Here is a 57671-nt window from a genome sequence, read left to right on the forward strand (position 1 = left end):
CGTACCTGCCGCCATGATGACAGGATGTTCATATCCCGGCATATCCCATGGTTCTGGAACTACATGGCTGTCTACCGCCGCAGCACGTTGAATTCCCTGCACGAAGGCAATCAAGTGATCCGGTCCATCAAAGGAAACCGCCTGAATCAAATCTGTACGAGGTTCATTCCACGCTGGTTTCGTCTCAAACCCGCAGCGCTGAAATACAGCTGCCGCAAAAATACTGCCTTTAAGGGCTTGTCCAACTGTATGCGGAGCCATGAATAGGCCTTGGTATAACCCGCGGGTAGTTCCTAACATTGCGCCTACCTCGCCACCGATACCAGGAGCTGTAAGACGGTACGCTGTAAGCTCTACTAGATCTCTGCGCCCACAGATGTATCCACCCGTCTCAGCAATTCCACCACCAGGATTTTTAATTAATGAACCCGCTACTAGATCCACACCAACCTGTGGAGGCTCAAGCTCTTCAGTAAACTCACCATAGCAATTATCAACGAACACAATAACATCCGGTTTCAATGACTTCACTCTCGCTGTCATGTCACCTATTTCGGCTACTGTGAAGGAAGCACGCCAATCATAACCACGCGATCTTTGGATTCCAATTACTTTAGTTTTCTCATTGATAGAGAGAGTTACCTCTTCCCAATCAATCTTACCCTCTGCTGTAAGGGCAACTTCCCGATATGTAATTCCGAAGTCTGCGAGTGAGCCTGTCCCATCTCCTGCTTGGCCAATCACCTTGTGTAAGGTATCGTACGGACGACCTGTGATGTATAAAAGCTCGTCTCCTGGTCGCAGCACACCAAAGAGGGCTGTTGAAATGGTATGTGTTCCTGAAGCAAAATGCGGGCGCACCAAAGCTGATTCCGCACCAAAAACGTCAGCATAGACAAGATCCAGCACTTCGCGTCCACGGTCGTTGTAAGCATACCCCGTTGAACCCGCAAAATGATAATCACTGACCTGATGACGTTGAAACGCTTCAATAACCTTCCATTGATTCTTATCGACAATTCGATCAAGAGCTTTGACTGCACCTTCGATTTCAACTTCTGCGGACTCTGCCGCTCCTAAAATATCTTCTGCAAAAACTGCCATTAGTTCTTATTCGCTCCTTACATTTACTTGCCATCATAATGACAGAAAGCGACAGTTGCCTGACGCTTTCTGTCATTAGCTATTATTTTATACCTATACAACAAGCATTTCCACTTTAGGGGAACAAAGAAGATTACGGCTGGTCCACAAAATCAGCAAGCATGTAACCCCATTTATCATAATCCTCTTTATTAAGACGGACGTTATAGATAACATCGTTCTCATCATAGGTGGTTTCCAGAACCTCACCTACTCTGTAAAGCAGGGAAGAAATATCGCCTCGGTCTCCAGGAATGCGAAAATTCAGCGTATCTCCAGCCAACTCATCAGAGATAATTTCAATAATCCGGGTTAAATCCTCCGGGTTAAAGGCACTGATTTTCAAAAACCCTGTGCCTGTTGGCAGCATTTCCAGTTGCTCAGGCTCACATAGATCGATTTTATTAAAAAGTACTATTTGCGGTTTGCTAGCTGCCCCTAAGTCCTGCAAAATAGTTTGTACAATCTCCATCTGCTCCTCACGCATTGGAGATGAGGCATCCACTACATGCAACACCAGATTGGCCTCATTGACTTCCTCCAGCGTTGCGCGGAAAGATGCTACAAGATCATGCGGAAGATTCTGAATGAAGCCTACAGTATCCGTAAGCACTACCTCTTTACCACCCGTTAGTTGAAGCACACGTGAAGTAGGGTCAAGCGTAGCAAACAATTGATTCTCAATATAAACATCCGCATCCGTAAGCTGCTTAAGCAGCGTCGATTTACCAGCATTCGTGTAGCCGACTAGAGCAACCTGCACTGCCCCTGCTTTACGGCGGCGTTCACGGTGCAATTCACGGGTTTTAACTACCTCATCCAACTGGCGTTTCAACTCCGTAATCCGACCGCGAATATGACGGCGATCGGTCTCAAGCTTACTTTCACCTGGCCCTCTGGTTCCTATACCCCCGCCTAATCTGGATAAGTTTTTGCCTTGACCGGATAACCGCGGCAAAAGATAGGACAGCTGTGCCAGCTCTACTTGAATAATACCCTCTCGTGTTTTGGCCCGCCCAGCAAAAATATCCAAAATGAGCTGCGTCCGATCAATAATCTTCAGATCCAGAGACTCTTCAAGGTTCCGTACCTGCGCTCCAGATAATTCCTGATCAAAAATAGCCGTATTAGCTCCAAGACCATCAGCGGCCATGCGGAGCTCTTCTACCTTACCTTTCCCGATAAACCATTTCGAATCCGGTGTTTCCTTATTCTGACGCAACACATCCAGGACTTCAACACCTGCTGTTTCTGCTAATTGTACTAATTCCTGCAGAGAAAGCTCTGGGTCAATACCGGTACGTTTAATTTTATCTGTGACGAGAGTGACCAATATCGCCCGATCTTGAATATCCGTTTCTGTATCATGCGTAGTTATTGCCATTTATTCATGCTCCTTATGACGGTAATAGAATCTTTGTGTACCATTTAATCAGTTTTTCACTTCTTGCTGATGTTATACAGATGAACCTGTTCATTCACAGCGCTTCAAAACATTTTATCATAAGTTTCATTGGTAATATAGGCTGATAATGGAACGGCTCACCATTCTGTCCGCATTTTCATTATGATAATCTTCAATCTTTTATAAAAGATAAACCGACTAAGCACGTATAAACTTAGCCGGTGTCAATTTATTTAAGAAATTATACTCTCCCCTTTTGAATAATCATCGACCGGAAGAACAAGGTCTCTCGGTAAGATCTCCATCAAAGATTGTTTAGATATTTTGACATGCCTGCTTATTAATCTAACCGCTTGATGGCGGATTGCCTGTTCGAGGATATTGCGTACATAACGGGCATTACTAAAGTTTTCTTCAATAATTTTCTCATTAAGGATTAACTCTTTTAGTTTCCCGTTTGTTTCTGGAGTAATTATATAGTCTCTTTCAGCAGCCATTTTATGTGCAATCAATATCAGTTCATCTGTTGTGTAGTCCTGAAAATCGAGTTGAATTGGAAATCGTGAGGGAAGCCCGGTATTAGCCTCCATGAACATCTCCATTTCATTTGGATAACCCGCTAAGATAATGATGAGATCATCATTCCTGTCCTCCATAACCTTTACAAGACAGTCGATTGCCTCTTTTCCAAAATCTTTATCCCCGCCTCTAGCCAAGCTATAAGCCTCGTCAATGAATAAAACGCCACCCATAGCCTTCTTAACAAGGTCTCTGGTCTTTTGAGCTGTATGCCCTATGTATTCCCCCACTAAATCCGCTCTCTCTACTTCGATTAATTGACCTTTACTTAATATGCCCATATTCTTTAACAGCTTGGCAACGATTCTTGCTACAGTTGTCTTCCCAGTCCCGGGGTTGCCTTTAAACAACATATGATAAACCTGATTAACTACATTTAACCCCAGTTCTTGTCTCATTTTTTCCACTTGGATAAGCGCATGAATTTCATATATGAGATCCTTCACCTTTTCAAGACCGATAAGCTCATGAAGCTCTTGCAGGATTTCTTTTGTAGATTCTAAATGATTATTTTGAGCCAGCGCGCTCTCCAATGTTTCATTCGTAATATTTGTTGGGTCTTGATTTTTGAAAGTTATATTCATTCTGGAATCATTAATGGTTATCTTTCTTAAATTTTCTTCACCCATTGTAATCACCTCGTTAGAGCATTATATGCAATAACTGAATGACATCATGCACTTGTTTTAAAGAATGGGGTTTCGACATTGGATTCCCTGCTATCTCTCGCATCTTCTACGATGGTACACGAGGATAGAATGACCGAAATGCATAAAAGTCATAAGCAGAACTTTATTTTTTTATCATTTCACAACCCCATTATTTTTGATATACAAATAACAAATAGCCCCCCTTTAGAGTTTAGTCCATTTGGGGGCTGGCTTTTCTAATCAAGTCTCTTCCGGAATAGGAAGCATTATTAGAAGATTCTGATAATTGAGAACAATTACAGGAACAACTGCTGGATTTTCCATTTCGTATAGGCTAGAATTTCACGCGACTTATGCCTTGTCATCGACAGAACAGTGGATTCAGTAAGCCCCAGTTCAGGATTCACATAACCGAGCTCGTCCGCGATTTCGTGTGAACGCCATCCATGATATGTATGCGTAATAATAATTGCTGAGGACAATCCCTCACTTATCATAATTGCTTTGCTATACAGAAGATTCTCGTAAGTGCTGGTAGCTTTATTTTCAACAGAAATGGCGCTATCCGGAACTCCATGAGCTACTAAATAATTGCGCATGCCTTGACCTTCGGTATATTTCAGATCAGGTTTATCCAAACCTCCAGAAACTATGATATGCGGGAACATCCCCTCTTGATAAAGCTTAAGCCCGTAATCCAATCGTTCCTTCAATCCCGGGCTAGGTTCTTCTCCCCACATCGACATGCCAAGAATGATCCCTGTATCGGCTTTGAGCATAGGATCTGTCGTTGCGGCTTTATTGATATTCCTCAATGCGTACGCACACCACAACAAACCAACTACAACAATAACCATTAAAGCAATAAGCAACGTTCGTTTAGACCAAATTCGACGTTTTTTGCGAACAATCCGAATCGGGGAAGAGTCTCTTCCATAAACGTACCATTCCATCTTTATTTCCTCCTGAATTCTCCATGATGAAATAATTCGGCACGATGTTTCAAAGAGAGTGAGAAATAAGGGAAAGCATGAGCATCGATGCCACGTAAAATAGTATGGGCAGTCTCCCAGGCTAGCTTATAATCGTTTTCTGAGATGTCTTGCCTCTCCAGTGCTTCCTCCAGTTCATCCTCATCGAGCAAAAACACCTCGCCGTTCCAAAGTACTACCACGTCCAGATACAAATCGTCAAACCAAGGCACACCTTGGTCAGTAACGCCTTGCACTTTACAGGTGTCTATGTACCATTGAACAATATTTTGTTTTTCGTCGAACATAGCCGTCACAATATAGTGACTATCTTTCGGAAAATATTGCAGCCAGGAATAACCTTTATCTGCAATTCGATATGTATGTCGTCCATAGCTCTTCCACAGTGGTTCTTTCAGCCCGTAGATGGTATAAAGCGTAATATATCCGCTGAATTCCCGGCTCTCCACATAGCGGCAGGCAAAATGGCGACGCGTAATCCGGCGCCAGTTGGCCCGGTCTCCGAATTTACGTTTCATAGAAATTACCCTCTCCAGTATGGTCTATTCAGCTTAACACATTTAGAGGATACACTCAAAATATCCCGCAAAATACAAGAAATTTTTCTTCTAAACCTAATAAAAACGGCAGTCCAGCTTCGCTCTATAAATAAAGCAAAGCTGGACTGCCATGGATAAAGCTATTGTTCGAAATTCAAATTCGTTTTATTGAGTGGAAGAATCCCCGTTCACAAAACCTGTCTCTGGATCAGGGTTTATGGATACATTCCCACTCTCATCGCCGGAACCCTCTCCACCGATAGTGGGTTCTGGAGTTGGGGTCGGCATTGGTGTTGGCGGTGGCGGGGTGATTTCAGGGATTGTAGTACCGCCGTCATTTCCGCCTCCCTCATTGCCGCCTCCGTTATTGCCACCATTTCCATTCTCTCCGTTGTTGCCACCGTCCTCTGGGGTCGGGGTCGGAAGATTAGGATCTATGGTGGGTTCAGGGGTCGGCATTTCATCCTGCACGGATACACTAACCACATTGGAGGGTTCGCTCTCCACTTTTAGCGCAGGGTCATAAGAAGTTACATAATACTCGTAAACCAAACCAGGCAGTGCACTAAAATCGCCTGCGCTGGTAGTCACTGTATTTAACAGTGAGCCAAATTCAGCTTCCGATGTCTCTCTACGATAAATACGATACTCAACGCCGGCAACAGGAACTGCCTCCCAATTGAGATTTACAGTCATCGTAGAAGGATCATATGCTGCTGATAGTCCAGTAACGGTCTGAGCTGTTTCTGGTGTTTCAGTAGGCTCAGGAGCAATCTCGTTATCGAGCTGCGGGAAGGATTTCTTAGGAACATCCTTCAGCGCTTCCTCCATGACCTTACCCCAGAAAGCAGCGGCAAGCGGACTGCTGTTCTTAAGCAGATGCTTTTTACTTGGCTTGTCGTAACCCATCCAGACTGCTGCAGTCCATTCTGGCGTATAGCCTACAAACCATACATCACGGTTCGAGCTGATTCCAGAATATCCACTTTGCGTCGTACCGGTCTTACCGGCAACAGGACGGTCAATCCTAGCTTTTCTACCCGTACCGCTCTCCACGACCTTCTGCATCATCTCAGTCATTTGATAAGCTGTTTCCTTACTCATCACTCGCTCAGGCGTTGTATTCGCTTTGTAGACCGTCTCACCACTGCTATCAGAGATGGATTTAATGGAATAAGCCTCTCTTAGTTCGCCGCCATTTGCAAAAGCGCTGTAGGCTTGCGCCATTTCCAGCGTATTGGTCCCTTTGCTCATGCCTCCAAGAGCCAGCGAGAGGTTCTTATCCTCATCTTCCAATCCAATGCCTAGTTTCTTGGCAAATTTAAATCCGGTATTCACACCAATTTCATTGAGCAGCCAAACAGCCGGAATATTCTCTGATTTCTGAATGGCATCACTCATGTTGATGCTCTTAGAATATCCGTGCAGGTTGGTTGGACAATAGTTCGCGAAACATTGCTTCTCGTTGCTTAGCGTTGAATTCATGGTGAATTTCCCAGTTTCCAGCGCTGGAGCATAAGAGACAATTGGTTTGAAAGCAGAACCTGGAGAACGACGGCTGCCAGTTACACGACTGTAGCCTTTTTTCTCATAATTCCGTCCGCCAAGGAGTGCGACAATGCTGCCATTCTCCTGATTCACAATCGTCATTGAGCCTTGTACCAGCTCTTCATCTACACTCTTTTCAAAATTATCACTATCTGCAAAAGCATCTTCAACCGTTTCTTGAGCATGCTTATCCATGGTAGTGTAAATTTTGTATCCGCCGATATTCAGATCATCTTCTGACAATCCAAATTTTTCTTCCGCCTCATCTACTGCAAAATCAATAAATGCTTGATAACGCTGTTTCTTTTCTGGTGGCTTATAGTTATAATCTACGGCTTTTGCTTCGTCTCTTTCCTGCTCCGTAATGTACCCTTGCTCATACATAAGCTGAAGCACTACTGCCCGGCGTTCCTTCGAAAGATCAGGGTTACGCAGCGGGTTGTAACGAGACGGGCCTTTTGGCATAGCCGCCAATGTCGCGATTTCCCAAACCTTAAGCTGACTCAAATCACTTTTACCAAAATATCTTACTGATGCTGCTTTAATTCCGTAAATTGTACCCCCGAAGTTAATCCGGTTCAGATACATGGTAATAATCTCTTCTTTAGATTTCTGATTCTCCAGGGCTACGGCAATCGACACCTCAGTTGCTTTACGGAAAAACGTCTTGTCCCGTGTCAGGAAGATGTTTTTGGCGAGCTGTTGAGTAATGGTACTACCGCCCTCTACCATACTTCGTGCGGCTATATCCTTTACTGCTGCCCGGCCAATCGACCATAAATCCACACCAGAATGTTCGAAGAAACGTTTGTCCTCTGTGGCTACAAAAGCGTTAACCAATAACGGTGGAATTTCTTCATACTCTACTGGATCACTTTTCTCCAGTGATAATTCGCCGATTAAATTAGCATTGCGGTCATATACCTTAGTCGTTTCATTCACTGTTAGCTTATCCTGGTTCTCAAGCAGAAGCTTTTGACCATTTAGCATAATGAACAGATATCCACCTAATGCACAGAAAATGGCCAATGCCGTAGCGAAGAACAAGCTCCACAGCACACGCTTCTTCGTCAAAAATTTCTTTTTCTTTTTTGGTTTTGATTTTGGTTTTGATTTGGAACTGGACGATCCTCTATCTCTATTGTGATTCGTCCTGGATGTATCGTCTCTAGACATAATGCCTCCTGACTCCCTTTCGGAAATAAACATAAATGGTCTGCCATGAATGAAAAGAACAACCTTCACAGGTTGCTCTCTCACACTCTATTCAAACGATTTATAAACAAGAAAGGTTTCAATTCATTTTTGATAAATGTTATTCTTCACTACTGCTGTCTTGCATCAGTGATACACTACGTTGTGGTGTGAACGTGGAAATTGCGTGTTTATACACCATTTGCTGGCGTCCATCACTGTCAATGACGATTGTAAAATTGTCGAATGCTTTAATTATTCCCCGGATTTGAAAACCGTTGGTCAGATATACCGTAGCAGGGATATTTTCTTTGCGTAGTTGGTTCAAGAATGTATCTTGGATGTTAATGGACTTGTTCATATGACGTACCCCCAATGGTTCAATTAGATTGTTCAGAAGTATATTCAAGACCTGAGAGAAACTTTCCTGCTATTATACCACGTATTTTTGAGAAATTCTCAGAAAAGTTTTGTTCACCTTCGACATCGATCCACTCGATTTCCTTCATGTGGCGAAACCATGACAACTGTCTTTTGGCGAATCGGCGAGTATCGCGTTTAAGCAGTATCACAGCTTCTTCCAGCGTCAGCTCTCCCGCCAGGTAAGCGGCAATTTCCTTGTAACCCAATCCCTGCATGGACACAAGGCTTCTGCTGTAACCGTTATCCAGCAGTCCCTTCACCTCAGCAACGAGACCATCCGCCAGCATGCTATCAATTCGGTCCTCAATACGTTTATATAGTATTTTCCGGTCCATTGTCAAACCTATGAGACATAAGTCATAGGGAGATTCCTTCTTTTGAGCAGCATGAGAAGCGGAAAGTGTAGTGTTTGTCTGGTGTTGAATTTCCAGTGCACGGATAATTCTGCGACGGTCGTTAGGATGAAGTTTGGCTGCGCTGACTGGATCAACCGCCTCGAGTCTGGCATGCAGTGCAAGCGCTCCATGTTCTTCCGCAAATTGATCCTGCTCTTTACGGAAAGCTTCATCAGCCACTGCTTCCGAGAACTGAAAGCCGTAACATAAAGACTCAATATACAGTCCAGTCCCCCCTACGATAAAGGGAAGCTTCCCTCTAGCGCTTATCTCCTCGATGAGTCTAGTGCCCTGCTCTTGAAATTCAGCGGCAGAATACGCATCCTGCGGATCATGAATATCGATCAGGTGATGGGGAATGCCGTTCATTTCGGCGGGTGTAATCTTAGCTGTACCAATATCCATACCACGATAAACCTGCATCGAATCGCCGGAAATAATCTCAGCGTTATAAGCCGCTGCCAGCTCCAGACTTAACCGGGTTTTGCCTACGGCAGTTGGTCCTAACAGCACTAGAACCTTATGCCTTTCTTTAGTTGTCAATGTGTATCACCCCGTACGATGTTTTGGAGTTGCTTCGGAGCAGCTCAGTAAACCCTAGACGTTCAAATTCGCCACTCAAAGCCTTTTCTTTTAAAAGAACAGTCTTACGGGCGACCCTAACCGCTTCGGCTACACTCTCTGTCGATAAGGCTGCACGGTTAGCGAATTGCCGCAGCGGGGAAATCGAGGCAGAACCCGTCAGAGGCACGCGAAACATAGGATCAAAGTAAACAATATCCACACTTCGATCTGGTTGAGACCGTAAATAATCCAAATGTTCACTATGCACGACATTAACTCTGCGTAAAGCCTCATTGACCTTTACTTGCCCAGAGGTGTAATGAGACATCCCTTCACTGAGCAGTGCGTACAGCGGTAATGAGCTCTCCAAAGCGATAACCTCTGAGGACTCACCACCATGTACAGCAAACAGTAAGGAGTCAGCTCCTAATCCAGCTGTACAATCCAATACGCTATCTCCGGGAAGCATTCGAGCCGCAACAAGCATCGGCTCGATCTCACCCTTTAGAATTCGTTTAGCGCGAACGAAGCCCATGCTCGGATGAAACTCCATAGGCTCCATTCCTAAGCGGTGTAGTCGAACAGCGTCCTGAGATAGAATCAGAATATCCTCATCTCCGTAATGTTCAACCATCCTTGTAATGGAGAGCTTCTCACGTGGAGCATAACTACAACCCGTTCTCTCCGCAAGGCTTTGCGCGCGTTCTACTATTTCCATTATCGGGCTATACCCCGTAGTTATAATCATGGTGCCTCCAGTCTTGCTCTTAACAAATTTCAAAAAATGTATAATTACATAACCCGCTTGAACAATTTCTCTAAATCATAGGATGAAAAAGAGATCACAATCGGCCGTCCATGTGGGCAAGTATACGGTTGTTTGCACTCTGCCAGTCGGGACAACAGAGCCTCCACTTCCTGTTCTGTTAGTTTATGGTTGGCCTTAATCGAGGCTTTACATGAACACAGAATCGATGACTTTTCTCGTAGCTTCGCAAGATCAATCATACGCTCGCTTAAGACCCACTCCGCCATTTCTTCAACGACCGCCTTCTCATCCCCTTCAGGAAACCAATAGGGCAAAGAACGAACAAGAAAGGTCTGTCCGCCAAAGTGCTCAAGGTATACCCCGGCCTGCTGAAACCAATGTAGACGTTCACTAAGCTGACGACTTTCAGAAGGCGTGAACTCCAGTGTAATCGGCAGTAGCAGCTCCTGTGAGGCATCCTCCGGCCGACCAAATTTCTCATAGAAGTATTCGTAATTAATACGTTCATGTGCCGCATGCTGATCGATTAAATAGAGTCCTCCATCATTCTGGGCAATAATATAGGTCCCATGATGCTGGCCTATATAATTAAGCTCAGGAAAGGCCGGAAGTCCAGGCTCTTCTTGTTGTGGTGGAGCCCATAGCTTCTCAACCGAAGGGAGCTGCTTCTGCGCCATTGACGTTTCTTGCGGGCGATAGCTATTGGAATAACTAGTATTCGCATTAGTTTGGCGCCCCTGCGAAGATGAAGACGGATAGCCTGATCCGTAAGCTGGAGCTACCTCGCGAGCTACCTGATGATCCGCCTGACCATCCTTGCTAAAATCACGGGAATTACGGTCAAGGTTCGATGACTGTAGTCCACTTAAGAAGCTGGCAGATCCCTTAGGGGCTGTATCCTTCTCATCACCATTCGAAGATGACGGCGGAACAGCTCCTTTGGAAAAAGCAAATTGCTCCTGGATAAAGGAGCTGCTGCCCTTGGGTCCGATTGTTTCCTTGCTTGGACGTGGAATCAGACTTTGCCCCAGCAGTATTTTGCGGATCTCCTGCTCAACAAAGGTGTAAAGCTCATTCTCTTTACTGAATCTAACCTCGAGTTTTGCTGGATGTACATTGACATCTACCAAAGAGGGGTGCATATCCAGTTCAAGAACTAATAACGGATAACGGTTAATCGGAAGCAAGGTGTGATAAGCACGCATGATTGCTGCGTTCAGTCCATTACTGCGAATATAACGTCCACCGACAATAGTAGTGATTGCATTTCGATTGGAACGTGTCCATTCTGGACGACTAATATATCCGGAAATCCGGTAATCCAAGTCTTCTGCCGTAATCGGCAGCATTGCTTTGGCGGCATTGGTTCCGTAAACAGCTGCGATGACCTGCAGCAGATCACCATTTCCGAGCGTATGCAGCAGCTGATTGCCATTATGATGCAAGGTAAAAGAGATCCCCGGATGAGCCAGCGCCATGCGGTACATGGCATCTGAGATATGGCCCAGCTCCGTCTGAATACTCTTCATATATTTCAGCCTTGCCGGCGTATTAAAAAACAATTCACGAACGGCAAGATCACTTCCCCGGCCGGAAGGAGCGTCCTCATTTCGTATGAGATTGCCACCCTCAATGTCTACTAGGCGCCCTTTGCCGTCATCGGCAGTTGCAGTTAGAAGCGATACCTTGGAGACCGCGGCAATACTGGGAAGTGCCTCTCCGCGGAAGCCTAAGCTTGTGATTTGAAATAGATCGCGGCCATTCAGAATTTTACTTGTAGCATGCCGGTAAAAGGCGGTCTCGCAATCTTCAGGATCAATCCCGGAGCCATTATCTTTAACGCGGATGCTCTGCAAGCCCCCCTCTTCTACCGATACCTCAATTCTTGTACTGCCAGCGTCAATTGCATTCTCGACAAGCTCCTTTACAACAGAAGCTGGCCGCTCTACTACTTCACCCGCAGCTATCTGGTTGGCAATATGCTCGTCCAATATATGAATTTTGGCCATTTCATTCACCTCTTATTTAGGCAATCAATTATTATAAAATCTTTATTGCAGATCCTTAACCTTCATCTTCAGCTCGTTCAACAGACTCATCGCCTGCAGCGGCGTCATATTCATAAGATCAGCGTCACGCACAGAAGAAATGAACTCTTTTAGCGCAGGATTCTCTTGGATTTCGGTTACCGCAACTTGATGTGCACTACCTTTGCGATTCTTGCGTGGTTCTTCCTCACCAAAGATAGACAACTGAACAACCTCATTTTCTACAGGTGCCTCAGTGATGACACTTACGGCTTGCGCTATCGAGGATGCGCTAGCAACTTCTCTTACAGCCGCCTGTCTTTCGAGGCTTCCCCCGTAATGAAGTTCAGAACCACCAGGATGGGCTGCCTGCTCAATGCTCTGCAAGAGACCATAAGCTCGGTCAATAATCCCTTCAGGAAGACCCGCAAGACGTGCACAATAGATGCCATAGCTGCTGTCAGCCGCTCCAGGAACTAGCTTGCGCAGGAAGTTAACTTTATCACCGCTCTCTTGAACAGCCATAGAGTAATTCCGCAGTCCTTTAAGACTTCCTTCCAAATGAGCCAATTCATGAAAATGCGTCGAAACTAGAGCTTTGCAAGAAATAACATCATGTACATATTCAATAACCGCCTGAGCGATGGCCATACCTTCACTGGTCGAGGTACCTCTTCCCAGCTCATCAATAATAATCAAGCTACGAGCTGTTGCTTTCTCTGTCATAACCTGGATATCAGCCATTTCCACCATAAATGTACTTTGTCCACCGATCAAATCATCAGCTGCTCCAATACGAGTAAAGATCCGGTCTATAAGCGGAACTTCAGCACTGTTTGCTGGTACAAAACATCCAATCTGAGCCATGATGCAGATCAGCGCCACCTGACGCATGTAAGTACTTTTTCCCGCCATATTAGGACCTGTAATTAGAAGAATATTACCTTCTTCCTTACTCAGCGTGCTTCCATTTGCAATAAAAGCAGAATCTTTAAGCACCGCCTCCACAACGGGATGACGGCCCCCTTCAAGCCGAAGATCATAACCATCCGAAAGGACTGGCTTCACAAAACGATGTTCGGCACTAACTGCCGCCAAGCATTGATACACATCAATCTCGGCAACCTTTTCCGCAAGATTTTGCAGGCGGGGAATTTGCCCGCTGATGCGATCACGCAGCTCAGTAAAGAGGCTGTATTCCAAATCCGTCATTTTATCCTGAGCTTCAAGAATGAGTGCTTCCTTCTCTTTAAGCTCAGGTGTGACAAAACGCTCTGCGTTGGCAAGCGTCTGCTTACGTTCATATCGTCCTTCCGGCAGTGCAGCCAGATTGGATTTGGTGATCTCTATGAAATAACCGAAGATTTTGTTATAGCCGATCTTCAGTGACTTAATGCCAGTGGCCTGTCTTTCCTTAGCTTCCAGTTCAGCGATCCAACGTTTACCGTTACTGCTAGCTTCCCTAAGCTCGTCCAAACGTTCATGATAACCGGAACGGATAATTCCACCGTCGCGCACAGACACCGGGGCATCCTCGACGATTGCGCGGTCAATATCCTCTCGCAGCTCAGCGCATTCATCCATACTTGCACCGATCTCTCGTAAAGTAGCTGAACCGGAGGTCATACATAAATCCTTCAATGCAGGAATTTGTGCCAGCGATAATTTCAGAGCATTCATATCACGGCCATTGGCACTGCCAAAAGCAATACGACCCACCAAACGCTCCAAATCATAAATTTCTTTAAGCGCTAAACGCAGGTCCTCGCGAACGATAAACTGATTGTACAAATAATCGACAGCCTCTAGGCGCCGTTCGATCGGAGCTCGCTGCAATAGCGGCTTATCAATTCTGCGACGCAACAGACGGGCGCCCATCGACGTTTCCGTTCGATCCAGCAGCCAGAGCAGGGATCCTTTTTTGGAGCGTTCGCGAACCGTCTCGGTTAGTTCAAGATTCCGGCGTGTAAATGGATCTAGAATCATATAATTGCCTGGTTCATAAGGAGAAATCTGACTAAGCTGCCCTAACGAACGTCGCTGGGTCTCATTCAGATAAGAGATCAGAAGCGCCAGACATTGTCCACGTTCCTTCTCTAGACGTACCCATGCCGCTTCACCGAACTGACGACGTGCCAGCTCCTCCTCGCGTTTCTCCCAAGGGGTGTAAACTACAGGTTTGGCTAACAGCGGCGTTTCGCTTCGCAGGATCTCCAAAAGTGCAGCGTCTCCGATGATCTCAGCCGGTTCATAAATGCCAATCTCATCACGCAGCCATTCGGCTCCAGATAATACCGAAGTAACATACAGCTCACCAGTTGTTAAATCGCAGGCAGCTAATGCCATCATTCCGTCACTTTCGGTGACGCAAACGAGGTAGTTATTGCTCTTGTCAGCAATGATTTTTCCATCCATCACGGTTCCTGGTGTCACGACGCGTACAATATCCCGCTTCACCATGCCTTTAGTGACTGAAGCATCCTCTAACTGCTCACAAATGGCGACTTTATATCCTTTTTCTATCAGGCGTTGAATATATCCCTCGGCGGCGTGGTAAGGCACTCCACACATAGGGATTTTCTCCTCGCCCCCGCCTTCGCGGCCTGTCAACGTAATCTCAAGCTCCTTGGAAGCCAAAATGGCATCTTCAAAGAACATTTCATAGAAATCGCCCAGTCTAAAAAATAGGAAGGCATCCTTAGCCCCTTCCTTTACCTTTAAATATTGCTCTATCATCGGCGTATATTGTGCCATGGTCAACCTCCATGCCTATTTAATGCTGTCCCCCATTATAACAGAAAATTGGTGGACAAAGTTACCCTGAAACCTCACATTAGTACAACGAAAGACTAGAATACTTATCAGACAAACACTTGCAGGAGGTATATTCTTCTGCTTTTAAATATTGTAAAATCTTAACACAGAGCGTCAGCCCATATAAAAATCAAAGGAGAATACAATATGATACGAAAGCTAACGAAGGATGATCAAGAGCTGCTGATGGCATTGCTGCGGAAAGAGCCGGCGCTTAATTTATTTATCATTGGCGATGTGGAGAATTTTGAGTTTGAGCAGGATTTCATGGATTTATGGGGAGAGATTGATCCAGCCGACGGGCGGATAAAAGCCGTTCTGCTGCGCTTCTATAGAAGTTACCTTCCTTATGCAGATGGCCCTTTTGATGTCGAGGGGTTCGCTGAGATTATCCGAAAGGATAATGACATACATATGATCTCCGGAGCCTCAGAGGTGGTGAAGGCTTTTGACGGGGAAATTAATTTCAAACAAGTAAAACAGCTGTTTTTTGCTGAATTAAAAGAAATGAACAATAAAATAAGTGAGTCCTTCTCTTCAGCTGAGCCTATTAAAAAAGCTACGGTTCAGGATGTAGAAGCGATTTGCGCACTCACGGATACCATTGAAGAATTTGAAAGCAGCCGGAATGGTGCAAGAACCAGCCTGCGTAAAACGCTGGAAAGCAACACCGGCCGCACCTATTATATAGAACGGGAAGATAAGGTCATTGTCACCGCTTCAACTTCAGCGGAAAATTCCATGTCAGCGATGATTGTAGGGGTTGCCACACATCAAGCATTCAGAGAGCAAGGCCTTGCTTCGCGCGTAATGGCACAGCTATGTGCAGACCTGCTCTATGAAGGAAAGTCATTGTGCCTCTTTTATGACAACCCACATGCCGGAGTTATTTATAAACTACTTGGTTTTCAAGATATCGGTTCATGGACCATTGTTAACATGTAGACCAAATAGTAAAATCACACTTTTACTTTGCTGCACCATAACTCACGTATATCACGTGATTCATCCCACGTCCGTTCAGCGGCAATATAGTCGAATAAAGGCTCGATATAGGGGGCGGCAATCTCGTAGCCGCCTAGGGAACGCAGCTGCGCCAGCAATGGGGGGATTGCGGCGCGCAGCGGAGATTTATCGCCGCTGTAGTAGGCGATATGCAGGTCTTCCCGGTCGAGCGGGCGTTGCGTCAGGTCCTCATAATGGCTCACGATTAGGTGAGCCAGATAGACCGCGCCTTTAGCGATGACCGGGGATACCAGGAAGCTCGGCAAGGTCCGGTACTCGAAGCCGCCATGCGGCTGAGTCCGGAAATCGCCGAGCACGCCGTATCGGGGACGACGCGCCCCTGCGCGGACGTCTTCGAGCAGAAGCATGGGCAGCGCGAGATAGTTATCGAGCGCGCGCAGCAGCGGCGCCGTCAGCGTCACGCCGCTGAAGTGCAGATGGCCGCCGAGGGCCCAGCCCGTCAGCGGCATGCCTCCCGCCCGCCAGCGCAGCGAGCGGTCGGCGATGAGCCGGTCCGCCAGCGCCGCGGCGGACATCAGCTGCGCCAGCAGTGCGCGCGGTTCCCCGCGCGGCTGAGGGCGCAGCTCGGCGACCGGGAACGCGCCGCGCGTTCCCGGAGGTCCGGCGTCGCAGCCAGCGACGCCGTCCGTGGGCAGGTACCGCGACGCAGGCACGACGCGGCCGGTGGATTCCCGGAGGATGATAAACTCCGGGTCCATGCCCATCAGCAGGCCGCTGCGGCCCGGCTGCTCCAGAGCCAGCTTTCGTTCCAGCGCTAGCGCTGCGGACCGATAAGGCTCGGGCAATCGTTGCCCGGAGGTCTTTACTAGTGGAGTGACTCCCTCCACCACATACCTCCGGTTCCCCATTGCCCTCAGCAGGACCTCACCGCTATCCAGCCCCAAGCTGTACAGCGTGCGGACAGCAATCCGCTGGAGCAATTTCATCACCCCGCGAAGCTCTCCCCGCACTCGGCCTCCCGTGGTATTGCTCTCGGCATTAGCAATCCTCACAGCTTCGCTGTAATTATCGGCGGCCGCACGCATTCCAAGACCTGCTCCAAGCAAAGAGATGTGGAGGACAGTCAAATGATAAACCAATATCTTATAACACTGCCTGTGGCCCTTCTCAGTAGCATGTGAAGCATATGTATCGACAAACCGTTTTCCAGAGGGCGTCAGCGTTGCTTCAACCCCGCTTCTAAGCAATCTGGACTCTCTCTCTGCCACAGACAATTCTGAATACACCTTAAGACCTTCATTCATACTCTTTAGCGCCTCCATCCGAGCGTGAACCTTTTTTCATCCTAAAAATAAATAAAAAAAAGGAGGGCATTCGCCCTCTACGCCGCCGCACTCCCTACATATAATGGACCATAACCCATTGATACTCAGTTAACGGCGGCGTATCCTTCCTTACAGCTCATCATCCAGATTGTCAGGGTCCAGATCATCGTAATCGAAGCTATCACCTTCAAAATCATAATCCTTGTCTTCTGGATCATCACTTTGCTCAGTGACATACACACGGACTTTGGTCTCAGCCACCAACTCCACTTCGAATTCGCGCTCTACGCGAAGTGTCACACTGCCTCCGCCTGGCGATACGCCCGCCTCTACACAGTTGGGTTCCTGCGTTGCCTCCGCAGAGACCTCAACTGTTGAAGTGCGGTGTCTCGTGTCCAGGTAGGAAAGCGGAATGAGCTCCACATAAGAGACTGTTTCCTTTGCTACCTCGGTCTGCTTGTTCTTGTCGTACGAGTACCAGATGTTTACATCATAAGTACCAATTACTTCGATTCCGTTCCCGGCGGCAACCGCTTCGTATTGGTGGTTGATAATCCAAGCCCCCAAAATACTAGTCGGATGATGTGGCGGAGTCACGGTATGGGTTGCTGTAGAGAACTTACGACCTTTGCCGCAAATTGCCTTCGTAATGATCTCCCTTGTTTGACGTTTATGGCTTAATGACATCTTTGAACCTCCTCCATACAATCATTCACTATCAAGTGTATGCAGGTTCTAGGCATTTGTTGATTGTTAGACTATAAATAAATTTGAGTAAGCCCTCAAGAAGGCTTTTTCAGGAGACTCATAGTTCATTTTATTTCAAATTTTGTACATATATGAGTAGATTCCAAAAATGGTCCAACCTGTTCCGGAGCCATTCCTACCCCCTCATAAAACCTTAAAACACCAGCTATTGCGGGATTACCCGCACAATTCCAAGTGATCTATGTTTGCTTAAGTCAATAAAATCCTCATCAATATTCACCAGTGGCCGCAAAGGGTCTGTAGCAAGAATCATAACAATTTTTCCTTTTCGCCCATCTGTCAATTCCACTTCGTTCCCTAGCATTGACTGCATTAACTTATTAATAAATACTCTGCAAATATAAGGGTCGAGCTTACCGAACACGCTCTCCTCCATTTGCAGTAATACTTCGTATAAAGGAGCCGCTTTACGATAAAATCGGTCGGAGGTCATCGCGTGAAACACATCAGCCACAGCAACGATTTTACTGAAATCAGTAATCCGGTTCCCAAGCACACCAAATGGATAACCACTGCCGTCCATTCTTTCATGATGCTGTAAGGCTACTAGCGCTTGGGTATGGTTTGTGCCTACCGTATCCCTGATCATCTCATACCCAAAGGTCGTATGCTTTTTCATCAGCTGAAACTCTTCGTCGGATAATGGACCGGGCTTGGTTAATATGTCATCCGGGATTCTCATTTTGCCGATATCGTGAAGAGTCGCTGCAATGGTCAACATGCTCAAATCCTCAGACTTTAGCTTCAGCCATTTGCCTAGCAGGGTAGATATTATGCCCACAGCTACATTATGTCTGTATGTATAATCATCTTTGGTCTGCAAAGCAGCCAATACTCCGTAGAAGTCATTCTTTTCGCTTACCTGCTGGATAAACGGAATCACTTCATTTCTAACTTCCAGCATAGGAATTCTTTTATTTTTGTTATGACGAATCTGTTCAAAAATATTCTCAATCGCAGCTGTACAATCATCAATTGCAAGCTGGAAAAATTCCGCGCTATCCAGCTGGACGACGTCATGAGATTCCAGAGTGATCTTATGTTGACGAATTAATCTAATATGTTCAGCACTCAATAAAGTCAATGCGGGTAAAACAAATACTCCTTTGTCATTAAAGAGGTTAGCTACAAGTTGTTTTCCGATAAATGATTCCATATCTTTGTCCATACGCCTCACCTGCCAATGCGGAAAATCCGTATATGAATTCCCTGCTTGAATTTGAACTCACCCTATAATTGTTAATCCCTTTCGAAGATCAACTTTTAGTTCATACATATTTTATCGTGATTTCAGGGGCGAATGTTAATACTTCACTTTATTAAAGCCTAATTTTAAGCTTTTTTCCGGGTGAGCAAACGTTTCTCAGGCTTATAGCTGACCGGTATTTTATGGCGTTTCGCAATTTTCAAATAAAGTGCCAATTCTCTGCAAAGCTGCAGAATCGCTGATCGCACTTCAAATTCCTCACGGGTCTCTGGCAAATCCATGCTTTCAAACTCATGTTCAAGCTCTTCCAGCAAATGTTCCGTGCGGCCTGTATATTCTTCAGCCAAAACATCTCCGCTAAGCTGGTCGAACAATTCAGCTACCATCTCTCCATGCGGTAAATGGCGATATACTTGAGAAATCAGCTGCATCATGCTTTGTATCGATTCCAGCTGCTCCTTACGCATATAGAAATAGACATTCCAAGCTTCATCAGGATGAATTACATGATTCTCCATCTCGCGAGTAGCTGCTGTCAGTCCCCGCTGCACTGCATTATCCGCATCAATTAATTCTTTCCCATCCCACATATACGCAGGCTCACGCAAAGTACGGGCCATCTGAGTAAAAATAACTGAAAAGTATCGATCCACTTCCTTGCGGATTCCATAAATAACTCCCCCAGTCTGTGGCATGTAAATTAAGTTGACCACCCCCGCTGAACCGAGACCTATGGCCAGTAGCTCTACTTGCTGCAACAACACATGTAGCGATAACTCAGCTTGTCCAAACACACGAAACACAATAACAGAGCTAGTGACAATCCCTTCCTTGTAGCCAGACTTCACAATCATCGGAAAGCCAACAAGAACGTACAGTCCAAGTACCCAGTAATGAAACCCTAATATCCAAAATAAAATACACCCAAAAAAGAGTCCCACGAGCGAGGCCAAAAAACGCGCCGTTATCGTCCGGAAACTCCTTTTCAAGGTAACCTCCACACCCAGAATGGCTAAAAGCCCTGCACTTTGTGCATTGGGTATGCCTACTGCAGACGCGAGAAGAACGGACATTAACGTCGCAGCAGCTGTTTTAATCACACGAAATCCCATAACCCTATCTCTCCTTAAAAGCACTAACCGTTAATAGGTAAAGATATAGACATGTTACAAGATTTTGTGAATGGACACAACGTTACATTAGACTTACCGACGGTATAACAAGCGCTTCTCCAGATACACTACCAGTTGATACATTGCCGTTGCTACGGCTGCAATAATCAGCAGACTGGACATTACAAGCGTGAAATTAAACACCTGGAATCCATATATGATCAGGTACCCAAGACCGGATTTTGCTACTAGAAACTCTCCTACGATAACCCCGACCCATGACATTCCCACATTCACCTTTAGGGTAGAGACCACCGTTGGAAAAGATGCCGGAAGAATCACTTTAAAAAACACCTGAACTTTAGAAGCTCCAAAAGAGCGGACCACCTTCACCAGATTAGGATCCACACTGCAAAAGCTATTGTAAACAACAAGTGTAGTAATAATCACCGTAATCGATAAGGTTGTCACAACGATAGCGGTGAAACCCGCCCCGAACATTACGATAAAAATCGGCCCCAAGGCCACCTTCGGCATACTGTTAAAGACAACCATAAACGGATCAAGCACCGCTGATAAAAACGGAGACCACCAAATAATCACTGCCAGCAGTGTTCCTAACAAGGTTCCCAGAACAAAGCCTACCGCAGTCTCTCCTACCGTCATCCCCAAATGAGGCCACAAGCTTCCACTGATCATATCCTGCCAAATCTGTTTGAAGATTTTTGTCGGGTAGCTGAACAATAACTCATCAATCCAGCCCATTCTTGCTCCCGCTTCCCACAACACAAAGAACAGCAGCAACAGACTGCTTCTTACAGCAATAACCTGATTACGCCGGCGCTGTTTAGTTTTTTTGAAATCCACATGCATTTGCTGCAGCCACAGTTCACGGGAAGCTAAGACACCCGCTTGCTCTGTTCGTTTCATTAGCTTTCCCTCCCTGCGATCTCCATCTCTGTCCATACTTCATGAAAAAGCTCCGCAAACCCTGGCTGATCACGCGCATACAGCGGTGGGGCTGAGCGGATTAGCTCCGGAACAGGAAAAACTTTACGAATCTTCCCTGGATTTCGCTGCAATAAAATAACCCTACTGCTGACCGCAATCGCTTCTGACAGATCATGCGTGACCAAAATAGCCGTGGTTCCCCGGCTGCGTAAGGTCTCTGAGACTAAATCTTCCAGCTGAAGTTTGATCTGATAATCAAGTGCCGAGAACGGCTCGTCTAACAGCAGCAGTCCTGGATTGGTAGCTAATGTTCGTACAAGAGCCACCCGTTGCCGCATCCCTCCGGATAACTGAGAAGGATAGGCCTGTTCTTTCCCTTCTAATCCCATCTCGCGCAGCAGCTCCAAAGTCCGGTTATGGCTCTCCTCGTTTAAGCTTCCGGTCAGCTCCAGTCCAAGCACGGCATTGTCAAGAATACTCCGCCAAGGAAAAAGATAATCCTGCTGCAGCATATATCCAACCTCAGGTGAAGGGCCTAGAATGGGTTGGCCATTTACGAATACTTCTCCCTCAGAGGGCTGCAGCAGTCCGGCAATAATCGATAGGAGAGTCGTCTTACCACAGCCACTTGGGCCTACTAAGCTGACGAATTCTCCTTGCTCGACATTAAGATTTAGATCCTCAACGGCCAGTGAAGCTTCCCGATCGCCGAGATAGGCATGCGTTACTCCCTTTAATTGCACTACTGGAAGCAAGGTCATCCCCTCCTTATAGTTAACAAAATCCATTTAGGATCTTATCTCTCTTATTTAGAGCTACTGCTCTTTATGGTCTTTTCAGCTTTTTCAGCAAAAGTATTATTCACGATCTTTTCTGCTGGAACACGTTCTTTAAGTTCACCTGCGTTGTCCATAACATCTAGCAGATTATTCCATTCTTCATTATCAACAACCGGATTAATAGCGTAGGTGTCCTGTTCCTTGTAGCGTTTTACAGCAGAAATCACAATGTCACGATCCGTTTTATCAAAATAAGTTATTATGGCATCCGTAATTTCTTCAGGACTATGTTCCTTCACCCAAAGCTGAGCACGCTGGATGGCATTAGTGAACTTTTGCACGGTGTCTCCATTTTTGCTAATGTAGCTGTTTTTTGACATGAATACCGTATAAGGTAAATAACCGCTCTCCACCCCAAACGATGCCACTACAGCTCCCCGGTCTTCTCGTTCGAAGATAGAGGCCTGCGGCTCAAACAGCTGCACATAATCCCCAGTACCTGAAGCAAATGCACCGGCAATATTAGCAAAATCGATATTTTGGATCAAGGTAATATCCTTCGCAGGATCAATTCCCTTTTTAGATAAAGTAAACGCGCCTGCCATTTGTGGCATTCCGCCTTTTCTTTGACCAAGGAAGGTAGAGCCCTTCACTTTATCCCAATTAAAATCTCCATCAGCCTTACGGGCGAACAGGAATGTTCCATCCCTTTGAGTCAGCTGTGCAAAATTAATGACCGGATCATCCGAGCCCTGCTGATACACGTAAATGGAGGTTTCTGAACCAACCAACGCCACATCAATAGCTCCTGAGAGCAATGCAGTCATGGTTTTATCTCCACCGGGAATCGTCTGCAGTTCTACATCCAGCCCTTCATCTTTGAAGAAACCTTGAGTCAAGGCAACATACTCGGGTGCATAAAAGACAGAGCGGGTAACCTCCCCAATCTTCACCTTTACCGTCTCTGACTTTCCGCCGCAACCGGCAAGTACTGAAAAGCATAAAGTAATGATCATGAGCGACAATGACAGCTTTTTCCGAATCTTCATTCTTCATTCTCCTTTCTTACCGGGTCCTTCGCCCTTGCTTAAAGCATATGCACATGCCTACTGAAAGGTTAAAATCCCGAATATCGTGGGGAATTAAAAGAATATCCATGATATCAGCGGTTTTTATTGATTTTATGGATAAATATCACTGGATTTGCTGTTTTTATATCTGTGCAAACGTTTTACCTGAGGATTTGATTACAGTACTATAAGAATTAAAGCGCTTACCATTTCCTTTATAGGAAAATTGCAGCAGAAGGGGTTATTTTATATGGATAAACGAGCAACATCTATCGCCAAAAAACACACAATAAACGGACTTTTGACTCTTAGCTTAACTGCCGTTCTGCTATCCGGTTGTTCAGGAAATAATAACAATATTCCTTCCTCTGCCTCCCCTTCTCCATCGCCAAAAGCAAATACAGCTCAGAATACTACAACACCTCCCGCTGCAAAAACGATTACCACTGACGAACAGCCCTCAACGGTTTATTATGAGATTTTTGTTCGTTCATTCTATGACTCTGACGGGGATGGCATCGGTGACCTCAAAGGGATTACCAAGAAACTAGATTACTTAAATGACGGAAATCCTGACACCACAGACGATCTGGGGATCGGTGGGATTTGGCTTATGCCTATTAACCCTTCACCAAGCTATCATGGTTACGATGTGACAGATTATCGTGCAATCAATCCAGATTATGGGACGATTGAGGATTTACAAGAGCTCGTTACGGAGGCGCATAAACGTGGGATTAAAGTAATTATGGATTTGGTCGTGAATCATACCTCCAAAGAACATCCTTGGTTCGTAGATTCCGCTAAAAATAAAGACAGCAAATATCGCGACTGGTACATATGGGCCGAAGATCAAGGACGCCCTGCCAATGGAGCTAGTGCCGCTGGTAGTGGCAGTGCATGGCACTCTTTACTGGGTAGTCATTATCTAGGTGGCTTTTGGGAAGGCATGCCTGATCTAAATTTTGATCAAACGGAAGTTCGTAATGAAATGAAAGATATCGGCAAGTTTTGGCTGGAACAAGGGGTTGATGGATTCCGTTTAGACGCTGCTAAACATATTTACGAAGACCTTCTAAGCGACAAAAGCCAAGCCACAACTAATAAAAATGTATCTTGGTGGCAGGATTTCCGCAAAGCGATGAATGAAGTGAATCCTCAAGCTTATATTGTCGGCGAAGTATGGGAGAATTCTGCAGTCACCGTAGGGGCTTATTTGGATCAAGCCTTCGACTCTAGCTTTAACTTTGGGTTAGCCGAGACCCTTATTAATTCCGTGAAAACTGAAAAAGACAGCGGGACTGCCTTTACGCTGGAACGTACGTATAATTTGTACTCCAAAATATCTGATAGCCATTTTACCGATGCAATTTTTTTGACAAATCATGATCAAAACAGAGTCATGAGTCAATTAGACGGCAATCTGGATCATGCAAAAATGGCAGCAGCCCTGCTGTTAACCTTACCTGGAAATCCTTTTATTTATTATGGTGAAGAAATAGGAATGCTTGGTGTAAAACCAGATGAAGGAATTCGTGAGCCCATGAGATGGATGACAGCGGATCAGGGTGAGGGGCAGACTACTTGGGAGGTCGGCAGCAATAACGCTGATGATGTTAGCATTAATGTCGAAAGCCAGACTAACGACAGCAGCTCACTGCTTAAAAGATACCGCGAACTCATTGCGTTAAGAAACGAAGTCTCTGCGCTCCGTGATGGCGGAATTCGAGACTACACTTCTGGCAATGCAGGGGTAATGGCCTACGAACGTATAACAACAGAGGATCAAGTCCTCGTTGTTCATAACCTAACTGGAGATGAACAAATCATTACGCTTCATCCAAATGCCGAGGGTATCTCTTACACCAAGATCCAAAAGACAACTGCTGACAAAGTGACCTTAAATTCAGATCAGCTTACTCTTCCTCCCTATTCAACGGTTATTGTGGACTAGGAAAAGAAGAGGAATGAAACACCCACTCTGCAACAGAACCACATAATTGTGCTTTCGATATAGGAAGAGCTACAATCCAGTCTTGGGAAGGATCGCTGCTCATTCGCAGCAACCAGCCACTTGAATGATCACTTATGAAGCTAGCATACTGAAACTTCCAGCCATTTTCACTAGAAATACAGAGTCGCAATTCTCCCTCTGCGTCGAAGCATTTCATCACTTGTGCAAGATGGTTGGAATGGACATCATCTCCTGTCTCTGCAGCTAAACACTCTGAGAGTCTGTGAACCGTAGAGGAATCAGAGCCTTTTTTCAGCTCCTCGAACCTTTTTTTTGACATTAGTAACGCCGGAATCCCGTGAGCAAAGGGCTCCATTGCTCTCTCACATTCGAACAACTCGAGACAAAAGCTCTCTGTTTCCTCTCTGTTCTTCAGCACACACGGAGGAGAGTCCGGTGTATTATTGCAGTAGGCTAGTATTTTATCCTTATGTATTTGTAAACACAGATCTTTAGTTTTCTCCTTCTCTCTATATTTGAATCTACCTATCCTTTCTGCTGTAGACGCAGTATTTAACAATTCATTTAAAACTACTTGGTCGGTTACCCGATCTGGAAATAAAAATTCCGTTAAATCCGTTAAATCCGTTCGTTCTTTCTCATTCACATTATTGTATCCTTCCTGTATTACATATAAATGTATATTAAACTAGCAATCTTTATGTTATCATAAGCTAATTTTAAGGTAAAATTAAGAAACAAGGGGTATGATCATTAACATGAAATACTTGTAGCGAGGTGATTTCAAAATGAGAATGCTCATCACATTTCAGAACAAACTTGTACCTGTGTATTTCACAACAGAAAATAAACAGCCCACTCAAAAAGTACTTAGATTACTTAACAGTACGCTGGAGCTCAAAATTCAAAAGGGCAAAAGTGCCCTCCAGAAATGCCTCAATTCTCTGATTAGTATCGAAATTAAAGGCTCTGAAGCTATATTGCACAGTTACAGTGAAAATGATTCATTGGCGCTATCCCTCTATTAATGGAGGGGTAGTTTTTTTGTCACAACATTGCTGTCCTAAGCTTTCTAATAAGGAACGTCCTAAGTAGACAAGAGGTGCTGCTTGGACTCGTTGTCTTTTTGAAGCTAAACTTGATCCAAAATGACACTCCGTTTGATTTAGATACTATTTGCAAATACATAGGCATACATAGCTTCAACTATCAAAGTCAGGGACCTTGGTTTCGCTGGTTCTGCTTGGTTCTGCTAGGTTCTGCTAGGTTCTGCTAGGTTCTGCTAGGTTCTGCTTGGTGCTACTTTGTACTGATTTTGTGCTATTTCATGGCACGTTTGGATTGCTGCTTGCCGGCCATCCCCATAGCCGCCTGCTTTCGGACTCAGATGACCTTAATCGTAACTTTTGGGCTCATTTGGAATTCTAACGGACCCCAGGGTCACTATTGGCTCGAAAAACACTAATTATCGACCTCAAAAAGCTAAATAGCTGCGCTGGAGTCCGAAACTCTGCTCTAATGTTCATAAATTCGCACTTAGCGTCATCTGAGTCCGCGGTAATCTAAATTCGAAACTCAGTTTGCTTTAGTTGCTATTGTCGTGTACATAGTTGCTACTGTCGCGTACATAGTTGCTACTATCGTGTACATAGTTACTACTATCGTGTACATAGTTACTACTGTTGTAGCTTTAGTCGCTGCTTTTGAACTCATAGCCACTGCTTTCGGACTCAGATGACCTTAATCGTAACTTTTGGGCTCATTTGGAATTCTAACGGACCCCAGGGTCACTATTGGCTCGAAAAACACTAATTATCGACCTCAAAAAGCTAAATAGCTGCGCTGGAGTCCGAAACTCTGCTCTAATGTTCATAAATTCGCACTTAGCGTCATCTGAGTCCGCGGTAATCTAAATTCGAAACTCAGTTTGCTTTAGTTGCTATTGTCGTGTACATAGTTGCTACTGTCGCGTACATAGTTGCTACTATCGTGTACATAGTTACTACTATCGTGTACATAGTTACTACTGTTGTAGCTTTAGTCGCTGCTTTTGAACTCATAGCCACTGCTTTCGGACTCAGATGACCTTAATCGTAACTTTTGGGCTCATTTGGAATCCTATCGGACCCCAGAGTCACTATTGGCGCGAAAAACACTAATTATCGACCTCAAAAAGCCGAATAGCTGCATTGGAGTCCGAAACTCTGCTCTAATGCTCATAAATTCGCATATAGCGTCATCTGAGTCCGCGGTAATCTAAATTCGAAACTGAGTTTGCTTTAGTTGCTATTGTCGTTTACATAGTTGCTATTGTCGTGTACATAGTTGCTACTGTCGCGTACATAGTTGTTACTATCGTGTACATAGTTGCTACTGTTGTAGCTTTAGTCGCTGCTTTTGAACTCATAGCCACTGCTTTCGGACTCAGATGACCTTAATCGTAACTTTTGGGCTCATTTGTAATTCTATCGGACCCCAGAGTCACTATTGGCGCGAAAAACACTAATTATCGACCTCAAAAAGCTGAATAGCTTCACTGGGGTCCGAAACTCTGCTCTAATGACTGAAAATTCGCATATAGCGTCATCTGAGTCCGTTGGCCGCTGAGGATACTTGGAAGGTCACTTAGCGAGTGATTTGTTGTCTGACTTAGCCGTTAACTTGGTGTGTAGCTCAGTGGGTTACTCGGCGGGTGATTTGGTGTTACTTGGTGTGTAGCTCAGTGGGTTACTCGGCGGGTGACTTGGTGTGTAGCTCAGTGAGTTAATCAGCGGGTGACTTGGTGTTACTTGGTGTGTAGATCAGTGAGTTAATCAACGGGTGATTAGTTGTGTTAGTCAGTGAGGTGACTTAGCCGTTAACTTGGTGTGTGACTCAGTGGGTAACTCAGCGGGAGATTTGTTGTGTGCCTTAGTAAGTCGTTTAGCGGTTGACTTAATGTGTGACTCAGTTAGTGACCTACACGTTACTAGTTATGTGACTCAGTTAGTAACTTAGCCGTTAACTTGGCGTGTGACTGACTCAGTGTGTAACTTAGCAGTTGACTTGGTATGTAACTCAACAAATGACTTTGCATTGGTTAGCAGATTAGATGTATCAGGTGGCCTGACCCTACTATGTCACCTGCCAAAAGTGACGTTTGTCGTAGGTTGGCTTTCATTTGCTGCCCCTTTATGCTGAAGCAATCTGCCAGAACTAAAAAACGCAGAGCAGTGATCCCCCCTTAACGGGAGGATCACTGCTCTGCTATATTTACGGACTTTTTTAACCCAAGGACTCTGTCTCATTCAGCGAAAAATCGACTATTAGGAAGAGCTAAGCAATTATCAGCTGATCTTGTAATTCTTCTGCTCTGCTTTTTCAGCTTTCTGGATTCGAAGTCTAAATAGCTTCACTAAATTCTGACGCGTATGCTCTTCGTGACAGCTGTCCAATTTTTTAATGATAAACCGATCGATGGACATGTCAATCGCTCCTTTTAGATCATTCTGGAACTTATAGAGACAGGAAATTATTTCCTGTTCTCTTGTATCACCTATTAACCTTGTTTTCATTTTTTCAAACTCCTTAAGCGCAAACAAATTTCAAGAACAAAAAAATAATTTACAAACAAAAGATTACATGCTATATTAAATATAGTTAATATTAAATACACACATGCAAGGGAGAAATCATAATGTCTAAAGTTCTATTTATTAAAGCAAACAACCGTCCAGCAGAACAATCCGTAAGTGTTAAGCTGTACAATGAATTCTTGGAGAGCTACAAACTCAACCACCCAGAAGATGAAATCACTGAGCTTGATCTGTTCGCAGAGCAACTTCCATACTACGACAATACCCTGATCACTGGTATGTATAAAGCCGCTCAAGGATACGAAGCAACACCTGAGGAAGCAGCTGGTGCCGCTATCGTTAATAAATATCTTAATCAGTTCATCGCTGCAGATAAGGTAGTATTCGGTTTCCCACTGTGGAACATGACTGTACCTGCTGTATTGCACACTTATGTAGATTACCTTTGCCAAGCTGGTAAAACATTCTCTTACACTGCTGAAGGTCCAGTTGGTCTTTTGACAGGTAAAAAAGCAATCGTTCTGAATGCAAGAGGCGGTATCTACTCTGAAGGTCCTGCTGCAAGTGCTGAAATGGCAGTAAACTTCATCGTTGGTAACCTTAACCTGTGGGGAATTAAAGATATTACACAAGTAATCATCGAAGGCCACAACCAACTTCCAGCACAATCCGCTGAAATCATTGAAAACGGATTGCAACTGGCTAAGGAAACTGCTGCATCCTTCTAAACCATAACCGTTTAGATTCAATTCAATAATGAAGGGCGCCCCTTAGCTGTCAAAAGCTAAGGGGCGCCCTTTTTCAATGTCTATGCCGTTATATCAATTCTTTTTAATATTCATCCAGCTCTTTACGCCATCCGTATCCTCTGGTTCTGGATGAACTCACTTTAGTGGAAGCTGCGCTTTTTCTCTTAAGCTTGGCTTCTTTATTATTTTGGTACAATACTTCTCGTTGTGTTTTTCGGTAGTTGAATAGTCTCTTCTCTTCCAGTTCACCTGTTTGGACTGCTTCCAGTACAGCACAGCCCTCTTCGCGTTCATGTCTACAGTTACTAAACCGGCACTTAGAAGCTAGACCGCTGATATCACTAAACGCTAGATCAAGACCACCTTCATCTTCCCAGAGCTGCAGCTCCCGCATCCCCGGTGTATCTACGATAATCCCCCCATCCGGCAAAACAAACAGTTCACGGTGGGTAGTAGTATGACGTCCGCGGCTATCCCCTTCTCTAACATCCTGCGTAATCTGAAGGTTCTTTCCGCATAGCCAGTTGACCATTGTCGACTTCCCACAACCGGAAGAGCCTGTAAGAGCTACTGTTTGACCCTCACCAATGTAAGGCAGCAGCTTCTCGCGTCCTTCATCTTGTATTGCACTAACAGCATGTACTGATACTCCGGGAGCCGCGCTCTCCATTTCAGCGATTTTACTGTCTGCATCCGGACAAAGATCCGCTTTAGTGAGTAGAATAACTGGATTTGCCCCACTATTCCAAGCCATGATCAGATATCTCTCCATCCGGCGAACATTAAAGTCATCATTCAACGCGCTGACCAGAAATAATGTGTCTACATTGGAGGCAACAATTTGCTCATCTTGTGTATTTCCTGCGACCTTGCGTGAGATCACACTCTGCCGAGGCAATACGCCATGTATGATTCCATGCTCGCCGCCATCTTGCATCGCCAATGCTACCCAGTCTCCAATGGCAGGAAAATCACCCGAGGCTACAAATGTGTGTCTCAGCTTCCCGGCAAGCTCTCCCCACGTCTCTCCTACATCAGTTAACACCTTGTACTTACTGCTAAAATCACCAACGATTCTCCCGGGAATAAATTGTTTATCCTCTGCATGACTCCACTTTTCATTCCATTTTGTACTCCAGTTTTCATTCCAACCATATTGCTTTATGCTATTCATTCATTTCCTCCTAAAAGATATGTTTATGTTTTTTCTTGCCCCTTGGCGTTTTCCGAGAACACAAAAAGCCGCCGGAAATAAAGACTCCGGCGGCGGTATATAGACATGTGGATTTATTACACCAAATCCAATCTTTCTATACACGCAAAAAAGCCACCGGACCCTATACGGTTCCCGGTGGCTCTAATAAGCGTAATTGAGCTTACCTGCTAAACTGCACGAATCAATTATTCGGCAGCAGCTGTTCCCGGAAGACACGTATCCACAACAGTTGAGTTCATTACATTTAAAACTGTCATAAAACATCGTCTCCTTCCGAAATTTAAGATGCTGTTATCATAATTGGTGCAGCAGTAAAATGTCAACCCCAAATTTTCCAGATTACAAAATAGCCTTTAATTCTTTCAGCTCACGGATCATTTTCCAAGGTTGGATGTCCAACTGATCGTCCCAAGGATGTTTCCTTTGCAGCCATATCCCTTCAAGGCCAGCCTTACCTGCCCCCCAGATATCATTTATCGGATGATCCCCTATAAACAAGGTTTGATCCGCAGAGGCACCCAACCTGTCTAAAGCTAATTGATAAATCGCAGGATCAGGCTTCGCAATGCCAACTTCTCCAGATATAACAATAGCCTTGAAGTACTCTCGCAGGCCGAGAATATCAATTTTGGTGTTCTGGATTTCTTTTTTACCGTTGGTGACCAGCCCCAAAGTATATCCACGCTCCACGCAATACTCCAGAACCTCCAAAGCATGCTCCATGGCTGCACCATGATTGATGTAGCTCGCATCATAATACGCTCGGATATGTTCAGCCGACACAGGCTTTTCCCAAGGCAGGATCTCACTAAGTTCTAAAAAAAATCCGTCTTTATCACGGTAGCCATCAGCGTCTCTGTGGATCATATCCTCGATCACGGCCTGCGCTTCCGCAGGTTCAAGATGCCCAAGAAAATCCTGCACGAACTGAGTGCTAAAGCTGCGAAATGTATAGTCGCGATCCATTAAAGTATTGTCCAGATCAAATAAAATAGCTTGTACATCCTTCATCAAGCAATTCCCCTTACATGCTGTTAATTTTCAAACCTAACCTACAGAATGTAATTGTACTATGCCTTTAGAGACAAAGAAAAGACTATTCAACAAAAAGGATTTGTGGCTTCCCTTTTACTGAACAGTCTTTGTGAAGATTCATATCTACGTCATTCCTTTACTCGAAATGCTCTGCCCGATGGGTCAGCATCATTTCTTCATCCGTAATATACAACGGAAAAGGAGGTGTTTCTTTTAGATAACTTTCTGTAGATAACAACCGATAATGAACCTCTGGCAACCAGGTGTCTTCAAGCAGTGGTAGCTTGCCTGTATCACTAATATAACTGTCTACAGCAGCCTGAACTAAATCAAGATAATACGGTACTAACTTGTCTTCTTCCTCGAAAATTTCATAGGTCTCTCGAGACATATAGAAATTCCGTTCGGGTATTCCACCCAAATAACGTTTCAGACGACTCATATCGATTCTTTTGTCCTCTAAGATTAATGCTGTTCTATTAATAGGTCCAGGCATATCTTCTTCGAACTTTCGAATCGCCTGTTTCACTTGAGGTAATGTGACGGTTACATGATCTGATTTGGGTTGCTTTTTTGTGCGTTTAAATAACATAACGAAAGTCTCCTTTCTAAATATGTCTCAGATAACGCTTACAATTCCATTTTATTCGAAATTCGAATAATTAATCAGTACATTTCAAATCGACACAGAATGTTAATATTTAAAAGATCATTATTTGACATATTCCCACCGAGTCCATACTTCTCGAGGATTTAGTTCATACTTGTCCTTCTCACGATACATAAACTGATGCATGATGAATTCACGACGAATAGTGGCAAAATCTTCATGAAACTGCTTAATAAACTCATTGATTTCCTTTTCCGTATAAACAACACCTGGCTCTAGCTTCTCAACCATGTATTGAAGCGCTATCAATTTCTTCTTGTATTGTGCTGGAATTTGCCGCAGCCGGCCATCTTTAGAGAAAAAATTACGAATTACAGTATCCTGAAGACTATTCTCAGGCAATTGCTCTTCCATATTCTCAGCTCCTTTCGAAAAAATAAATTGCAGTGAAGCTTCAGCCCCATTATTGATAAACTCCGGATTCAACTTAAAGTAAACTGTATTTTTGTCGCGTCTTTCCTTTATTAGAGCCGCTTCACGTAATTTAGCCGCATGATGAGTGACTGTAGGCTGCGATAAATTCAACTTCTCAGCCAGCGCTTGCCCGTGCATTTCTCCTTGGGACAGAAGCAACAATAAGCGAAGACGCGTTGGATCAGCTAAAGCTTTATGATAACTCACGATTTTCTCCAACTGCACTGGGTTCACGCTCCTAGAATTTCACAATACATTGATACATTAGATATATATCTAATTATATAATAATCAACGTTGTTCTTGCAATGGATATTATACTCAATCTGCTCTTATGGAAAAATTCATGAATTTAGGGTAGGATTTAAAGAAAAGATAGTAACAATCAGGAGGTAACCCGCTTTATGAAAGATGTCATTATTATCGGTGCAGGTCCTTGCGGCCTCTCGGCAGCTATTGAATGCCAACGCCAAGGTCTGTCCAGCCTTATCATTGAAAAAAGCTTTATTGTGCACTCCATTTATTTGTATCCAACAAATATGCAATTTTTCAGTACGGCTCAGTTATTAGAAATCGGGGATGTTCCTTTCACTTCGACCAACGACAAGCCTTACCGTCATGAAGCGCTTGTCTATTATCGCCGAGCCGCCGAGCAATATGGTCTAGAGATCGCCGCTTATGAAGAAGCATTATCCATTGAACCGCTTGAAGATGGAACCTTTGCCGTACATACGTCAAATATGCGTGGTGAGCATCAGAAACGTATCACTGCAAATGTAGTTATAGCAACAGGTTATTTTGATCAGCCGAATATGATTGGCATTCCAGGTGAAGAACTACCTAAAGTTACTCATTATTTCGGTGAAGCCCATCCTTACACGGGAATGAAGGTAACTGTAATTGGCGGCAGTAATTCCGCAGTAGATGCAGCACTGGAGCTTATGCGTGTAGGAGCTACGGTAGATATGGTATATCGTGGTGAAAGCATCTCAGAGAATATTAAACCTTGGGTTCGGCCAATCTTTGAAGGCATGGTGCAAAAAGGGAAAATCACTCTGCACTTAGGCTCGCGTGTCACTGAAATTACTGCAAGCTCAGTAATTGTTACGGATCATAAGGGGGACAAGAAAGCATTGGATAATGATTTCGTTCTTGCCTTGACTGGCTTCCGTCCGAGCCGTACCCTCCTCACTTCAGCGGGTGTGATCATGGATGACGACATGGATAAGCCTGCTTTTAACACCTCTACCATGGAAAGTAATGTTCCAGGGTTGTATGTTGCTGGAGTAATCGCCTCCGGCCGCAATGCTAACGAAGTGTTTATTGAGACCGGAAGAGGGCATGGTAAGCTTATTGCAGATCACATTGTGTCAAAAGAAAGTTCTAATCCTAAGGAGTTGAAACATTAAGATGGACATGACCTCTTTGCTTTTGCTTGGACTTGCAGCGCTCGGAATTATCAGCAGCAATTCCCCTGTAACAATAGCAATGGTCGTCCTATTACTGCTAAGAGTACTTGGCTTACAGCAAACTTTTCCTTGGCTAGAAAAATACGGTTTAACCATCGGGATTATCATCCTGACCATCGGGGTCATGACCCCATTAGCCAGCGGCAAAATATCGCTGCAGACAGTCGGTCAATCCTTCTTGCACTGGAAGTCCTTGCTTGCTATCGCTATTGGCATTCTTGTCGCTTTTCTTGGAGGCCGCGGTGCTACGCTCATGACCAACCAACCCACAGTTGTTGCAGGTCTGCTGATTGGCACGGTGATCGGGGTTGCGTTATTTAAAGGCGTTCCGGTCGGTCCGCTGATCGCAGCCGGCATTTTATCACTTATGATCGGCAAAATGTAATAGAACAGCACAAAAAAGACCGCTTTTGGCGGTCTTTTTTATTGTGCCTTTTATTGAACCTTCTTCTTCATTATTCCTCCACCTGAGAAATGGACTGCGGAATTTGCTGCACCGCTCTTTTTTCAACGACTAATAAATCTTCAACGCCATACTCTGTCTTAATTTTCTGCAACTGCTTCAAAGCCTCTTCTTCTGTATTAAAATATCCTGCTTCCACGAGATATAAGCCCTTCTCATCCTTTAACATCCGCACATCCTCTAACCCATATAACATTTCTTCAGCCATACCCAGCGCCTCACCAGAAGGCTGTGAGACCGTTCTTAACGAATATACAGAGCCCCCTTTTACTTCGTCTCCTTTCTCTTTTAACGTAATCACTACCTGTGCTGGCTCTTTATATTCCTTTACCTCATAAGCAACCGAGTCCGTAAGCGTGACATTGAACCGAATAGCCGAATCATCTAGCGTAATTAGTGGATAAGCATCCTGGACATATCGGCTTTGTTTTAATGTCTCCAGATCTTTGACTGCTGAGAATTTTCTCGCCCCACTTACTGTAATCGTCATTGTTGCCGGATTTTCCGTAAACTTTACGTTATATGAGCTTGCTAACTGTTGTGTTTCATCTGGATTTGCAAAATTCAAAATCAATTGATCGCTATTCTTCAATTGTTTCACCGAAATAAAGTTCACATCTACTCCATCCTGAATGGTTCCACCACCTGCACTTCCTTCCGTAAATTGCAGAACACTGACCAGCTTACCTAGAACCGGTATTTGATCCATACTACTCGCAAAAGCAGGAACCGTATTTACACCCACCGTAAAAGAAATCAATACAGCCGCAGCTACTGATCCTGTCCATTTCAAGGCACGTTTTGAAGAACTATTTTTCTGTTTATAGATTTTCCCTCTTTCAATTCCTTTACGAGAAGCGAATGATAGTTCTTTAGGAATTTCAATCTCATTATAGGCTTGCTGTAGACGTTCTAGTTGCTTATCCAAAGTACTCACTCTCCTCCATACTTATTTTTAATTTTTCCAAACCTCTATAAATAACGGTTTTGACACTGCTCAGGGGCATATCGAGAACTTCTGCAATTTCCTTTATGGGCAAGTCCTCCAAATATCTCATCACAATCACCATTCTTGATTTTTCATCAAGGCCGCTGAGCGCTTCATGCAAGTCCATAACTTCTTCCCTAGATTTCGGAGCATAGCTGCCTCCCAGCTCTTGATCTATATACACGATTTTTTTAGATTTACGGATATAGTCCAGCGCACAGTTGACAGCGATCTTGGTGAGCCAAGTTTTAAAATATTGCGGTTGCTTCAATTTATGAATGGAGATATAGGCTTTGAAGACGGTCTCCTGCACAATCTCCAGTGCATCCTCTTGATTCCGCACATAGGAGTAGGCCATTCGGTATAAACGCTCCTGCATGCCGTCAATAAGCGCAGTAAAGCTGTCTTCATCACCTGCTATCGCCTTTTCCTCAAGCGTGGTTTTATTCACGTTCCTCACTTCCTTTCATGATGTTTATAAGCTTTAGACGCACATGATCTCCGAAAAGACTCAGATTCCGTTTAGAATTTTTGCCATAGTATAAGTTACTGTGTGCCGCCACCCTGATTGGAATTCAAAAAAAGTGGCCTTCTCTTTCGAGAGGACCACTAAGATGTTCAAGTATTTTTCCAAAAAAATATTAAGCGTCTAAATGCTGTACGTTAAATAATCGCGCATAACTACCCTCTATCGCCATCAGCTGTTCATGCGTACCCCGTTCAGTAATTTCACCATTCTCAAGTACGACAATCTGATCCGCATGTGTAATCGTTGACAGTCTATGCGCTACAATTAGTGTAGTACGTTCCGAAGAAAGAGACTGCAGCGCTTGTTGAATTAAATGCTCCGATTCCAGATCCAGCGCCGAAGTAGCTTCGTCTAATATAAGAACCTTCGGATCCTTGAGAAATACCCTTGCGATAGCAACCCGCTGCTTCTGTCCTCCGGATAGCTTAACACCACGTTCTCCCACTTCTGTCTCATAACCCAGTGGCAGCTGCTCAATAAAATCATGCGCATTGGCAGCTTTTGCTGCTGAAATGACCTCTTCTTCCGTGGCATTAGGATTACCGAACAAAATATTCTCACGCACAGATCCGCTGAATAAGAAATTATCTTGCAGGACCATGCCGACAGACCTACGCAAGCTTTCCTGTGTTAATTCCTGTATATCATAACCATCCATTTGGAGGCTGCCTTTACTGATGTCATAGAATCTCGGGATCAAGCTTATAAGGGAGGACTTTCCTCCACCGCTCATTCCGACGAACGCAATGGTCTGTCCGGGCTGAATACTCAGATTAATATCTTTTAAGACCCAATCATTCTCTTCGTTATATTTAAACCATACATTCTCAAAAGCAATCTCACCACGTGAATCCTTTAGCACTTTTGCTCCCGGCTTGTCTACAATATCATAAGGCTCATTCAGCAGCTCAAGCACCCGTTCAAGAGAAGCAGAGGCTTGCGTAAGCACCGTCGAGGAATTAATCAATCTCCGCAGCGGGGAATACATCCGGTCCAGATAGCCAAAGAAAGCTACAAAGGTACCTACTGTCAAATTGCCATGAATGACCTGATAACCACCATATCCGATGACCAAAAGAGGTGCTATATCCGTTAATGTATTAATAATTGCGAAGGTCATAGCATTCCAGCGGGTTTGCGCCATCGCTTTTTTAAGAAAGTTACCGTTGATGTCCTCAAACTGCTTCTGATCCACTTTTTCCATCGTAAAGCTGCGGATGATTGATATCCCTTGAATCCGTTCATGGAGATAACCTTGAATGCCAGCCAGAGCTTGGGAACGATCTTTCGTTAACAGCTTAAGCCGCTTATACAATTTGTTAACTGCAATTGCGTAAAAAGGTAATACCGAGATAGACACGAGCGCCAGCACCGGATTTAAATAAAACATAAATCCCAAAGCAAAAACTAGTGTAAACGTGTCGAGCCATACATTCATCATGCCGACTTCGACCAAATTTTTGGTCTGCTCAACATCGTTAATAAATCTGGAGATGGCTTCTCCCACCTTGGTATTCTGATAATACCGCAGTGACAGCCGCTGTAAATGACTGTAAAGCTTATTTCGCATATCGAACAACACTTTACTTGTGATAAGCTGAGCAAAGTATTGGCGATAATACTCTACGGGCCCTCTTACGATAACAAATAAAATTAAGGCACCACCCAGAATAAGCATCAAATGTGATACCCGTTCCTCAATCCCCATGCTCGGGTTCATTAGGAGGTCATCGACCACGTATTTCAGAATCATTGGCAGTGTTAGCGGAATACTGAATTTGATCATGCCGATAAACAGCGTAAACACAATCAATTTCATATAAGGTCGTACAAAAGTAAAATATGATTTCCATTGCTTCACAGGAATATTCTGTCCCTTCTCTTTAGTGAGTTGCTAAGTACAGTTGACTTTTGCTCTCTACAGTGTTTTTATAATTTTAGATCATAAGTACAATTGCAGTACCGAACTTCAGGAGGATAACGATGTCTAGACAATTTGTGACGGAAGCCGTCATGATGGCGATTTACGGCCAGCTTCTCGTATCGAGCAGCCCTGTAGAATATATAGTGCCTTATACTACCGTGATGGAACTATACGAACTGCGAGACAGCGATGATCCGTTGATGAACCGTCCGGACGACGACAAGCATGTAAAGTTGAAGATTAGTGAGCTCATTGCTTATTTTGAAGAACCGCTCAACGCGAAGAAGATCAACCGCTGTTTAGCTGTGCCTTGGGCGAAAAGCTCAGGTATTCTCCTTGGCGGGCAATCCAAAATCACCATCATTAACAGTATGGATACCGCTGCCTACGGTGAGATGTTCGATCCCATCGAAACAGAGCTTCTGCTGTCCTCACAACGTGAGAAAGTACCTATCCTAACGGATCAATTTGAATTGATTCAACGGATCATCGAGGGTGGAGTTCCAGTTCAGGTGTACGATATTGACGACTTCGACTTCGCTCTGGAGGAAGAAACCTCTCGCAATTTGCACTGATAACACCTATGTATCTCCAACTGGAATACCCTCATTTTAAAGACAGCATTTGAAAAGCCCCTGCCTTTTGGCAAGGGCTTTTCCTGATTAAAATAAACAATCATTAAGACAACTATACCTGCACTTCGCCGGATACCGGCTTTGGTTCGTACTTATATTCAATGTCATCCTCTGACTCAGAGTATACGATAGATAGGTCATAACCTTCCATATACCACAAGTCCTGCTCCTCCATGTAGAACACAATATCATCCTGTTTGACCTGAATAGCTGGACGCCCAGGTGCTTCTGTAGCAATGCCCAGCGAAAAACCGGGGTGAAGTCCACCTCCCGAGCTATAACGGGGAAATAAACGAATATAGTCTCCATTCTTAAGGTCCAATTCTCTCTTAAACCAAGCTGCCGCTGCTTGACTAATTTCCATGTTCATTTCTCTCAGCTCCTTTGTATATTCTAATCATAACGAAAATAAGTCGATATTCAAACAACTTTATGCAATTAATGATTTCCCATTCCATTTAAAATTAAGTTTGACAAATTCGCGAACCGGATGATAAACTCTGAACATAACTAAACGTCTTCTAGTTATTACCAAATTAATGAAAGGGGTGAGCGCGGTGTTTACGAAGTTACAGCCATATTATTTTACTATTGTTGGAATTTTTACTCAACCGAATACCGAAGCAGCCCAAGTGATTAAGCCATCCTGAAGTTTTTGCGAGTCTTATGGACCGTATAACTTTAGTTCTTGAAGGTCTCTCACATGCTTGGTGCTGTAACGCACCGTGCGCATGATAGCTGTAAATTACAGGCATATCGTCCGTTTTCGGATGATATGCCTTTTTTGTTTGCTGAAGAGATAATCACTTGCGCTTTTATCAGCATCACAAGCAATCATTACAACCTGAAAGGAAGGGATTTACTTGTTCTCTGTTCTTCGCGATCTCGGCTGGTTTTTTCGCCGAGAAAAAAGGCGTTACCTGATTGGACTCATATTACTCATAGGTGTGGGCGTTCTTGAATTACTCCCTCCACGTCTGCTAGGCAATGCCATTGACGACATAGTACGCGGTTCGATTACTACAGCTTCGCTTGCCAAATATATCGGCATGATCTTCATTTTGCTGCTAGTTATTTATTGGATTACCTACATATGGATGCACAAACTTTTCGGAGGTTCCAACCTTGTTGAGCGCCTGCTGCGCTCCCGATTTATGAATCATCTTATGACTATGACACCTTCGTTCTTCGAAAAAAATAGAACTGGTGACCTCATGGCCCGGGCAACCAATGATATCAGAGCCGTCTCAGCTACCGTAGGATTCGGGATGCTTACACTGGTGGATTCTACAATCTACCTCACGGTTGTGCTGTTTGCGATGGGCTTTCTCGTAAGTTGGAAATTGACCCTTGCAGCAGTATTACCATTACCCCTAATTGCAATAGCTATGATTTTTTATGGTAAAGCTATTCATGATCGGTACAGCTTAGCGCAGGATGCATTCGGAGATATGAATGACCAAGTGCTCGAATCTGTCTCTGGTGTGCGCGTAATCCGTGCTTATGTCCAAGAGCGTCTTGATGAAAAACGTTTCTCGGATATTACTGAAGATGTTTACAACAAAAATATGGCCGTAGCTCGTGTCGATGCTTTCTTCGAACCAACCATCCGCTTCTGTGTCGGACTCAGCTACATTATTGGTCTTACTTATGGGATTTACCTTGTATTCCGCAATCAGATCACACTGGGTGATCTAGTCTCCTTTAATATGTACCTCGGTATGATTGTATGGCCGATGTTCGCTATTGGAGAATTGATCAACATTATGCAGCGTGGTGGAGCTTCCCTCGAACGTATCGACGAGACGTTAAACTCCAAACCCGATGTTCAAAATGCTGCCCATCCCGTTCAAGTTCCCCACCCTACTCGAATCGAGCTTAACGATGTGACTTTCCGTTATCCTTCTTCGACGATAGACAATCTAACCCATGTAAACTTAACCCTGAACCAAGGGCAGACATTAGGTGTAGTCGGGCGTACAGGAAGCGGGAAATCAACACTGCTCAAACAATTGCTCCGCGAATATCCGACAGGTAATGGAGAAATCCTTATCTCTGGTGTGCCTATTCAACAGATTTCCCTGGATCAGCTGCATAGCTGGATGGGTTATGTTCCACAAGAGCAAATCCTTTTCTCCAAATCCGTTCGGCAAAACATTCAGTTTGGTCTAGACAACGCCGATGACGATACGATTATGCAAGCCATTACAGCTGCCGCTTTCCAGAACGACCTGGGCACATTGTCCGATGGTCTGGATACTCTGGTGGGTGAACGTGGTGTTTCCCTCTCCGGTGGACAAAAGCAACGTGTCTCTCTGTCCAGAGCTTTTATCGCTAATCCAGATATTCTTATTCTGGACGATGCCTTATCAGCCGTTGACGCTCGTACGGAAGCTCAGATTATCGACAACATCCGGAATGAACGTGCCGGAAAAACCACATTTATCTCTACTCACCGTCTCTCCGCCGTCCAACATGCCGATATGATTGTTGTACTGGATAACGGACAAATCGTTGAGCGAGGTACACATCAGGAACTATTGGATTTGAATGGCTGGTACCGTGAACAATATGATCGGCAGCAAGTCGAAAATAACTTATCGAATGATTAAACTACAACCATAAATAAACGAGCTACGACTACGCAAAACATTTTAGGAGGTGTCACGGTTGACACAAAGTACAGGCAAACGCCTGCTGGAATATGCATTGACCGCAAAGAAAACCTTTATCGCAGCCCTTCTGCTGCTTTCAATCGGGGTAGCGGCAGAGCTGGCAGGTCCATTTATAGCCAAAAGCATGATCGACAATCACATGCTGGCCATCGAGAAGCCCTATTTCAGCACTACGTCTCCCGATAAGGCGGCTGAATATAACAATAATTTATACAAACGCGGCGATCGCTTTGAGCCTGGTGAAACTAAAGGCCAAGAAATTCGTGTTCTTCAAGCAGGGAGAAGTTTCTATTTTATTAACGAAGCTGTAACACAGCCTGACGGTGAACGAAAGTTCATCGATGGAGAGATGCATATCACCCGTGGTGATAACGAAGTTATCTATCCCGCGGTTAAGCTGTCGGCAGATGAGCTGTTCGCTTTTTACAAACCCGAGCTTCCTGGGATCTATCAGTTGGTCGGAATGTATGCTATTTTTCTTGTAATCTCCATCTTTGCTGAATTCGGAAAAACCTACTGGCTGCAATCTTCGGCGAATCAGGTAATCCGGAAGCTGCGGACAGATGTATACGCGCATATCCAGCGACTACCCGTTCATTTTTTTGACAATTTGCCTGCTGGTAAGGTAGTGTCGCGGGTTACAAATGATACCGAGGCGATTAAGGATCTATTCATTGCGGTCCTCTCCAATTTCAGCACCGGTATTATCAATATAACTGGCGTGTATATCGCTCTGTTCTTACTTGATGTCCGTCTGGGTCTGATCAGCTTGTTCATTGTACCTATTCTTGTGCTGTGGATCGTGCTCTATCGCAAAATTGCGACCAAATACAATACGATCATTCGCTCACGTCTAAGTGAAATTAACGCCATTATTAATGAATCGATTCAGGGGATGTCAATCGTCCGGATATTCCGCCGTCAGAAGCAGCTTAGTGCAGAATTTGAGAACCTGAACGATGATTACTTGAAATATCAGAATAAAATGTTAAATCTGAATGCTTTCACGTCCCACAATCTGGTGAACTCACTTCGCAGTCTCTCTTTTGTGATGGTGCTTTGGTATTTCGGACATGGCAGTATTACTGGTTCAACCTTTGTATCCTTAGGCGTTCTGTATGCCTTTGTCGATGTGCTCGGACGTTTGTTCCAGCCTATCACAGGTATGGTGAACCAGTTGGCGAACCTGGATACTTCTATGGTATCTGCGGGACGTGTGTTTACGCTTATGGATGAACCTGGAGAGAATGTTACGGACGGCTCCATGCCACGCTACAAAGGGAAAGTGGAATTTAAGAATGTATCTTTTGCTTATAAAAAAGACTACGTCCTGCGCGATATCTCCTTTGAAGCACGCCCGGGTGAAACTGTCGCTCTTGTAGGTCATACGGGTTCCGGCAAAAGCTCAATCATCAATCTGCTGTTCCGGTTCTATGATCCACAAAAAGGCGATATTACGATTGACGGTCAAAAGGTTACGGATATTCCGAAGCAGTGGCTGCGGAATCACATGGGCATCGTGCTGCAGGATCCGTACCTCTTCACGGGCACCATTGCTTCGAACGTCAGCCTAGGGGATGAACGAATTTCCCGTGAACGGGTAGAACGTGCTTTGCGTGAGGTTGGTGCGGATAAGTTACTCGCTCATCTTCCACAAGGATTTGATGAACCTGTCATCGAAAAAGGAAGTACTTTATCTGCGGGTCAGCGGCAATTGATTTCTTTTGCGAGAGCTCTCTCCTTTGACCCAGCTATTCTCATTCTAGATGAAGCTACCTCCAACATCGATACAGAAACGGAAAGCGTCATTCAGGATGCGCTGGAAGTTCTCAAAAAAGGACGCACCACTTTCATCATCGCTCACCGCTTATCCACGATTCGCAGTGCAGATCAGATTCTAGTCCTGCATCACGGAGAGATCGTAGAACGCGGCAGCCACGATGAACTGATGGCGCTTGGCGGAAGATACTTCCGTATGTACCAGCTGCAAGTAGGTGCTGCTGCTAACAGCTCTGGCGATAACGCTGGCGCAAGCAACCGTCCAGCACTCGGAAACTTGCAACCCTCTCTTGAGAAAATGTAATTTACAACCCTGAGTCACTTCATTGTGATTCAGGGTTTTTTCCTGCTTGATCTTAGAACAGATGTTCTGTATTATGGAAATTAATACATAACCTTGGAGGAGCAAACGATGCTTACTTATAATTTGACTAAGAAACAAGCCAGGCTTTTTCTGCTATCTCATCAAAAGTTAACTGCTGGAGCTATCCCTTCTGGAAAACTTAGTATTTATGACTATGTTCGTCACGTAGGCTGCATCCAATATGACCCCCTTAATATCGCTGGCCATAATCATGAGCTGGTCCTCCAGGCACGGATTCCGGGATTTACGCCAGAACTGGTCCAAGAGCTTCTGTATAAAGACAGGCTGCTCGTTGATGGCTGGGACAAGAACATGTCAATTTATTGTACAGAGGATTGGCCTTATTTTAAGCGGAGAAGAACTGCTGCTGCCTCCCATCATCAGGCTAATGAGCCTGTAATGGTCGCTGTAGCACAGGTTCGTGAAGAGCTTCAGAAGCGTGGCCCCCTCTCCTCTCTGGATTTAGACGGAAAGGAAAAAGTAGATTGGGCTTGGGCTCCGACAAGATTATCACGAGCTGCAATGGAAAGCATGTACTTTTGGGGAGAGATTGTTGTCCACCATCGTGTACATACCCGGCGATATTATGATTTCGCTGAACGTTTGTTACCCTCAGAGCTGCTGAGTTCAGCCGATCCAAATGTCACGGAAGAACAATTTCATGATTGGTATGTGTTACGTAGAATAGGAAGTATCGGCTTGTTATGGAATAAATCTGGAGACGGATGGCTGGGCATATCCGGACTGAAGAGCAAAGAGCGTGCGGCGGCGATTCAGAGATTGCTGGAGAAGGATAGTCTCAGAAAAGTTTGGGTCGAGGGGATTAAGGTTCCGCTTTATATCCGCAGTATAGATGCTCCAACCTTGGAGTCTGTGATGCTGCAAGAATCTGAAGAGATTGGGCTTCAACCACGTGATTCATTTGCGGCCGTATTGGCTCCGCTGGATAATTTGTTGTGGGAACGTGAGCTGGTTCGGCAATTATTCGGATTTCATTACCGCTGGGAGGTCTATAAGCCGGCAATAGAACGAGAATATGGGTACTATGTACTGCCTATATTATATAATGATCGTTTTGTTGGCAGATTTGAACCGGTGATGGATAAGAAGAGCCAAACATTGAATATTAACAATTGGTGGTGGGAACCTGGAGAAAGCCTAACACCGGAGATGATTCCGGCATTAGGCGAAGCTTTAACTGCACTCTCTCGCTGTGTTAGAGCTTCTTCGGTTCATTTTAGACCAGAGGTTGTAACAGCTTGCGGATTAGAAGGATTATTACAATAAGTTTTCCTCCTCTAATCCAAGTTTCGTGAACATTTCTGTGCAGTAGCCTTGCAGTTTAACTTCAAGTCTACTTGCTTTATTTTTAAAACGTTTCAGCTCCCGAATCATTTTAGCCCTTCCGGCAGGCGTAAAGGTTTCCTGTATACGCTCTTTAAAGTAATCATGAACGATGTAATTACGTTGTTTCCACACTTCCTCCAACTGAGCGGTTTCTTGCTCCGAGAAAGGAAAATGATGTTGGATTTCTTTGATGAGTTGGCCGAGTGAATTGCTGAGTTTTCGCTGATAAAGGTCTGTCAGATCTGCTTCTGTTGGCGTTTTTCCTTGTGATAGCTTAGTAAGCAATAGCAAGTTGGTAAGCTGCTGCTCGAGGGCCTGTCCATAATAAACTGCCAGTCCAAAATAGGCGAATAACTCTTTTGATTGTTCACTCTCAGGTACATATGTATCCTTCATCTTTTCCCCCACTTCTGTATCCTTGTTCCTTTTATCTATACAAGTTATGTTTTGTTGTAATCCCTCTGTCTTGATCTGTACAAATAAAAACCGATAAGCAGTGTTATATATACTAATGCTTGTGCAAAGGAACCTAACAACTCCGCTAATGACAATGTATCAGCTTTCATCATGGCCTCCATTACAGGAGTTACTGGCGGCAACAACCAGATCAAAAAATGAAATATACCAGGCAAACTTTCGCTGATTTGTGCTCCGCCCAGTGATAGTATAACGATAGCTAACAACATACCTGTCGCATGACTGCCTTTTTGAACCCAAGAAGATTGAAAGAATAGGGCAATAGCCACACCAAGCATACCCAATAATCCATGTCCTATGAGCGCGAGAATTAACCGATATCCCCCGGGTGATTCTGCAAAATGACCCGTTACCCAAGGATAAAGGACAATCAATAGATCTAGCAGCAGCGTTAGAAATGCAAGCGTTAAGATACCACCTGCACTATGTTTAGCCGCACTTCGCATGTGAACAACTGCAATCTGCCGATGAACAGCGTGCTCATGATTCAAAAAACTAAGACTCATCCAAGCGCAGCTTATAAAGAGCATTACTGCTGTAGCGGCATAGCTATTCATAACTGGATTGGGCTTATAAGAATACAATATCAAGACTGCAATCACAATCCCTGCTAACGGGCCGAAATAACGCTGAGATCGAGTATAACTTCGCAGCATGTAAACGATAAACGGATACACGTAAGACCCCCTGTTCAACTCCTAGGATTCATCCATTTTTCTAAGTCATGCGATCCTCCGCGAGGTTCTACCGATTGTATTGAACCACCCGACTCCAAGATAACCCGCAAAAAAGTATCTGATTCTGAACTTGTTACTGTCAACGCCGTACGTTCTATGTTACAACTATCCTTAAACGTATTTATTGAAATGAAACCTGCCATTTCCTTCAATTGCTGCAGTTTCTGAATCGACAGATTAGACAATAGTATGTATGTAGAGGGTTTTATGTTTAGCTTCTCTGACCCCTGAATTGACTTTACAATTTTCCCTTCATGTATCACATGAACCTGATCCGCAAGCAATTCAATCCATTGGGGTTCATGTACAGAGAAGACTATAGCAGTCCCCTTATTTCTCAAAACGATGAGAAGATCAGCTAACTTATTCATTGATGGGAGATCAAGGCCCGACATAGGTTCATCAAGAAGCAGCAACGAGGGACTTCCCAACAAGCTTTGAATCAAATTAATTTTTTGCAGCATTCCTTTGGAGAAATTTAGCATCGACTGCTTGCGAAAGTGCTCCAGTTTAAAAAGTTGAAATAACGTTGTTAGCTCCTGTTCGATCAGGACTGGCGCAAGGCCGCTAATCTGACCCATACTTCGCAAGTACTGTTCTGGGGTCAGCTTCAACCCTGGAAACATCTCAGGTGCATAACCAATTCTCAGATTTGGATCCTTACAACTCAGCTTTCCTGAGGAAATGTGGACAAGTCCAGCTAAGATTGACAACAGGGTACTTTTGCCGGATCCGTTTCGTCCGATCAGAGCTGTTACAGTTCCCTTTTCAATAGTGAACGATACATCCTCCAATACGGGTCGGCGTCCATACTGTTTACTGATCTGCTCTAATTCAATTAGGGAAGTAGCAACACCTATACTACCGCCGGCAAAGTTACGATCTACTAAGTTCGCCACTTAACATTCTCCCTTCATATCTACTGTTAATTCTCCGGTTCCCTACGAATTTCCTCTTCTAGGAATCAAAAAAAAGAAAGAACTGCCATAGCAGCCCTTTCTAAAATTTACTTTCAATCCAGTATTTCTCCCCTTTTTTTGTTTATTTTATATTCTGAGATAAAATCTCATCGGCTTGAAGGCGGAACTGTTCGGCAGCTTTTTCAGGAGTGATTTTGCTGAACATAAGCAGATCATATAATTGACGTAATACGCTAGTTACTTCTGAAGCACCCACCGGATCCGGTGGATCCATCGGACTGCTATTCTGCTCCACCCAGTCAATATATTCAAAAACCTGTGCAAGCTCTGGCTCTAGATATGGCTTCATCTGCTCTTTAATAGCTGAGGACACCGGGACGCCACGTTCTCCCTTAAGCACTTTATTAGCTTCCAGATTATTGACAAAGAAATTAATGAATTTTGCTGCTTCCTCCTTTTGCTTAGAGCTTTTTGAAATCGAAAAAAACATCCCTGGTTTCAAGAATAAGCCGCGATCATTGTGCGGGCCTGGCATGGTGGCTAAAGCCAGCGGTTTTCCGTAACGCTGAACAGTGCTAATAAACTGATTAGAATATCCCCAACCCAGCAATGCTTCCCCTTTGTAAAAAGGGTCTTGATCCGGTTTGTTAACATCTAACGTCCAGATATCAGGTTCGAAAATCAGTTTTTCCTGCATCAGACGCTGCATACGTCCGAAATACTCTACAAACAAGCGATCATCGCTATAGCCAAGGGTTATTCCATCTTCCGAGAACAATGACGCTCCATTCTGCCGTAAATAATAAGCAAAAAACTGTTCTGGCGTCAGATAAGTTCCCAGATAAATTCCTTTCCCCTGTTCCTTTAAAGTAACGCCGATCTGCTCAAAATCCTCCCAGCTCCAATCCGTCCCTGGAGGCTCAATTCCCTGCTCCTTAAAAACTTCTGGATCATACACACTGTACAAAGCATTAATCCCTAGATTAAAACCATATAGCTGCTCGCCTAGTTTACCTCCGGCAAGATTGTTGTCGCTGATGCTGCTCGTATCTATAAGTCCGCTCTTAATATAAGGTGACAAGTCTTGCAATAAATTCAAAGTTCCATATTGCGAAAGGTAAGAGATATCCATTTGGATAATGTCTGGAAGAACATTGCCTGCTGCACTAGGTGCAAGCTTTTTCCAATACTCATTAAAGGCGCTGTAATCATATTCAATTTTCACCAGAGGATTCTGTTGTTCATACATTTGGATAACCTGAATTGTAGCGTTATTCCGGAAGTCACTTCCCCACCAGGCAATCCGGAGGTTAATTTTTTCTACTGCATTCTCTGGTGGAAGGTCCGTTTGTTGCCCGCAGCTACCGAGAGTTGTAATCATGCATAGCAGTGCCAAGCTAAGTATGAATCTGCGCATCACCTACACCTCCTGCGGGAACGGCAAAAGAACACTGACTTTTGTTCCAAACCCAACCGTACTCTCAACATAAATGCCATATTCCTCACCGAAGGCAAGTCTGACCCGGTCACGGATGTTAAGCAAGCCAATACCTGTGCCTCTAGTCTCTACTTCCCCATTTAGTAATCGTTTGAGGAAATCCGCTTCCATTCCGGGGCCACGATCCTCAACTACAATCGCTAGCTTGCCATCAAATGGTTCAGCATATAATAGAATTTGACAAGGTTCAATCATCGTCTCAACACCATATTGAATAGCATTCTCCAACAGCGGTTGCAGGGTTAGCTTTGGAATAGAGACAGTATTGAAGACCTCTGGAATCTCCATATGAAAATCCAAACGTTTCTGAAACCGATAATTCTGAATAGTGATATAATGCTTCACGATTTCTAGCTCTTGCGCGACTGTGATTACATTTTGTTTCAAGCTGATCGATGACCGAAGAAGAAAAGCAAGCGAGACAACCATGCTCGAAATCTGTGCATGTTCACTTTTTTTAGCTAACCAGTGGATAGAATCCAGTGAGTTATAGAGGAAATGAGGATTAATCTGCGCTTGCAAAGCCTTAAATTCTGTCTCTTTTATAATCAGCTGGTTGGCATAGTTCTCTTTGATCAATGTGTTAATCTGTGTTATCATCTGACGAAATGTCCGTTGTAATAACCCCACCTCATCCATTTGCTGAAGTGGAGGAGCCATCAGCTTAGTATCCATACTGTCCAGATCTCCATATTGAACCTCTTTCATTTGACTGATCAGCGAGCGAATCGGTTGTGTCAGATTACGGGCAAAGCTCATCCCTAGCGCAATTATAATCACAATCGCAATTCCAAATATAATGATCATTGTATTCTTCAGCCAAATAGTTTTTTCAAAAATATCATTATAAGAAACATAGTTGTAGTAAGTCCATCCAGAGTAGGAAGATTGCTTCTGTGATACAAAGGCAACTTCTCCATTCATCTCTTTGATTTCGTATCCAGCCCCTGATTTTAAAGGCTGTAAAACCGCTGTTACACCGTCCGCTACTTTCCGATAAGGATAAACCAGTTCCTGACCTGCTTTCAAAATAATATCGCTGTCTTCTGCGGCCACACCAGCGTAATCTTGGGCTAACCTCCCTATATTAATGCGTAAATAGAGCGTGCCCAGCTTATCTAGCGTCATTGGATCATAAGCTCTCACTTCTCGGACCATGACCAGCATCGGATCTGAATCGTCAGGATACAACCAACGTACAGCACCATTCCCCGCTTCTGCCTCTCGGGTCATTCGTGCCGATTTCTCCTCTGTGAACAGAATCGTCTCTCCGTATCTGCTGACCTTCCCTTGGGAATCGATCAAATGTACAGACTGAATGTAACGTTCGTCCATACTGATATGCGTCCATAACCGATCAGCAATCATCTGCCGTGTAACATATCCAGTAAAATCGGAATCATCTTTGCGCAATTCCTTAAGGCCTTCTTGAATTTGCCGATCAGCAATCATCGTCAAAGTCATGGATTCCAGCTTTTTAAGCTCCATATCAATCGTAGTCGAAGACAAATTAAGCAGCCGATACGACTTGTCGTAAAGCTGCTTGTCATAAATAGAGTAGGCATAATATAAAGAACCGAACGCCATGGATATAATCAGAATCAGTATCAGAACAATCATCAGGAACACCTTCATTTTAATACTCAAATTCCGATAAACTTTCATCCGGGCTCTCCTTTGTCACTGTAATATAACTTGTATACCACATTATGGATAACCCGGATAGTCTTCTCAATCCGCTTATTTAGCCATGTAACGGTCATACGCAGCCTGATGGATTTTTATAGCTTCTTCAATGCCCATTCCTTTGATCGTATCCACCATTTTTTCAAATTCTGAGATTGGTTTCTGGCCATTAATGATTGCTGTCATCGTTTCATTCAGATACGTGTTGACCTGACTCATAATGGAAGTGCTTTTGCTGGCTTCGTCAACGCTCAAACGAAACGGAGGAAGCGTCAAATCAGAGCTAGCCTTCATCCAAGAAGCATTAGCCTCTCGTTGCCCCTCATCGAACAATAAAGCATCCAAATAACGGCTATCCTGATTGATGGGTCCATCCATAATCGAAAGCGCATATGAGGCTAACGCCTGATCGTAAGTCAAACCTTTAGAATTGTTGGTAATGACATCTGTGAATTTTATTCCTTCTCCTTCCTTCACATAGCTCTCACCTTCAATTCCGAAGTTGAACAATTCATGTCCTTGCGGGCTGTAATTGAAATCCATCCATTGAACAATATCCTTCAGTTTATCCTTATCCGCTCCGGTAGTGATTGCTTCACCATACGTCAATACTTTATTGTTCATATTAAAAGTAGCATAAGCTGTTCCGTTAGGAGAAACCGGCCAAGGTACACCTGTAAGATTAAAGTTCGGATCGGTATCGCGCATCAGGTTGAAGAATTTGCCCATACCGCTAAAGACACCACCGCCATAAGAACCGGCTAAATTATTCGTCACTTTATAATCAAAGGCTTTGCCATCGTTGGTCATAATTTCCGGATCAATAAGCCCTTCCTTATACCATGTGGCCATCGTTTCCAAGAAGCTTGAATAACCTGGCTGAATCGGCCCGTATTCGACCTTATCCCCATTTATCTGAAAACCGCCGATTACCCCAAACCCTGGTGAGAAATCGTGCAGCTTCGTCAGGTCACCAGGACCCCAGTTTCCAGTGAACGGCAGCTCATCGGCCTTCCCGTTGCCATTAGGATCTTTTTCTTTAAACGCTTTCAAAACAGTATGCCATTCCTCAATGGTGGTCGGCGGCTTCAGTCCCAGCTTATCGAGCCAATCCTTGCGCATAATCAATCCTGAAGTGGCATTCAGCTTCAGCGCATCCAGCTTCAGAAGAGGGAACATATAGATCGTTCCATCATCCAGTGTGATTTGTTTTTTTACATCCGGGTCGGATTCAATGATTTTGCGAAGATTCGGTGCATATTGTTCTATCAGCTCATTTAAAGGGATAATTCGGCCATCCTCAATTAATTTCTCCGGCCCACCAACCGCATCCGCCCAATTATAATAAATGACATCTGGAAGCTCTTTCGTAGAAATCAACAGGTTGAACTGATCCTTCTGCTGTCCAAGTGGTGGGTGCGTAAACTTCACTTTGATGCCAGTCAACTCTTCTTTCTTTTTATAGCTGGCCATATCACCAAAACTCTCCAAAGAAGCGGTAAGCTTACCATCATTGGCACGCCAGTAATTAATCGTCATTCCGTCTTTTGTAATTGGCAGTGGAATTTCTGTCAGCTTCTCCACCGGCGTATTAGTTGCGGTAGTATTCCCCTTATGATCTCCCGCCTTATTACCCGCACTAGTTCCATCATTATTGCCTGAACAGCCAGCCAGCATTGTAGAAAGAAGGACGGAACTTAACATCATGGCCCCTATTTTTCTTTTCACCCAAAATCGCCTCCATAAATAAATGTTATTTATTGTTTCACGGCACCGATTAAAGCGCCTTGAACAAAATATTTCTGGATAAACGGATACACCAGCATGATTGGTAACGTTGAGATAATGATAGTGGCGTATTTGATGTTCTCACCGATAGCGAAGCCTGTATCTACCCCAGCTCCCATTGACTCTGTACTGCTGCTAATCAGAATATCCCGCATTACAATTTGAATCGGATAGAGATCCTGACTGCGCAAATACAGCATCGGGGCTACATAATCATTCCAATGGTCAACCGCATAATAAAGAGTCATAACCGCGAGAATAGATTTGGACAGTGGCAGTACAATTCGGAATAAAATCAAGATATCATTAGCTCCGTCAAGCTTCGCCGACTCGATTAAGCTGATCGGTATTCCCTCAAAGCTAGTTTTCATTATCAAAAAATAAAAAGTACTAATCGCTCCAGGTATAATCATCGCCCAGCGGGTATCGACCATCCCGAGGTTCTGAATGAGCAGAAAAGTCGGGATCATCCCTCCGCCAAAAAACATCGTGAAGGTGATTAACTTCATCAGTGTTTTTCTACCGAAAAGATCTGATCTGGACAAGGAATACGCTGCGATTGATGTCATCAATAAATTAACGATTGTCCCAACAGTTACATAAAAAAGTGTATTTAAATATCCACTATAGATTTTCGAATTATGAAATACCGCTTTGTAAGCTTCGAGCTGAAAGCCTTCAGGCAGCAGCATTAATGACCTGGAACGCAGCAGTTCGTTCGGATCACTCACAGAGGAATTCAGCACATACAGGAGCGGATAAATCGATACAGCCATGATGCCTAACAACAGCAACACATTAATACAGTCAAAGATACGTTCACCTGCCGAACGTCGCATAGGTTCACCTCCTGTTCCTCACCAAAGACTGGTGGAGTTCACTTTTTTACTAATAGAGTTGGCAAGCAAAAGCAGTGAGAAATTTATAACCCCGTTAATTAATCCAATGGCTGTGGAATACGTATAATTGCCTTCCAGCACCCCAGAACGGTATACAAAGGTTGAGATAACATCCGAGGTTTCATAGGTTGGAGCGGTCTGCATCAGTAATATTTTTTGAAAATCGGAATTCATAACCGCGCCCAGACGCAGAATCAGCATAACGACGACAGTAGGCATAATTCCCGGCAGGGTAATGTTCAGAAGCTGTTTCCAGCGACCTGCGCCATCTATTTTGGCAGCCTCATATAATTGGGGATCAATTCCGCTAAGCGCCGCCAAAAAGATGATGGAAGCCCAGCCCGCACCTTGCCAGATGTTGGAGAGAATATAAAGTGGCCGGAACATATCCTTCTCTGCCAGAAACATCACAGGCTGTAGATCAAAAAAGCTACGAACTACGTTAAACAACCCGCCATCAAGTGCTGAGAATGTTTTTAACATGCCGACAACAACCACGACTGAAATGAAATGCGGCATATAGCTAACGGTTTGAATCGTGCTTTTGAACCACTTATTCCGGACCTCATTTAACAGCAAAGCCAATATTATGGGTGCCGGAAATCCGAAAATAATACTGTAAAAGCTAAGAATCAGTGTGTTCTTAATAATCCGCCAAAAGTAGTAGCTTTCAAAAAACATTTTAAAATTATCAAACCCGATCCACTGCCCCGCCATAATCCCTTTTATAGGACTATAGGATTTCTGAAAAGCCATTAGCAGACCGTACATCGGCCCATAGCTGAAAATCAGATAAAAGAGCACCACGGGAATTAACATGATATACACGTATTTATTCCGCTGCAGTTCGTTTTTCACAAAAGACCATTTGCCGGGTTTCATACCGGACTTCTTGGTCAGCAGCTGATGCTTAAGCTCCATTGGTTGGCCTCCCCGTATGTAATATGACTAGCTTCCTTATGCACATAACTTTACAGGTAAAGCTCTCCTTTCCCCATGTTCATATCCGGTAATTATTTGTTCAAAACCGTGGAACCCTCTTTTTCCTCGCACACAAAAATACCCCACAGTACTTATCGATCAAGTACGTAGGGTGTATGGGCTATCTTTAAATAAAACAATTATGGAGCCGTTTTTTTATATTCGGAAGGAGAAAAACCCGTGAATTTCTTGAAGGCTTTGCTAAAGTAGGATACATTATCTCCAAAACCGACTTCTTCAGCTAGAGGTCCAATCGTAAAATGTGCACATCCTTCGATGATTTCGAGCGCTTTTTGCATCCGGTATTTCATAACATAATTCGTAAACTTTTCCCCCGTTTCTTTCTTGAACATCTTACTAACATAATCAGGATTCATATAAATCTCCTGTGCAACAGTCTGCAAAGTTAATGTCTCTTCACAATAACGCCTATCCACGATACGCTGTACCTCTGCCACCATTTGCGATTGCTTACTGCGATTGCGGCTATAACGATCAAGGGTAATCTCTTCTGCAATACTCATTACAAACTGCTGAAAAGACTGGAGCGTGCTAGTCTCCATCATTCGAGGCAGCTTATCAATATATGTTTGCATCTTGTTTTGATCACTCAAACGTATAATCTCCATGAAGATCTGGATCAGATAGGATTTGGTCTTGGCAATGTCATATCTAAGATTCAGAAGTTGATGCAAAAGTGACAGCAGCTCGCATTCAGCATCTGCCCAGTGCCCCGCTTTAATGAGCATAACGAGGTGTTCGAGATCCACTTGCAGCTCTAGACCTTCCTCATCCTCTGGAATGCTGATATCTTTTTCTGTAATTAAGCTCCCTTCCCCCAGATAAAATCTATGGCTAAGACATTCGATCGTCTGCTTGAATAAACGCCTTACTTGCGTCAGCTCTCCAGGTTCACTTAATGCGGCCGTCAGATCAATATGATAATATTTCATAAAGGTAGCGCGGATGCTGTCTATTTTCTCAAATAAAGCAGCTTCAGACAGGTCATCTTCCATTAATAACAGAACACGCCGCCCTACAGTGGAGCTTAAAATATGATGTTGAAAAATATCTCCCGCAATATTACTGACCGCGAACAAATGCTCATATTCATGTTCTCCTTCAATCTCTACCAGCAGTAGCCTAACACGTTGACTCTGAAAATTCAGTCCAAACAGCTCACCAAAATATTTCCATTCCTCCACACCATAGGTCTTGTTCGTTACAAGCTCCTTCAGGAATTGTTCTTTGGCATGTGGAAGTACACGTTCCAGTCCATATTTTATCGATAGGATAAAGTTCTCCTCGTACTGCCGTTCCTCTCGCTTCTGAACTACCTCGCTTAGCGCTTCATTCAGGCTCTCTTCGCTGCACGGCTTCAGTAAATAATGTTTAACCCCATACTGCATCGCCATCTTAGCATAATCGAATTCTGAGAAGCCTGTCAGCATAATAAAAGAGGTCTCAGGATGAAGCGCTGTAACCGTCGCCACCAGCTCCAGCCCGTCCATTCCCGGCATACGAATATCGGTAATAATAATATCAGGTATAGCTTGCTTGATTAATTCTAATGCCTCCAAGCCATTTTGCGCGGTTCCAATAAGTTCTGTGCCCAATGCTTCCCAGTTCATTACCGATGAGATGCCATCCAGGATAATAAATTCATCATCAACTAAAAGGACCTTTTGCATGATACTGCTCCTCCAATCTTTTTTGTAAGCGCTAACAATAATATGTAAAAGGTTAAATCTGTATGTATTTAGCATTCTACATGCTTGTTTCCTTTTTTTCTACCAATAGCATGAATCAAACAGACCTGGATATAAAAAACCAGACTATTGCTATATTTCTACAGCAACAGTCTGGCTATTAGTTCATATATGAGAGTTAAGTTATACGATTTACGCATATACCTCAACAGCATCGCTAATCAAACGGCATGCCTCTGCAGCTTTACGGCAGGCATTAATACATTCTTGGCAGTGATTATGTATATGCTTGCTGCTTTCATCCGCGCATGCTTCACATATTTCTGCACATAGTTTTAGAATTCCAGATACAAACGGACTTTGACGGGTCATTGCTTGAATGGCATAAGAACAAATATCCGCACATTCACGATCGAGCCGCATGCTCTCACGAAGAGATGCAAGATCATATTCTTTTAGGCTTGAGACATAGCTGTAGTTACAGGCATTCATACTTTCGAGACAAGCGTCAATGCACTCCTGATATTGAATTCGGGTCATAGCCTTCAACCTCCTGCATTTTTAATGGTATGCCTTACTATTAACCTACAAGATTAGGAATGAACCACAGCTTCTTCTGAAGCAGAACGGATTACAGGCTTCTTTTGATCGTTCCAGGCCGAACTAAAATACGTCCTTCCATCTCCAGCAGCTTCGTGCGTAACTCACTGGATGAGAAATGTTCCCCGATAAATACAGCTACGTCTGGCACTTCACCTTGAGGTGTGATTTTCATAAAATCAGCTTCACGGTAAGCATATTGAAAAAGAAAGCGACTGGAGGTGTCATTAAAGGTCACAATGCCTTTAGCCCTATAAACATCACGCGGAAGCTCCTTGACGAACTGTTCAAAGGTCTCGCTGTTGACAGGTCGTTTGAAGTAATGTGTGTATGCCATCACGTGATCGTGGGAAGCGTGGGTGGCTCCTGAAGATTGCAGAGCTTCCTCATGCACATGGCTTTCGCTGTCGCTCTCTTCAAGCTGTGTATCCGTAAGAACTCCACCTGCGCTACGCAGGAGCTCCTCTGTGTCGATCTCACAACGCTCCGCTGGCATAATCGGTGCATAAGAATTCCATTTTCGCAGAACGGTTGTGATCTCTTCCGCTTCATCTGCTGAGACACGGTCAGTTTTATTCAGAATCAAAACAGAGGCGCAGCGAATTTGCTCCTGCATCAGTCGATAGGTTGCGCCCTGCTGCGCACGGTACAATTCGAGCAGATGCGCGGCGTCAACGACGGTGATCAAGCTTTTCAGCTCTACTTTTTGATACAGTGAAGTTTCGGTTACGCCATCTACAATTTCCAGCGGGTTCGCCGCACCTGTGGCCTCAATAACAACAACATCCGGTGATTCCTTCTTGATAAGAGTTGTTAGCTCTGTGCTGAGATCCCCTCGAATAGAACAGCAGATACAGCCGCCGAGCAGCTCTGCCATAGGAACGGTTTGCTCAACCAGCAGCCCATCCAGATTCACTTCACCCAGCTCATTCATCACTACTGCCGGGCGTAAGCCCTGATCTTTCCAATGTTCCAGCAGGCGCTGCAGCAGGGTAGTTTTGCCGCTTCCCAGAAATCCTGACAATATATACACAGGTACAACCTGTTCCATGATTCATCGCTCCTTGCAAATTACGGGTATGGTAGCGAGTTTACTACATGATGCCAAAGCACGCAAGCGGCACCCCTATATCCTCAAAAGATTAGCGCTGGATAACGAAACTTGTCTTTGCTTCCCCCATACCCTATCATGAGAACATCTCTAATTTAGGAGCTGATCTCATTGTCATCCGTTGAAGAACATCGGAAGGAAGCACCACAGTCCGTGTCCTGCTATATCATTACCGTCTCAGACACCAGAACTACTGAAACAGATACCGGTGGAGCTTTAATCCAATCCATGCTTGAGG

The 57671-nt window shown here is 44.2% G+C and carries 50 protein-coding genes (2 of these 50 cut by a window edge); 11 read left to right on the forward strand and 39 right to left on the reverse strand.

What is annotated here, in order from left to right; genetic code table 11:
- The 11 genes from MHH89_RS08480 to mutS form a co-directional block, all read right to left on the reverse strand.
- Nucleotides 1-1104, reverse strand: the 5' portion of a protein-coding gene (locus MHH89_RS08480) for a methionine gamma-lyase family protein (protein ID WP_076302617.1). It extends 171 nt beyond the left edge of the window; the window shows 1104 of its 1275 coding nt (coding positions 1-1104); its start codon is at nt 1102-1104; the stop codon falls past the left edge of the window.
- A 133-nt stretch (nt 1105-1237) separates the two neighbouring features.
- Nucleotides 1238-2527, reverse strand: a complete 1290-nt coding sequence (gene hflX, locus MHH89_RS08485; protein WP_076128387.1) for a GTPase HflX — start codon at nt 2525-2527, stop codon at nt 1238-1240.
- Between the two features lie 254 nt (nt 2528-2781).
- Nucleotides 2782-3756 (reverse strand): AAA family ATPase, encoded by a 975-nt coding sequence (locus MHH89_RS08490; RefSeq protein WP_076098759.1) that lies wholly within the window; start codon nt 3754-3756, stop codon nt 2782-2784.
- A gap of 317 nt (nt 3757-4073) precedes the next feature.
- Nucleotides 4074-4730, reverse strand: a complete 657-nt coding sequence (locus MHH89_RS08495) for a YdcF family protein (protein ID WP_340919198.1) — start codon at nt 4728-4730, stop codon at nt 4074-4076.
- Nucleotides 4731-4732: 2 nt separating this feature from the next.
- On the reverse strand, nt 4733-5287 hold the full coding sequence (locus MHH89_RS08500; RefSeq protein ID WP_076190185.1) for a DUF402 domain-containing protein: 555 nt from the start codon (nt 5285-5287) through the stop codon (nt 4733-4735).
- A 186-nt stretch (nt 5288-5473) separates the two neighbouring features.
- The gene (locus MHH89_RS08505) at nt 5474-8032 is read right to left on the reverse strand and encodes a transglycosylase domain-containing protein (RefSeq protein ID WP_341086828.1); all 2559 of its coding nucleotides are present in this window, start codon (nt 8030-8032) and stop codon (nt 5474-5476) included.
- Between the two features lie 139 nt (nt 8033-8171).
- A complete protein-coding gene (gene hfq / locus MHH89_RS08510) occupies nt 8172-8411 on the reverse strand; it encodes an RNA chaperone Hfq (RefSeq protein ID WP_036687741.1) in 240 nt (79 codons plus the stop codon).
- A gap of 19 nt (nt 8412-8430) precedes the next feature.
- Nucleotides 8431-9411, reverse strand: a complete 981-nt coding sequence (gene miaA, locus MHH89_RS08515; protein WP_175619957.1) for a tRNA (adenosine(37)-N6)-dimethylallyltransferase MiaA — start codon at nt 9409-9411, stop codon at nt 8431-8433.
- On the reverse strand, nt 9401-10180 hold the full coding sequence (locus tag MHH89_RS08520) for a class I SAM-dependent methyltransferase (RefSeq protein WP_076306034.1): 780 nt from the start codon (nt 10178-10180) through the stop codon (nt 9401-9403). Before MHH89_RS08520 ends, miaA begins: the two co-directional genes overlap by 11 nt.
- 44 nt (nt 10181-10224) lie before the next feature.
- Nucleotides 10225-12210, reverse strand: coding sequence for a DNA mismatch repair endonuclease MutL (gene mutL, locus MHH89_RS08525; protein WP_076306035.1), 1986 nt, complete (start codon nt 12208-12210; stop codon nt 10225-10227).
- A gap of 42 nt (nt 12211-12252) precedes the next feature.
- Complete coding sequence (gene mutS, locus MHH89_RS08530; protein WP_076184448.1) at nt 12253-14982, reverse strand: DNA mismatch repair protein MutS; 2730 nt, start codon at nt 14980-14982, stop codon at nt 12253-12255.
- 207 nt (nt 14983-15189) lie between these two features.
- Here mutS and MHH89_RS08535 point away from each other — a divergent pair, with 207 nt between their 5' ends.
- Nucleotides 15190-15987, forward strand: coding sequence for a GNAT family N-acetyltransferase (locus MHH89_RS08535; RefSeq protein WP_341086832.1), 798 nt, complete (start codon nt 15190-15192; stop codon nt 15985-15987).
- 14 nt (nt 15988-16001) lie between these two features.
- Here the strand turns inward: MHH89_RS08535 and MHH89_RS08540 are convergent, their stop codons facing one another.
- From MHH89_RS08540 to MHH89_RS08570, 7 genes are all read right to left on the reverse strand, one after another.
- Nucleotides 16002-16994 (reverse strand): putative amidoligase domain-containing protein, encoded by a 993-nt coding sequence (locus tag MHH89_RS08540; RefSeq protein WP_254848928.1) that lies wholly within the window; start codon nt 16992-16994, stop codon nt 16002-16004.
- 468 nt (nt 16995-17462) lie between these two features.
- Nucleotides 17463-18020: an outer spore coat protein CotE gene (locus MHH89_RS08545; protein ID WP_036687755.1), complete on the reverse strand. Its 558-nt coding sequence runs from the start codon at nt 18018-18020 to the stop codon at nt 17463-17465.
- A 226-nt stretch (nt 18021-18246) separates the two neighbouring features.
- Nucleotides 18247-19269: an HD-GYP domain-containing protein gene (locus MHH89_RS08550; protein WP_051491532.1), complete on the reverse strand. Its 1023-nt coding sequence runs from the start codon at nt 19267-19269 to the stop codon at nt 18247-18249.
- Between the two features lie 164 nt (nt 19270-19433).
- A complete protein-coding gene (locus MHH89_RS08555; RefSeq protein WP_076128366.1) occupies nt 19434-20420 on the reverse strand; it encodes an aromatic acid exporter family protein in 987 nt (328 codons plus the stop codon).
- A 93-nt stretch (nt 20421-20513) separates the two neighbouring features.
- Complete coding sequence (locus MHH89_RS08560; RefSeq protein ID WP_076128364.1) at nt 20514-21350, reverse strand: ABC transporter permease; 837 nt, start codon at nt 21348-21350, stop codon at nt 20514-20516.
- A complete protein-coding gene (locus MHH89_RS08565; protein ID WP_076128362.1) occupies nt 21350-22126 on the reverse strand; it encodes an ABC transporter ATP-binding protein in 777 nt (258 codons plus the stop codon). Before MHH89_RS08565 ends, MHH89_RS08560 begins: the two co-directional genes overlap by 1 nt.
- Nucleotides 22127-22176: 50 nt before the next feature.
- Complete coding sequence (locus MHH89_RS08570) at nt 22177-23199, reverse strand: ABC transporter substrate-binding protein (protein ID WP_076128360.1); 1023 nt, start codon at nt 23197-23199, stop codon at nt 22177-22179.
- 271 nt (nt 23200-23470) lie between these two features.
- Here MHH89_RS08570 and MHH89_RS08575 point away from each other — a divergent pair, with 271 nt between their 5' ends.
- Nucleotides 23471-25174: an alpha-amylase family glycosyl hydrolase gene (locus tag MHH89_RS08575; RefSeq protein WP_076128357.1), complete on the forward strand. Its 1704-nt coding sequence runs from the start codon at nt 23471-23473 to the stop codon at nt 25172-25174.
- Here MHH89_RS08575 and MHH89_RS08580 read toward each other — a convergent pair.
- The gene (locus MHH89_RS08580) at nt 25161-25841 is read right to left on the reverse strand and encodes a hypothetical protein (RefSeq protein ID WP_076128355.1); all 681 of its coding nucleotides are present in this window, start codon (nt 25839-25841) and stop codon (nt 25161-25163) included. The two genes, MHH89_RS08575 and MHH89_RS08580, sit on opposite strands and share 14 nt — an antisense overlap.
- A gap of 142 nt (nt 25842-25983) precedes the next feature.
- Between MHH89_RS08580 and MHH89_RS08585 the strand changes: the two genes are divergently transcribed.
- A complete protein-coding gene (locus MHH89_RS08585; RefSeq protein WP_036687997.1) occupies nt 25984-26223 on the forward strand; it encodes a hypothetical protein in 240 nt (79 codons plus the stop codon).
- Between the two features lie 2298 nt (nt 26224-28521).
- On the opposite strand, the gene MHH89_RS08590 is transcribed toward MHH89_RS08585, so the two are convergent.
- Complete coding sequence (locus MHH89_RS08590; protein WP_038571602.1) at nt 28522-28749, reverse strand: hypothetical protein; 228 nt, start codon at nt 28747-28749, stop codon at nt 28522-28524.
- Nucleotides 28750-28871: 122 nt separating this feature from the next.
- On the opposite strand from MHH89_RS08590, the gene MHH89_RS08595 reads away from it, so the two are divergent.
- Nucleotides 28872-29498, forward strand: a complete 627-nt coding sequence (locus tag MHH89_RS08595) for an FMN-dependent NADH-azoreductase (protein ID WP_076128352.1) — start codon at nt 28872-28874, stop codon at nt 29496-29498.
- Between the two features lie 103 nt (nt 29499-29601).
- Here the strand turns inward: MHH89_RS08595 and rsgA are convergent, their stop codons facing one another.
- The 4 genes from rsgA to MHH89_RS08615 form a co-directional block, all read right to left on the reverse strand.
- The gene (rsgA, locus tag MHH89_RS08600) at nt 29602-30693 is read right to left on the reverse strand and encodes a ribosome small subunit-dependent GTPase A (RefSeq protein WP_341086836.1); all 1092 of its coding nucleotides are present in this window, start codon (nt 30691-30693) and stop codon (nt 29602-29604) included.
- A gap of 381 nt (nt 30694-31074) precedes the next feature.
- Nucleotides 31075-31746 carry an HAD family hydrolase gene (locus tag MHH89_RS08605; RefSeq protein ID WP_076280028.1) on the reverse strand — a complete coding sequence of 224 codons (672 nt, stop codon included), beginning with the start codon at nt 31744-31746 and terminating at the stop codon, nt 31075-31077.
- Between the two features lie 160 nt (nt 31747-31906).
- Entirely contained in the window at nt 31907-32362 is a 456-nt protein-coding gene (locus tag MHH89_RS08610) for a DUF3939 domain-containing protein (protein ID WP_036688004.1), read from the reverse strand.
- Between the two features lie 120 nt (nt 32363-32482).
- A complete protein-coding gene (locus MHH89_RS08615; RefSeq protein WP_036688006.1) occupies nt 32483-33079 on the reverse strand; it encodes a DUF2087 domain-containing protein in 597 nt (198 codons plus the stop codon).
- Between the two features lie 179 nt (nt 33080-33258).
- On the opposite strand from MHH89_RS08615, the gene MHH89_RS08620 reads away from it, so the two are divergent.
- Both MHH89_RS08620 and MHH89_RS08625 read left to right on the forward strand, forming a co-directional pair.
- Nucleotides 33259-34263 carry a YpdA family putative bacillithiol disulfide reductase gene (locus tag MHH89_RS08620; RefSeq protein ID WP_036688007.1) on the forward strand — a complete coding sequence of 335 codons (1005 nt, stop codon included), beginning with the start codon at nt 33259-33261 and terminating at the stop codon, nt 34261-34263.
- A gap of 1 nt (nt 34264) precedes the next feature.
- On the forward strand, nt 34265-34708 hold the full coding sequence (locus MHH89_RS08625; protein WP_036688009.1) for a DUF441 domain-containing protein: 444 nt from the start codon (nt 34265-34267) through the stop codon (nt 34706-34708).
- Between the two features lie 70 nt (nt 34709-34778).
- On the opposite strand, the gene MHH89_RS08630 is transcribed toward MHH89_RS08625, so the two are convergent.
- The 3 genes from MHH89_RS08630 to MHH89_RS08640 form a co-directional block, all read right to left on the reverse strand.
- Nucleotides 34779-35714 (reverse strand): DUF4179 domain-containing protein, encoded by a 936-nt coding sequence (locus MHH89_RS08630; RefSeq protein ID WP_076128342.1) that lies wholly within the window; start codon nt 35712-35714, stop codon nt 34779-34781.
- A complete protein-coding gene (locus MHH89_RS08635) occupies nt 35707-36225 on the reverse strand; it encodes a sigma-70 family RNA polymerase sigma factor (RefSeq protein WP_340033185.1) in 519 nt (172 codons plus the stop codon). The genes MHH89_RS08630 and MHH89_RS08635 overlap by 8 nt, the downstream gene beginning before the upstream one ends.
- A 190-nt stretch (nt 36226-36415) precedes the next feature.
- The gene (locus tag MHH89_RS08640; RefSeq protein ID WP_076128337.1) at nt 36416-38164 is read right to left on the reverse strand and encodes an ABC transporter ATP-binding protein; all 1749 of its coding nucleotides are present in this window, start codon (nt 38162-38164) and stop codon (nt 36416-36418) included.
- Between the two features lie 122 nt (nt 38165-38286).
- Here MHH89_RS08640 and MHH89_RS08645 point away from each other — a divergent pair, with 122 nt between their 5' ends.
- Complete coding sequence (locus MHH89_RS08645; protein WP_036688017.1) at nt 38287-38802, forward strand: hypothetical protein; 516 nt, start codon at nt 38287-38289, stop codon at nt 38800-38802.
- Between the two features lie 112 nt (nt 38803-38914).
- Here the strand turns inward: MHH89_RS08645 and MHH89_RS08650 are convergent, their stop codons facing one another.
- Entirely contained in the window at nt 38915-39232 is a 318-nt protein-coding gene (locus MHH89_RS08650; protein WP_036688019.1) for a HesB/YadR/YfhF family protein, read from the reverse strand.
- Between the two features lie 493 nt (nt 39233-39725).
- Here MHH89_RS08650 and MHH89_RS08655 point away from each other — a divergent pair, with 493 nt between their 5' ends.
- The 3 genes from MHH89_RS08655 (at nt 39726) to MHH89_RS08665 (ending at nt 44967) form a co-directional block, all read left to right on the forward strand.
- On the forward strand, nt 39726-41474 hold the full coding sequence (locus tag MHH89_RS08655) for an ABC transporter ATP-binding protein (protein WP_341086840.1): 1749 nt from the start codon (nt 39726-39728) through the stop codon (nt 41472-41474).
- 58 nt (nt 41475-41532) lie between these two features.
- Nucleotides 41533-43620: an ABC transporter ATP-binding protein gene (locus MHH89_RS08660; RefSeq protein WP_076304074.1), complete on the forward strand. Its 2088-nt coding sequence runs from the start codon at nt 41533-41535 to the stop codon at nt 43618-43620.
- 108 nt (nt 43621-43728) lie between these two features.
- Nucleotides 43729-44967: a winged helix-turn-helix domain-containing protein gene (locus MHH89_RS08665; RefSeq protein WP_341086841.1), complete on the forward strand. Its 1239-nt coding sequence runs from the start codon at nt 43729-43731 to the stop codon at nt 44965-44967.
- Here MHH89_RS08665 and MHH89_RS08670 read toward each other — a convergent pair.
- The 11 genes from MHH89_RS08670 to MHH89_RS08720 form a co-directional block, all read right to left on the reverse strand.
- Nucleotides 44959-45423, reverse strand: a complete 465-nt coding sequence (locus MHH89_RS08670; protein WP_038571625.1) for a hypothetical protein — start codon at nt 45421-45423, stop codon at nt 44959-44961. The two genes, MHH89_RS08665 and MHH89_RS08670, sit on opposite strands and share 9 nt — an antisense overlap.
- 44 nt (nt 45424-45467) lie before the next feature.
- Complete coding sequence (locus MHH89_RS08675; protein ID WP_076128327.1) at nt 45468-46181, reverse strand: hypothetical protein; 714 nt, start codon at nt 46179-46181, stop codon at nt 45468-45470.
- Nucleotides 46182-46195: 14 nt separating this feature from the next.
- A complete protein-coding gene (locus MHH89_RS08680; protein WP_076128324.1) occupies nt 46196-47140 on the reverse strand; it encodes an ATP-binding cassette domain-containing protein in 945 nt (314 codons plus the stop codon).
- 142 nt (nt 47141-47282) lie between these two features.
- Nucleotides 47283-48578 (reverse strand): ABC transporter substrate-binding protein, encoded by a 1296-nt coding sequence (locus MHH89_RS08685; protein ID WP_076280034.1) that lies wholly within the window; start codon nt 48576-48578, stop codon nt 47283-47285.
- A 3-nt stretch (nt 48579-48581) separates the two neighbouring features.
- Nucleotides 48582-50324, reverse strand: coding sequence for a sensor histidine kinase (locus MHH89_RS08690; RefSeq protein WP_076308362.1), 1743 nt, complete (start codon nt 50322-50324; stop codon nt 48582-48584).
- Nucleotides 50325-50399: 75 nt separating this feature from the next.
- The gene (locus MHH89_RS08695; RefSeq protein ID WP_341086846.1) at nt 50400-52073 is read right to left on the reverse strand and encodes an extracellular solute-binding protein; all 1674 of its coding nucleotides are present in this window, start codon (nt 52071-52073) and stop codon (nt 50400-50402) included.
- Between the two features lie 29 nt (nt 52074-52102).
- The gene (locus MHH89_RS08700; protein ID WP_076184462.1) at nt 52103-52972 is read right to left on the reverse strand and encodes a carbohydrate ABC transporter permease; all 870 of its coding nucleotides are present in this window, start codon (nt 52970-52972) and stop codon (nt 52103-52105) included.
- Nucleotides 52973-52990: 18 nt separating this feature from the next.
- Nucleotides 52991-53953, reverse strand: a complete 963-nt coding sequence (locus tag MHH89_RS08705) for an ABC transporter permease (RefSeq protein ID WP_341086849.1) — start codon at nt 53951-53953, stop codon at nt 52991-52993.
- 200 nt (nt 53954-54153) lie between these two features.
- Complete coding sequence (locus tag MHH89_RS08710) at nt 54154-55704, reverse strand: response regulator transcription factor (RefSeq protein ID WP_341086851.1); 1551 nt, start codon at nt 55702-55704, stop codon at nt 54154-54156.
- Between the two features lie 210 nt (nt 55705-55914).
- Entirely contained in the window at nt 55915-56262 is a 348-nt protein-coding gene (locus MHH89_RS08715) for a four-helix bundle copper-binding protein (protein WP_036688030.1), read from the reverse strand.
- A gap of 91 nt (nt 56263-56353) precedes the next feature.
- Nucleotides 56354-57373 carry a CobW family GTP-binding protein gene (locus tag MHH89_RS08720; protein ID WP_076128306.1) on the reverse strand — a complete coding sequence of 340 codons (1020 nt, stop codon included), beginning with the start codon at nt 57371-57373 and terminating at the stop codon, nt 56354-56356.
- A gap of 165 nt (nt 57374-57538) precedes the next feature.
- Between MHH89_RS08720 and MHH89_RS08725 the strand changes: the two genes are divergently transcribed.
- On the forward strand, nt 57539-57671 hold the 5' portion of the coding sequence (locus MHH89_RS08725) for a MogA/MoaB family molybdenum cofactor biosynthesis protein (protein WP_076128304.1). Its footprint extends 386 nt past the window's final position; only the first 133 of its 519 coding nucleotides appear in the window; it begins with the start codon at nt 57539-57541; its stop codon lies beyond the right edge, outside the window.

Source organism: Paenibacillus sp. FSL H7-0323, from assembly GCF_038002725.1.
GTDB classification, from domain to species: Bacteria; Bacillota; Bacilli; order Paenibacillales; family Paenibacillaceae; genus Paenibacillus_AQ; species Paenibacillus_AQ odorifer.

Excerpts from the sequence above, each read along its gene's own strand:
- hflX (WP_076128387.1), bottom strand. The coding sequence starts at position 2,527 with ATGGCAATAACTACGCATGATACAGAAACGGATATTCAAGATCGGGCG.
- MHH89_RS08490 (WP_076098759.1), bottom strand. The coding sequence starts at position 3,756 with ATGGGTGAAGAAAATTTAAGAAAGATAACCATTAATGATTCCAGAATG.
- MHH89_RS08495 (WP_340919198.1), bottom strand. The coding sequence starts at position 4,730 with ATGGAATGGTACGTTTATGGAAGAGACTCTTCCCCGATTCGGATTGTT.
- MHH89_RS08500 (WP_076190185.1), bottom strand. The coding sequence starts at position 5,287 with ATGAAACGTAAATTCGGAGACCGGGCCAACTGGCGCCGGATTACGCGT.
- MHH89_RS08505 (WP_341086828.1), bottom strand. The coding sequence starts at position 8,032 with ATGTCTAGAGACGATACATCCAGGACGAATCACAATAGAGATAGAGGA.
- hfq (WP_036687741.1), bottom strand. The coding sequence starts at position 8,411 with ATGAACAAGTCCATTAACATCCAAGATACATTCTTGAACCAACTACGC.
- MHH89_RS08520 (WP_076306034.1), bottom strand. The coding sequence starts at position 10,180 with ATGATTATAACTACGGGGTATAGCCCGATAATGGAAATAGTAGAACGC.
- mutL (WP_076306035.1), bottom strand. The coding sequence starts at position 12,210 with ATGGCCAAAATTCATATATTGGACGAGCATATTGCCAACCAGATAGCT.
- mutS (WP_076184448.1), bottom strand. The coding sequence starts at position 14,982 with ATGGCACAATATACGCCGATGATAGAGCAATATTTAAAGGTAAAGGAA.
- MHH89_RS08535 (WP_341086832.1), top strand. The coding sequence starts at position 15,190 with ATGATACGAAAGCTAACGAAGGATGATCAAGAGCTGCTGATGGCATTG.
- MHH89_RS08540 (WP_254848928.1), bottom strand. The coding sequence starts at position 16,994 with ATGAAATTGCTCCAGCGGATTGCTGTCCGCACGCTGTACAGCTTGGGG.
- MHH89_RS08545 (WP_036687755.1), bottom strand. The coding sequence starts at position 18,020 with ATGTCATTAAGCCATAAACGTCAAACAAGGGAGATCATTACGAAGGCA.
- MHH89_RS08550 (WP_051491532.1), bottom strand. The coding sequence starts at position 19,269 with ATGGACAAAGATATGGAATCATTTATCGGAAAACAACTTGTAGCTAAC.
- MHH89_RS08555 (WP_076128366.1), bottom strand. The coding sequence starts at position 20,420 with ATGGGATTTCGTGTGATTAAAACAGCTGCTGCGACGTTAATGTCCGTT.
- MHH89_RS08560 (WP_076128364.1), bottom strand. The coding sequence starts at position 21,350 with ATGAAACGAACAGAGCAAGCGGGTGTCTTAGCTTCCCGTGAACTGTGG.
- MHH89_RS08570 (WP_076128360.1), bottom strand. The coding sequence starts at position 23,199 with ATGAAGATTCGGAAAAAGCTGTCATTGTCGCTCATGATCATTACTTTA.
- MHH89_RS08575 (WP_076128357.1), top strand. The coding sequence starts at position 23,471 with ATGGATAAACGAGCAACATCTATCGCCAAAAAACACACAATAAACGGA.
- MHH89_RS08585 (WP_036687997.1), top strand. The coding sequence starts at position 25,984 with ATGAGAATGCTCATCACATTTCAGAACAAACTTGTACCTGTGTATTTC.
- MHH89_RS08590 (WP_038571602.1), bottom strand. The coding sequence starts at position 28,749 with ATGAAAACAAGGTTAATAGGTGATACAAGAGAACAGGAAATAATTTCC.
- MHH89_RS08595 (WP_076128352.1), top strand. The coding sequence starts at position 28,872 with ATGTCTAAAGTTCTATTTATTAAAGCAAACAACCGTCCAGCAGAACAA.
- rsgA (WP_341086836.1), bottom strand. The coding sequence starts at position 30,693 with ATGAATAGCATAAAGCAATATGGTTGGAATGAAAACTGGAGTACAAAA.
- MHH89_RS08605 (WP_076280028.1), bottom strand. The coding sequence starts at position 31,746 with ATGAAGGATGTACAAGCTATTTTATTTGATCTGGACAATACTTTAATG.
- MHH89_RS08610 (WP_036688004.1), bottom strand. The coding sequence starts at position 32,362 with ATGTTATTTAAACGCACAAAAAAGCAACCCAAATCAGATCATGTAACC.
- MHH89_RS08620 (WP_036688007.1), top strand. The coding sequence starts at position 33,259 with ATGAAAGATGTCATTATTATCGGTGCAGGTCCTTGCGGCCTCTCGGCA.
- MHH89_RS08625 (WP_036688009.1), top strand. The coding sequence starts at position 34,265 with ATGGACATGACCTCTTTGCTTTTGCTTGGACTTGCAGCGCTCGGAATT.
- MHH89_RS08645 (WP_036688017.1), top strand. The coding sequence starts at position 38,287 with ATGTCTAGACAATTTGTGACGGAAGCCGTCATGATGGCGATTTACGGC.
- MHH89_RS08650 (WP_036688019.1), bottom strand. The coding sequence starts at position 39,232 with ATGAACATGGAAATTAGTCAAGCAGCGGCAGCTTGGTTTAAGAGAGAA.
- MHH89_RS08665 (WP_341086841.1), top strand. The coding sequence starts at position 43,729 with ATGCTTACTTATAATTTGACTAAGAAACAAGCCAGGCTTTTTCTGCTA.
- MHH89_RS08670 (WP_038571625.1), bottom strand. The coding sequence starts at position 45,423 with ATGAAGGATACATATGTACCTGAGAGTGAACAATCAAAAGAGTTATTC.
- MHH89_RS08685 (WP_076280034.1), bottom strand. The coding sequence starts at position 48,578 with ATGCGCAGATTCATACTTAGCTTGGCACTGCTATGCATGATTACAACT.
- MHH89_RS08690 (WP_076308362.1), bottom strand. The coding sequence starts at position 50,324 with ATGAAAGTTTATCGGAATTTGAGTATTAAAATGAAGGTGTTCCTGATG.
- MHH89_RS08700 (WP_076184462.1), bottom strand. The coding sequence starts at position 52,972 with ATGCGACGTTCGGCAGGTGAACGTATCTTTGACTGTATTAATGTGTTG.
- MHH89_RS08705 (WP_341086849.1), bottom strand. The coding sequence starts at position 53,953 with ATGGAGCTTAAGCATCAGCTGCTGACCAAGAAGTCCGGTATGAAACCC.
- MHH89_RS08710 (WP_341086851.1), bottom strand. The coding sequence starts at position 55,704 with ATGCAAAAGGTCCTTTTAGTTGATGATGAATTTATTATCCTGGATGGC.
- MHH89_RS08715 (WP_036688030.1), bottom strand. The coding sequence starts at position 56,262 with ATGACCCGAATTCAATATCAGGAGTGCATTGACGCTTGTCTCGAAAGT.
- MHH89_RS08720 (WP_076128306.1), bottom strand. The coding sequence starts at position 57,373 with ATGGAACAGGTTGTACCTGTGTATATATTGTCAGGATTTCTGGGAAGC.